The sequence below is a fragment of the Bacillus sp. F56 genome (assembly GCF_001748205.1).
GTDB lineage: Bacteria > Bacillota > Bacilli > Bacillales > Bacillaceae > Bacillus > Bacillus stercoris.
The window spans coordinates 341,803-399,473 of record NZ_BDFC01000006.1 but is presented as its reverse complement, the minus strand read 5'-3'; the positions used below and the strand labels follow the sequence as shown (position 1 = coordinate 399,473).

The 57,671-nt window shown below is 45.4% G+C and carries 20 protein-coding genes, 1 tRNA gene and 2 pseudogenes (2 of these 23 only partly in view); 4 read left to right on the top strand and 19 right to left on the bottom strand.

What is annotated here, in order from left to right; genetic code table 11:
- The 13 genes and pseudogenes from BFW96_RS10385 to BFW96_RS10325 all read right to left on the bottom strand — a co-directional run.
- Positions 1-125, bottom strand: the start of a protein-coding gene (locus tag BFW96_RS10385; protein ID WP_069839371.1) for an acyl-CoA dehydrogenase. Its footprint begins 1,018 nt before the window's first position; only the first 125 of its 1,143 coding nucleotides appear in the window; it begins with the start codon at positions 123-125; its stop codon lies off the left edge, out of view.
- 90 nt (positions 126-215) lie between these two features.
- Positions 216-422, bottom strand: a pseudogene (locus BFW96_RS10380) (hypothetical protein); the annotation flags it as partial.
- 4 nt (positions 423-426) lie between these two features.
- Positions 427-603 (bottom strand): annotated as a pseudogene (locus tag BFW96_RS21870) (GNAT family N-acetyltransferase); the annotation flags it as partial.
- Positions 604-720: 117 nt separating this feature from the next.
- On the bottom strand, positions 721-2,253 hold the full coding sequence (locus tag BFW96_RS10370) for a glycoside hydrolase family 10-like protein (protein WP_069839370.1): 1,533 nt from the start codon (positions 2,251-2,253) through the stop codon (positions 721-723).
- A gap of 153 nt (positions 2,254-2,406) precedes the next feature.
- Positions 2,407-2,799, bottom strand: coding sequence for a DUF1360 domain-containing protein (locus tag BFW96_RS10365; RefSeq protein WP_014476970.1), 393 nt, complete (start codon positions 2,797-2,799; stop codon positions 2,407-2,409).
- Between the two features lie 110 nt (positions 2,800-2,909).
- Positions 2,910-6,749 carry a non-ribosomal peptide synthetase gene (locus BFW96_RS10360; RefSeq protein WP_083252870.1) on the bottom strand — a complete coding sequence of 1,280 codons (3,840 nt, stop codon included), beginning with the start codon at positions 6,747-6,749 and terminating at the stop codon, positions 2,910-2,912.
- 7 nt (positions 6,750-6,756) lie between these two features.
- Positions 6,757-17,571 carry a non-ribosomal peptide synthetase gene (locus BFW96_RS10355; RefSeq protein WP_083252855.1) on the bottom strand — a complete coding sequence of 3,605 codons (10,815 nt, stop codon included), beginning with the start codon at positions 17,569-17,571 and terminating at the stop codon, positions 6,757-6,759.
- A gap of 25 nt (positions 17,572-17,596) precedes the next feature.
- Complete coding sequence (locus tag BFW96_RS10350; RefSeq protein WP_069839367.1) at positions 17,597-25,264, bottom strand: non-ribosomal peptide synthetase; 7,668 nt, start codon at positions 25,262-25,264, stop codon at positions 17,597-17,599.
- Between the two features lie 18 nt (positions 25,265-25,282).
- On the bottom strand, positions 25,283-32,962 hold the full coding sequence (locus BFW96_RS10345) for a non-ribosomal peptide synthetase (RefSeq protein ID WP_069839366.1): 7,680 nt from the start codon (positions 32,960-32,962) through the stop codon (positions 25,283-25,285).
- A gap of 24 nt (positions 32,963-32,986) precedes the next feature.
- A complete protein-coding gene (locus tag BFW96_RS10340) occupies positions 32,987-40,672 on the bottom strand; it encodes a non-ribosomal peptide synthetase (protein WP_083252854.1) in 7,686 nt (2,561 codons plus the stop codon).
- Between the two features lie 370 nt (positions 40,673-41,042).
- Positions 41,043-42,518 (bottom strand): D-alanyl-D-alanine carboxypeptidase/D-alanyl-D-alanine endopeptidase, encoded by a 1,476-nt coding sequence (gene dacB / locus BFW96_RS10335; protein WP_069839365.1) that lies wholly within the window; start codon positions 42,516-42,518, stop codon positions 41,043-41,045.
- Between the two features lie 33 nt (positions 42,519-42,551).
- A complete protein-coding gene (gene galM, locus BFW96_RS10330) occupies positions 42,552-43,529 on the bottom strand; it encodes an aldose 1-epimerase (RefSeq protein ID WP_069839364.1) in 978 nt (325 codons plus the stop codon).
- A 134-nt stretch (positions 43,530-43,663) separates the two neighbouring features.
- Positions 43,664-45,055 (bottom strand): MATE family efflux transporter, encoded by a 1,392-nt coding sequence (locus BFW96_RS10325; protein WP_014664169.1) that lies wholly within the window; start codon positions 45,053-45,055, stop codon positions 43,664-43,666.
- A gap of 284 nt (positions 45,056-45,339) precedes the next feature.
- Here BFW96_RS10325 and iseA point away from each other — a divergent pair, with 284 nt between their 5' ends.
- Positions 45,340-45,885 carry a DL-endopeptidase inhibitor IseA gene (gene iseA, locus BFW96_RS10320; RefSeq protein WP_069839363.1) on the top strand — a complete coding sequence of 182 codons (546 nt, stop codon included), beginning with the start codon at positions 45,340-45,342 and terminating at the stop codon, positions 45,883-45,885.
- Positions 45,886-45,975: 90 nt separating this feature from the next.
- Here iseA and BFW96_RS10315 read toward each other — a convergent pair.
- The 3 genes from BFW96_RS10315 to BFW96_RS10305 form a co-directional block, all read right to left on the bottom strand.
- A tRNA-Arg gene (locus BFW96_RS10315) sits at positions 45,976-46,048 on the bottom strand.
- 52 nt (positions 46,049-46,100) lie between these two features.
- The gene (locus BFW96_RS10310; RefSeq protein ID WP_014664172.1) at positions 46,101-46,646 is read right to left on the bottom strand and encodes a site-specific integrase; all 546 of its coding nucleotides are present in this window, start codon (positions 46,644-46,646) and stop codon (positions 46,101-46,103) included.
- A gap of 315 nt (positions 46,647-46,961) precedes the next feature.
- Positions 46,962-47,192, bottom strand: a complete 231-nt coding sequence (locus BFW96_RS10305; RefSeq protein ID WP_003231472.1) for an excisionase family DNA-binding protein — start codon at positions 47,190-47,192, stop codon at positions 46,962-46,964.
- A 184-nt stretch (positions 47,193-47,376) separates the two neighbouring features.
- Between BFW96_RS10305 and ggt the strand changes: the two genes are divergently transcribed.
- Positions 47,377-49,140, top strand: a complete 1,764-nt coding sequence (gene ggt / locus BFW96_RS10300) for a gamma-glutamyltransferase (RefSeq protein WP_069839362.1) — start codon at positions 47,377-47,379, stop codon at positions 49,138-49,140.
- A gap of 124 nt (positions 49,141-49,264) precedes the next feature.
- Here ggt and yofA read toward each other — a convergent pair whose 3' ends face one another.
- Entirely contained in the window at positions 49,265-50,122 is an 858-nt protein-coding gene (gene yofA / locus BFW96_RS10295; protein WP_069839361.1) for a LysR family transcriptional regulator YofA, read from the bottom strand.
- A 128-nt stretch (positions 50,123-50,250) separates the two neighbouring features.
- On the opposite strand from yofA, the gene BFW96_RS10290 reads away from it, so the two are divergent.
- On the top strand, positions 50,251-51,240 hold the full coding sequence (locus BFW96_RS10290) for a zinc-binding dehydrogenase (protein WP_069839360.1): 990 nt from the start codon (positions 50,251-50,253) through the stop codon (positions 51,238-51,240).
- A 58-nt stretch (positions 51,241-51,298) separates the two neighbouring features.
- On the opposite strand, the gene gltD is transcribed toward BFW96_RS10290, so the two are convergent.
- Both gltD and gltB read right to left on the bottom strand, forming a co-directional pair.
- Complete coding sequence (gltD, locus tag BFW96_RS10285) at positions 51,299-52,780, bottom strand: glutamate synthase small subunit (RefSeq protein ID WP_069839359.1); 1,482 nt, start codon at positions 52,778-52,780, stop codon at positions 51,299-51,301.
- A 16-nt stretch (positions 52,781-52,796) separates the two neighbouring features.
- Positions 52,797-57,356, bottom strand: coding sequence for a glutamate synthase large subunit (gene gltB, locus BFW96_RS10280; protein ID WP_069839358.1), 4,560 nt, complete (start codon positions 57,354-57,356; stop codon positions 52,797-52,799).
- 146 nt (positions 57,357-57,502) lie between these two features.
- Here gltB and gltC point away from each other — a divergent pair, with 146 nt between their 5' ends.
- Positions 57,503-57,671 carry the 5' portion of a glutamate biosynthesis transcriptional regulator GltC gene (gene gltC, locus BFW96_RS10275; protein WP_014664178.1) on the top strand. The gene runs 734 nt beyond the window's last position, so the window shows 169 of its 903 coding nt (coding positions 1-169); it begins with the start codon at positions 57,503-57,505; its stop codon lies off the right edge, out of view.

Sequence of the window (57,671 nt, the reverse complement as noted above, 5' to 3'; positions counted from 1 at the left end):
AATGTTTGGATCGGGAACTCGCCCGTTTGATCTACATGTTCAGCGTGAGGAGCAATTTCTTTTTTCGCAAAATCTTTTACCATTTCACGCACCATTTGTTGTTCTTTTGTCAGCTCAAAATTCACGTCGTTTCCCCCTTCACATCTTTGTAACATTTTATTAGGCGAGTTCTATAATCATTCCCTGACAAGAAAAGTCTGAAAATTAAAACTGAATCATTTTTTATGTGATAATATCAGCGGAATGAGCAAATACATGCCGTAGGCGCATACCATCCATATCGCAAACGCAATGACTTGGCCCTTTGATAGAGCCGGGAAGATAAGGGGGTGATTCCAAAGGGAAATCGTATCAATTAATAAACCGACCGCTGGCCCCCATATACCGAGCTTGATCACCGCGTACTGTGATCGGTCGAGTTTGGGTAATCATGTTATGTACTGTTTTTATGTTATGTTTCGGGATGATTCCGCAGTAATCGAATACTTTTTCATTATCATAGATCGAAAACACGTCCTGTACATGGATCTCTTCGATTTTACTTAGTACTAGGTTCTCAGATTCCAATACTGGAAAATGTCCAAACACCGCTTCCACATTCATGTGAGTCTCCCCCGTACTTTTTTTGTTTCTATAAAAATTCAGCGGCTGATCATCATTTTCTGTTTCCAACATCATTTTTTTAAAAAAGACGACTTGGAAAGCCGTCCGTCTCATTTCTTATTTTGTTGTTCGTTTGGAAGTCTTGCTTTCGTTATGAAGCCGGTCTGCTGAGGTGACATAATACGTATATTTCTTGTTAGGATCTGCCGTGTTATCTAAGAAGGTTTGCTGCTCATGTGTTTTTCTTTGCGTTGCCAGCAATGTTTTCTGCTTTTTCCCTTCGGCTCTGTATATCGCATAATAGGCTGTTTCTTTCGTTTTTTGATTTGATGGATGGTCTTTAATCTGCAGAAGGTTGCCGTTTTTGTTTTCGATGACTTTTGTAAGCTTCGGTTTTTTTGGAGCGGTACTGTCAAGCCAAGGCATTTGCGGAACCAATGCCGGCTTGCTGTAAAGATCAGTGATGAGCCTGTCTTTGATGCCAAGCGGATTTTTGTTGAGGTCCTTGAGGCTGAAATGCATGCTTCCTTTTACCAGCTCATGCTGACGGTTCAACGTGATTTGCCGCACATATTCCTCGGGGTCGGACCAAGGCGGATCAAAATTGTTATTGATTTTATATGCTGCCTGGCCAATATATAAGTGAACAGGCCTATTTTTAACTTCATTGCTCCACCAATCAGCCAGCACGTCGTAAGCCGCTGCGTTAAAGCCGGTACTCCAATAAATTTGCGGAGCGATATAATCGATGTCACCTTCTTGGATCCAATGTCTTGTGTCTGCATATAGGTCGTCATAATTTCTGACGCCTGCTTTTGTATTCGATCCGGTCGGGTCATCTGCGGCGTTTCTCCATACGCCAAAGGGACTAATGCCGAATTTGACATACGGTTTTGCAGCTTTAATTGTTTGGTTGATTTGTTTGACAAGCTGGTTCACATTGTCCCGCCGCCAGTCATCAATATTCGAAAAAACGTGTTTTCCGTATTGTTCATACTGTGCTTGATCAGGAAATTCCTTTCCCGCTATTTTATAAGGATAAAAATAATCATCCATATGAACGGCATCGATATCATAATGTTTTACGACTTCTTCAATGCCTTTAACGATAAAATCTCTCGCTTCTGGAATGCCCGGATGATAATACAGCTGGTTTCCGTATGCGGCAACCCAGTCTGGATGTTTTCTTGCCGGGTGATTTTCAGACAATTTATTAAGATCTGTATGATTCATCGTAATACGGTAAGGATTAAACCACGCGTGAAATTCCAAATTTCGTTTGTGGGTTTCTTCAATCATAAATGCAAGCGGATCATAGCCCGGGTCTTTCCCTTGGACACCTGTTAAGTATTCAGACCAAGGTCCGTAAGCGGATGGATAAAAGGCATCAGCCGTCGGTTTAATCTGAACAATAACGGCATTCATTCCCATTTTTTGCACATCATCCAGCAGTTTGCTATACTCCTGCTTTTGCTTTTCAACCGATAACCCTTTTTTTGACGGCCAATCAATGTTCAATACGGAAGCTATCCATACGGCTCTCAGCTCCCTGTCAGACTGCGCATTGGCCATAAACGGAACGGAGATGACAAACGTTCCGACGATCAAGCTGACAAGGAAACGGACAATCGACTTTTGGCAAACCTTCATTCTGTTTCTTCTCCCCCATTACATCACTTTCACTATTCGCTATTACGGTATTCCCGGGCTATAAAAGGGTGATTAACAGAATGAAGAAATCAGGATTTATGTCTATCTCACTAAATAAACGAAAAAAGTCCTAAAGCATGTTGTGAGCCGCTTTTAGGACTTTTTATCATTCATCATGGTTTGCAGGCTTTTTAACACATCAATGAGTTTTACGCCGACACCGACAGCCGTTTCAAGGATCGCTTGTGCCCCGGCGATGGCTAAAATAAAGATCAGCGGTATAGCAATACGAGGCAAAAAAAGATAGCCAAGTCCGATCAAGATGGCACACCAAACACCGGCACACCAGTAGCAATTGAGCATGTATCCAAAATTAGAAGCCGGCACGCTTTTTTCGTCTACATGCCCGTTTTGATCTACAATCCTTTTCTTTTTCATAAAAGGTTTTCGGATAAATTCTGTGATTTTGTCGAATACAATCAAATGTGTCAGCCTGTAACTGGCTAGAATCAGCATGATAAATGTAAGAAAAGATAGGTGATCCATGGGAAGCCTCCAAGAAAAAGGATGATGTTATCATTCCCTAGTGTCCTTTATCCATTCTTGTACAAACAGAAAGACGGACAGAGAATGCATGCCTCTGTCCGCTAATTTGCTTATCGTTTTTGCAGTATCGCGTTATTTAAAGTGATCTTGTCTATTATGTCGAGGATGATGTCAGCATTCTTTTCAGCATATATTCCTTCCAGCATGTCTTTATGAGCGCCAAAGCCCGTGTACTCACTGTAGGTTCCACAGGCTCCCTCCCATTTCGTCAAGCCTGTATGCCCGCTGGTTTCGGTTTGAATTCCAGCTTCAATGAAATGAATGTTTGCTTTGATGCGCCCTTCATTCAGCAATTGTGCCCAATATGCCTGATAGTTTCTCTTTTTCTTGATCACCTTTTCTCTGACCGCTTCAGGCAGATATGCTGCAGATTCGTCATTTCCTGTATCGATAGGCAAAGACTGTTTTTTGAGATAAGCGTCCACGATAATGAAGTCGCTGACTTCCAATCCTTTGCGCTCCATAGCCTGTGCCACTTCAAAAGCCAGGTTTCCGCCTGCAGAGTAGCCTAATAAAACGTATGGGCCTTCAGGCTGTATGTCCGTGATGCAATTAACATATTGTTCAATGCGGGTGTCGTGTTCAATAAAGTGAAATCCGTAGACAGATGCCTTGTCATTCAGCAATAAAGCAAGGTCTTTGAAATAAATGCCAAATCCTGATATCGGCGGGAAGCAGAACAAGTTTTGCGCGCCGTGCTGGTTCAGTTTGATCACATGCTGTTCATTTGCGTCTGTCAGCTGTTTAGAGTAAAGTGTTTCGGCAAGCTGAGCGATTGTCGGATGTTCGAATAACAAATCAATCGGTATATCAATTTGCTGCTGGTGCTTCAGGGTGTGTATGACCTGCAGTGCTTTTAGTGAATGTCCGCCAAGTGCAAAGAAGTCATCATCAATACTGATTGTGTTGACACCGAGAACATGCTTCCAAATGTTCGCCAATTCTTCCTCAACCAAGTTTCTTGGCAGTGTGATGTCCTTCCGTTTGTCAGGCTTATTTTCTGGTATAGGAAGAGCGCTGCGGTCTATTTTTCCGTTTCCGGTAAGCGGCATCCGGTCCACACGCACCCAGTGCTGCGGGATCATATAGTCTGGGAGCACACGCGCCAAATCGGCACGTATCTCCTTTTCTGTTCGTTTGTCATCGCCGACGTAATGAGCGTATAGCTGTCCCTCTCCGTCAATTTCTCTCATTGTCACTGCCGCTTCCTGCACACCTTCCATTTCTAACAGGCGCGCTTCAATTTCGGCGGGCTCAATTCGTTTTCCGCGGATTTTCATCTGCCTGTCAATCCTGCTGATGTATTCTAAGTTTCCATCGGGCAGCCAGCGCGCCAGATCACCGGTACGGTATATTCTTTCTCCAGGCAAGAAAGGATGTGGAGAAAAAACAGCATTTGTCAGATCTTCTCTGTTCAAATAGCCTTTTGCGACTCCATCGCCGCCTACACAAAGCTCGCCGGGAACGCCTATTGGCAAAAGTTTCCCTTTTACATCTAAGATATAAGCGGTGCTATTACTGATTGGTTTCCCGATCGGAATCGGCCCTGCATAGTCTCTTTTCATCTTAAAAAAGGTTGAAAATGTCGTGTTTTCCGTAGGTCCGTAAATATTATGAAGCGCAAGATCAGGACAGGCGTGTCTGACAGCATTCATCAGGGCGGGAGAAAGTGCTTCTCCTCCGACATATAATGTGCGGAGCCCGCTGAACATGTCTGCTCGTACCTGTGCCAGCTGATTAAAAAGAGCTGTCGTTAAAAATAGCACGGTGATGTCATTTTCAATCAAATACGCCCCAAACCGATCAGGTGACAGCAGTGTCGATTGATCAATGATATGAAGGCTTGCACCATTTAATAGCGCCCCGAACATTTCAAAGGTGACGGCGTCAAAGCTGATAGATCCAGTCAGAATAAATCGGTCATCAGCGGACGCAGACGTGTAATTGCTGTTTTTGACAAGGGACACGACATTGCGATTGGTGATCATGACGCCTTTCGGCCGGCCTGTTGATCCTGAGGTATACATGATGTACGTAAGATCATCCGGGCTGGAGCTGATGTTGATAGGGATATCGTTCTCTTCCATCAATCCCTGCGCATCTGAAATGATACTTGTTCCTGAGAACGCAGCGTTTTGCTCCAGTCCCTTTTGAACAATCAGCATTTTTGCTTGCGTTTCCTCAAGCATAAAGCTGACTCGTTCAGGAGGTAGCTCAGCATCAAGCGGGAGGTATGCTCCCCCTGCTTTTAAAACGGCAAGCACACTGATCATGAATTCGGCAGAATGAGCAGCCAATATGCCGGCTGTCTCGTTCTTCCGAAACCCTTTTTGATATAACGCTCTGGCGAGTGAATTAGAGCGTCTATCAAGTTCTTCATACGAAAAAGTCAAATTCCCACACACAAGTGCGATATGGTCTGGCGTCTTTTCTGCTTGTTCTCGAAATAAATCGATAATTGTATGATTCTTTGGATACTCTGTTTTTGTATTGTTGAACTGTGTGACAATCTGCTCTTTTTCTGTTGCATCAAGAAAAGAAAAATCAGTAATTGGCGTATCAGGGTGATGGGCCGCTGTGCTCAGCGCTTGTGTAAATTGCCTTTTGATACAGCTAATCCAGGCAGCATCGTAAACGAACGCATTATAGCTGAATTTGATGACAAGTTCTTCGCCGGGAGCAACGACAAGATTAAAGTGATATCCTGATTGCTCGGATACTTGAACTTGATCGATTTGCAGCGGTGAATCGGTATGATCAGCGGATTCGGCGATTTTCTGCTGTATCGGATAGTTTTCAAAGACGATAATGTGATCAATCAGTTCCTGTTTTAATGAGGTGTTTGCCTGAATATCAAATAAAGGCTGACAGGTAAACGGCTCAGCTTCCAGCATTTCTTTCTGGCATCGTCTGAGCAGTTCTTGGAACGTTTCGTCTTGCTGTGTTTTAATGCGAACCGGAATGGTATTGATAAACAACCCTATCATTTGCTCCACGCCCGGAATTTCTGACGGTCTGCCTGATACAACCGCACCAAATACAACGTCGTCGGTGCGGTTATATTGCTGGAGCATAACGCCCCAGACGGCCTGAATTAGGGTAGCGAGGGTGACGCCGTGTTGTTTGGCAGTCTCTTTCAGCTTGTCAGTCAGTGACTTACTTAATGAAAATACCAAATCTTCACGGAGATACCCCTCTTTTGTTTCTTTATCAGACACACGAGGCAGCGGTGATGGGGTGCTGTAGTTTTTTAAATATGAATCCCAGTACTCCGCCGCTGTTTCTTTGTCACGGTTTGTCAGCCAGGAAATATAGGTGCTGTACGGACGGACAGGGTCTAAAGAAAGCGGTTTTCCTGTATGAATCGATTGATAAATCTGCATAAATTCCTGAAGTACGATGCCAAGGCACCAGCCGTCCATTAAAATGTGATGATGGCTCCAGACACAGACATGCTCCTCTTCAGCTGTTTTGAACAGAGAAATTCGCATCAGCATGTCTTTTTGCAAATCAAAGCCTTTTTGTTTGTCTCTTTCCTTAAAGCATTCAATATACTCATTCTGGTCGTTTGTTGGCAGATGGGAAATGTCTTCACTGCACAAATGAAATTCGCGTTCAGTCATCACGACTTGCCGAGGTCCCGACAAATGCGGGACGTGCGGCAAAAAGACGGTTCTGAAAATGTCATGGCGGTCGATGATGGTTTGAATGCTGCGCTGAAACCATTCATAGCTGAGGTTTCCTTTAATGGTGAAGAGCGACTGTTCAACGTATGCTCCCTCCTCTTTTCGGAGGAAGGAATGAAAGAGCATTCCCTCCTGCATGTGGCTCAGAGGATAAATGTTCTTGATTTTTTTGATGTTATTCATAATGTCTGCACCTTTCTTCACGGATTCATTAGTGAAAACTGAGCATATCAGCAATCTCTTGCAGGGCGTCCTCGGTTAGTTCTTGATCATCAAAATCACTGATGGTCTTTTCTGTTTCTCTTTTGTTCTGGCAGTGTTCGATCAGCTGTAATAAAAATTGATGGCATGTTTCGCTAAGCTGTTCGATGGTTGTGTGCTGAAAATGGCTAGTGTCATAAGTCATATTGACAGTCATTTTCCCTTCTGCAGCGATTGCACTGATATCCAGTAACTGTTCACGATTCCATGTTGTGCTGATATCATCCCCTGCACCCAGCGGAGAGAATGAGAAGGCGTCCGCTTCAGGTACTTCAGCTGGGCCGCTGCTTTCGAATTGCCCCAGATAATTGAAGCTGATTTCTGGCGTGCCTGTGAAATTGATGTCTTTTTTGTCAGGCGGTGTCAAGTATTTAATGACACCGTAGCCGAATCCTTTGTCCGGTACGCGTCTCAGTGTATCTTTTGTTGTTTTTAGCACATGAACTATGCCTTCTTCCGAAGCTGGCAAGTCTGTGTTCAGTTTAACCAATAACGGATAAATGGCGGTAAACCATCCAACCGTACGGCTCACATCTATCCCGTCTAATACACCCTCTCGCCCGTGTCCCTCTAATGATAGTTTGAAGGCGGATCGATTGGTCCAATGGTGCAGCGCAAGAATGACAGAAGACAGCAGCATGTCCTGCGTATCAGTGTTATATGCGCTGTTGGCGTCTTTTAAGAGCGCAGCTGTCTCTTTCTCGTTTAAGGTAAACGAAATCGTGGACCGTTTTCTCTCGTTTTCTCTGGTTCCGCCGATTTGATCAAAAGGCAGAGCTTCTGTTTGATATTCTTCGGTTTCGCGCCAATATTTAAGCTGTTTCATTAGCTGCTGGCTTTCACCGTAGTCAGAGAGCTTTTTCGTATACGCTTTAAATGAGCTTGTTTTAGGCGGCAGCTGAATCTCTTCCCCGGCTGCAGCTTGACGATAGCCTAAAGCCAAATCTTCAAGCAGAACTCGCCATGAGATGCCATCAACGACGAGGTGATGAGCAGATAAAAATAAGAAATCACCGTCAATTGTGTGAAATAGACCGGCTTGCAGCAGCGGACCATTTTTCAAATCCATTTTCTGCTGAATATCAAGTACATGGGTTTTGATAAGAGGTTCATACGGTCTATTACCATCAGTGCCGTCCGAAGCCGACAAATCAATAATCTGAAGGCCGTACAGCGCGTCGTCTGAATGACTGAGCGGCCGATTATATTGACTCCACTTTCCTTGTTCATCCTGTGTAAATACCATCCGCAGCGCATCATGATGACACGTTATTGCTTTTAACGTTTTACGAAGTGCCACCTCTTGTACAGAAGTGCTCCGATGCAGCATAACGGACTGATTAAAATGGTGTCTTTCTTTTATATCTTGAGAAAGAAACCATTTTTGAACAGGCGACCATTGTACGTCTCCCTCAACCGCAGCTTGGCTGGAACTTGTATCTGAATCACGGATATAAGCTGCCAATTCTTGAATGGTCGGATGGCTAAACAAATCTTTTACTGCCATTTGCTTTCCTATCCGATGAAGCCGCGCGGATACCTGTAACGCTTTGATCGAATCTCCTCCAAGTTCAAAGAACGAATCAGCAGTTCCGATCTTTTCTGCCCCCAGTACTTCTGTCCATATATCCGCCAGTATTTGTTCCATCTTGCTGGCTGGCGCGAGGAATGGACGTTCAGCTCCACTCTTCGATACGGGTTTCGGAAGTGCTCTGCGATCCAGCTTGCCGTTAGGTGACAATGGAAGTGCATCCAGTTTTTCAATAAACGCAGGGTGCATAAACACCGGCAGCTTGTTTTGTAATTCTGAGCGTACAGTATTTGTGCTCAACTCTGGTTTTGTCACAACATAAGCGCTTAATTCGGTTTGTCCTGACGCTGTTACATGAGCAACTACTGCGGCGTCTTGTATACCGTTTATACAACGGATGACCGATTCAATTTCTTTCGTTTCTACACGGTATCCTCTGATTTTGACTTGATCATCGATTCTTCCCAGATATTCAAGTGTTCCGTCGGCCATCCATCTGGCGGCGTCTCCTGTTCGGTACATTCGTGTTTCAGGTTTGAATGGGTTCTTTATGAAGGCTCTCTCTGTCTGTTCCGGAAGATTGACGTACCCCCTTGCAAGCCCTGCTCCAGCGATACAAAGTTCTCCCGCAACACCGATTGGCTGAAGCTGATGACTGCTATTTAAAATCAGTACTTGGGTCCCGTCAATCGGCTGGCCGATACTTACGCATGTCTGCTTTTCCATATGTCTCATGACGGTAGTTGCCACGCTGTTTTCTGTAGGCCCATATTCGTTGGCGAGTTCGGTATGCGGACAAATGGCCAAGCTGCGGTGGATCAATTCGCGGTCAGTTGCTTCTCCCGCTAGTGTCACGACTCTAAGTGTCTTTACATCTGCCGGCTGCACTACGTCCAAAAGCGCTCGATATAAAACAGGCACAATAATCATATGTGTAATCCGGTGACGAGACAGCTGATGCTTAATGGCCAGAATGTCCTTTGCTTCCTCTTCATGAAGCAGAACTGCTTTTGCGCCTGACAAAAGCGGTGTGAACATACTAGTTAAAAAGCCGTCAAATGAGAAAGAAAAGAGCTGCAGGATGGCATCTGTCTCGTTGAATGCATAAGCGTTTCGCCGCCACAGAAGCGTGTTGGCAATTCCTTTATGCTCGACCATCACCCCTTTTGGACGGCCCGTCGTTCCTGAAGTATAAATGATATAAGCCAAATGATGGGCAGACGACACTTGCGGCAGCGGCGATTTGTCATAAGCCTCCGTGCTCTCTATCGTCAAGACCTCTCCTTCAAAGTCAGCAAGTTCTCCCCAATCCGCTTCATTTACTGTCAACAGTAGTTTCGTTTCGCTGTCGCTGAGGATATAGCGTTTCCGTTCCGCCGGGTATGCAGGATCAATGGGCACGTAACAGCCTCCGGCTTTCCACACACCAAGTATGGCTGCTACCATATTGAACGAACGATGCATCATGATGCCTACTGGTGTGTCCGGTTTAACACCTCTGCTGCGTAATGTGTGTGCGATTCCATTGGACCACTCGTCTAGCTCCTGATAAGTCAGTGTTTTGTCTCCGCTGACAAGTGCAGACGCTTTTGGTGTTCGCGCAGCTTGCTGTTCAAACAATTGACTGATTGTTTGTATTTCGTACTGATTCGCTTGCCCGGTGTTAAACTCATTGAGCAGCTGGTTCCGCTCTTCTTGTGTCAGGACGTCGATATGGTTGAGTGTCACCTCCGGGTGTTTGCCGATGATGCGAAGTATATTTGTCAAGTGCGACGCCCAGCGTTCAATAGTGGTTTTCTCAAACAGTGCTGTTGAATATTCAAAAAGGAAATGGATGTTTCCGTCACCTTCAGATGCTTGTAATGTTAAATCGAACTTAGACACGAGATGAGAAACTTGTGCCGGCTTCATTTGCAAATCATGCAGTTGCAATGGCTCGTAATCATTATTTTGGACAACTAGCATGGCATCAAACAGCGGGTTTCTGCTCATATCCCTTGTCAATTCAAGCTTATCGACAAGCTCTTCGAACGGATAATCCTGATGTTCATAGGCTTCCAATGCAGTGTCGCGCACTTCCTGCAAATACTGTACAAACGGCTTCCCGCCCTCCGGGCGTGTCCGAAGCGCCAGCGTGTTCACAAACATGCCGAGTATCGGCTCCAGATCCTTGTGCGGCCGGCCGGCAATTGGCGAGCCGACGATGATATCTTCCTGTCCGCTTAAGCGTGACAATAACGCTGTGTAGGCCGCAAGGAGCACCATGTACAGTGTGCTTCCATTCTCCCGTGCCAGCTTGTGAAGCCCTGATGCCGCTTCTTGATCAAGCGTAAATGAGACCTTGTCACCCGCAAAGCTTCGCACCGGCGGGCGGGGTTGATCAGCCGGGAGATCCAGCACCGGCAGCTCGCCCTCGAGCTGCTTCAGCCAGTACGCCTCCTGCGTTTTGTACGAGTCTCCTGTTTTGAATTCTTCTTGCCATACGGCGTAGTCTTTATATTGAATATGAAGCGCCGAAAGGTTCTGGTTGTTGTACAGCTTTCCGAATTCCCGAATCAGAATGTTGACGGAAACACCGTCTGAAATGATGTGATGCATATCAACCAGCAAAAGGTGCCGCTCATCTGATACCTTTACGATTTGGGCACGGAACAGCGGCGCTTGGCTGAGATCAAACGGCTTGATAAACGAGGCTGCGGCCTCCAGTTTGGTTTGGTCGCCGAGAATTGTCGTCTGTAATGTGAACGGCACTTCGTCATGGATGCGCTGCACCGGCTCACCGCCTCCATCCTGTTCAAAGGAGGTCCGCAGCGACTCGTGGCGATTGATCAGCTCTTTGAAAGCCCTGTCCAGCCTTTCTGGATCAAGCTTCCCTTCCAGTTCTAATACAGCCGGCATATTGTAGCCTGTCCCTCCGTCCTCCAGCTGCTGAAGGACATAAATCCGTTTTTGGGCAGATGAAACAGGATAGGTTTCACGCTGTTCCGTCGGTTTTATTGCTTCATATGGACTGTCCATTCCTTCACGGATAACAGAAGCCAGTCCTTCTATCGTCGGATGGGCAAACACATCTTTCAGCGGCACCTGTACATCGAATTCTTTTGAGATTCGGGAGACAAGCGCCGTTGCTTTTAAGGAATGTCCTCCGCGGTCAAAGAAGTTGTCGTGAATCCCGACAGGGCCGTTTTTTAGGACGTCTTCCCACAGCTGGGCAAGCTTCATCTCGGTCACATTTCTTGGCGCTGTGTAGGTCTCTGCATCTGCCGCTCCGTTAGGAGCTGGCAGGGCGTTCCGGTCCAGCTTTCCGCTTGGCGTAACCGGCCACTGTTCCATCTCGATCATATGGGCTGGGATCATGTAGCCCGGCAGCTGTCTCTCAAGTTGCGCCCGCACTTCGTTTCTCAGGAGTCCTTCTATATAAGCGCATAATTCCGGCTCGCCGCTGTCTGTCCGTACGGTAACGGCCGCCTCCCTTATGCCTTCTATGCTTCTAAGCGCTGCTTCAATTTCTCCGGGTTCAATCCGGTAGCCACGGATTTTCACCTGATCATCCGTGCGGCCGAGGAATTCCATATTCCCGTCAGGGAGCCAGCGGGCTATATCCCCTGTTTTGTACATGCGTTCCCCCGGGTAAAACGGATCCTCAAGAAAACGCTCCTCCGTTAAGGCCGGCCGATTCAAATAGCCTCTGGCCACCCCCGCTCCGGCAATGTACAGTTCACCGATACATCCGGCAGGCAGCATCCGCTGCTTCTGGTTGAGAATATACAATCTGACATGATGAACAGGTTTGCCAATAGGTATTCGTTCAAGTTTTTCATGCATCGGACAATCAAAGAATGAAGCTTCTACAGTTGCCTCTGTTGGCCCGTAGGAATTGGTTAATGCAACATTTGGAAGCAACTCGCTAAATCGGGAGACGAGATGGGCCCCCAGCTGCTCTCCACCGGAAAACACCCGCTTGAGTCCGTTTGGCTTCTTCATCGGTACAGAGCGATTTTTTATATGTTCTAAAAAGGCATGTAGCATTGAAGGCACAAAATGCATAGCTGTGATCCCTTGTTCTTCTATGGCCTTTGCGATCACTTCAGGTTCTTTTTCGCCTCCCTGAGGAAGCAGATAAACAGAAGCACCGGCATAAGGCCACCAAAACAGCTCCCATATTGAAGCGTCGAATGAATAAGATGTTTTATGCATAATCACATCTGATTGCTTCAGTTGATAACGGGACTGAAGGGAATTCAAAAAATTCACCGCTGATCGATGTTCAACTTCAACGCCCTTAGGCATCCCGGTAGAGCCGGATGTATAGATGACATAGGCTAAAGATTGCGGGAGAATGTCAACATTCGGATTGGACAAACGATGTTTCAGCCCGTTATTTGTCTGATTGAGATAAAGAATCTCTCCTGCAAATGCCGGAACATGAAGGCTGTCAGACTGAAGCAGGAGAATGTTTGTACCGCTGTCTTTGAGCAGAAAGCTGATTCGTTCTTCCGGATAATCCGGGTCAATGGGCAGATAAGCGCCGCCCGCTTTAAGAATGCCATAAATGCCAATCAGCATTTCAGGCGAACGCCTTCCCATAATGGCAACTGTTGTTTCAGATTTTACTCCTCGTCCAATCAGCTCCCAGGCGATACGGTTAGCCTGTTCATTCAATTCTTTGTAGGTCATCGCTCCAGCTTCAAAGATAACGGCTGTCTGATCAGGCGTTTTTGCTGCCTGCTGTTCGAGTGCATGGTGGAGCGTTTGATTCATCAGATAGCCCGTCCCCTGAACCTGATGGCATGATTCAATGAAATCTCTCTCTTCTTGTTTTGTTAAGATTGGGATGGTGTCCAATTCTGTTTCAGGACAGGCAGTTGTATGTTCCACAAGGGTGGTGAAAAGGCCGGCCCACCTTTGGATGGTCGCTTTCTCAAACAAAGCTGTACTGTATTCAAACTGACAGAAAAGTTCGGAATCGTGTTCTGTAACATACAAGGAAATATCGAATTTTGATATTGGATGATGCAAGTCCTTCCATTGAAGCTGTACATCTTTCATTTTCAGCTTTTGCTGGTCCATATTCTGAAGGACAAGCGTTGTGTCAAACAGTGGATTCCGGCTCATTTCCCGCTGTACGCTGAGTTTATCCACGAGCTCTTCAAACGGATAATCCTGATGCTCGTACGCTTCCAGTGCCGTTTGTCTGACTTCTTTCAGAAATTCTTCAAATGTCTTATGACCGGCCGGGCGTGTGCGGAGAGCCAATGTATTGACGAACATCCCAAGAACAGCTTCAAGATCGGCATGGGGCCGTCCGGCGATAGGTGAACCAATTACGATATCATCCTGAGCGCTTAACCGTGATAAAAAAGATGAATACAAAGCGAGCAGTGTCATGTAAAGTGTGCTGCTGTTTTTATGGGCGAGCTGTTTTATCCGGGACGTGAGCTCTTTATCCATTTGAAAGGTTACTTTTCCGCCTGCGAATTGCCGTTCTGCCGGACGGCGTTTATCTGTAGGGAGCTCTAGTACAGGGAGGTCTCCGCTAAACTGCTGCAGCCAGTAAGTCTCCTGCTTTTGATACGAGTCTCCCTTTTTAAAAAGCTGCTGCCAGACGGCGTAATCTTTATACTGGATCCGCAGCGGCTTAAGCTGCCGTTTTGCATAAAGATCGGTGAATTCTCGGATTAGGAGCTGAACGGATACGCCATCTGAAATAATATGGTGCATATCCACCAGCAATACATGCTTCTCGTTCGACACTTTTACAAGACCCGCTCTAAATAACGGCGCTTGATTGAGATCAAAGGGACGAACAAATCTCTCGATATCGGTCTCTCTGCTTAATTCAAACGGTACCTCGGTGTGAATACGCTGAACAGGCTCGCCATCTGCCCCGGATACAAAGGAAGTTCGAAGAGGCTCATGCCGACTGATCAGTTCTTTACATACAGCAGACAGGTTAGCGACATCCAGTGTCCCTTCCAGTTCTAAGACCGCAGGCATATTATAGGCGACACCCTCATCAAGCTGCTGAAGCACATAGATCCGTTTTTGAGCGGAAGATACAGGATATGCCTCCCTTTCTTCTGCCGGTTCAATTGCTGCATACGGATTTTCTTCTGCATTTCGAATGATTGAAGCTAGCCCTTCCACCGTCGGATAGGCAAAAATGTCCTTAAGCGGAACTTGCACATGAAATTCCTTTGCAATCCGTGACATCAGCACTGTTGCTTTTAGAGAGTGGCCGCCATGGTCAAAAAAGTTGTCTTGGATGCCTATAGAGCCATTCTTCAGCACATCTTCAAATAGTTGTGAAAGCTTTGCCTCTAACAGATTACGAGGGGCAGTATATGGATTTCCGCTGATCGAAGCATCTGGCTCTGGAAGTGCTGATTGATCTACTTTGCCATTTGGGGTAAGAGGTATGCTGTCAACCCATACCCATTTCGCCGGAATCATGTATTCTGGCAGCTCACTAGCCATATAGCTGCGTAAATCTATTGCATTCAACTTTTGTACACTGCAATAGTAAGCGCATAATTCATGTTCACCGTTTTCATCTTGTCTGATGAGAATGGCAGCCTCTTTTATGTCCGGATGATTCATTAACGTGACTTCGATTTCTTGCGGCTCAATTCGATAACCCCTGATTTTCACTTGATTGTCTGCCCGTCCGATATATTCGATGTTGCCGTCTTCAAGCCGTCTGGCCACATCACCTGTACGGTACATGATCACACCAGGCCTGAACGGGTCGGATGAAAATTTGTCGCGTGTCAGTTTATCGTGATTGACATAACCTCTGGCAACACTTGCGCCGGAAATATAGAGTTCACCAGGTACGCCGCAGGGCTGCAGCTGTTTTTGATGATTCAAAATATATAGATCAGTACAGCTTATCGGTTTACCGATTGGCGGAAACTCCGGAATAGGGTCTCCTGGATGAATGGTATACGTAGATACGACATGAGTTTCTGAAGGTCCGTAATGATTGTGCAGGTGTATGTCGCGTTCACGTAACACCTCTTGGAAAAGGTCTGAAATCATTAATTGTTCCCCGGCTGCAATCAAGTGTTTGACGCCATAAGGAAACGAGTTTGCCAGTTGCTGCTCGCTGAAAATCATTTTGATAAAAGCAGTTGGGAGAAACACAATATTCGTCTGTTGCTTGTTTATAAATGCAAACAGCTGAGGCACATCTCTTTTTATGGCTTCTGGCACGATGTGCAGTGTGCCGCCTTTAAGAAGCGCAGAAAATATTTCTTGATAGCAGACGTCAAAGGCAGGTGTCGCAAATTGCAGAACATCTGCTTCGAAATCAATGCCAGAGTGTGCATATTCGAACTTCAGCAAGTTAGCCATGTTTCGATGCTCAAATTGAACACCCTTTGGTTTACCTGTTGTACCTGACGTATAAATGATATACAGCAGATCGTCAGCATTGTTGACTGACTGTAGGTTACTGTCATCTTCTTGGCTTTCGAAACCTTCTGCATGAGTAATAGAGTAATTGTTTTCAAGCGATGAGGAAAGATGCGCTTGTGAAACAACATGCGAACAGCCGCAGTCATTTAGAATATAACGGATTCTGTCAGCTGGATAATACGGATCAATCGGAACAATAGCGCCGCCTGCCTTTAAGATTCCAAGAACACCTGTGATAAACGCCGCTGAGCGTTCCATCATAATTGCAACGGGTTCCTGTCTCACAACACCCTTCATTCGTAAATGCCGCGCCAATCTGTTAGCCGATTTATTCAGTTCTTTGTATGTTAACGAGCAGGCTTGATCAATTACAGCATAAGCATCTGGCGTCTTTTCTGCTTGTGTTTCAAACAAGGCATGGATGGTTTCGTAAACTGGTGTTCGATCTGCGATTTCTCCAATCAGCTGCCGCTTTTCAGTATCTGTCGTAATCTCGATTTCACCAGGTGAAAGATTCGGATTGTGTAAGATTTGCGATACAACATTCAGAAGATGCTCCTTGACAGAAAGCACAAAAGACCGATCATGCTGCTCAGCATCATAGCTCATTTTCATATGGATTTCTTCTCCTGGCGCTACCATAAGATAAAAGCTGTAATTGGTTTCATCTGCCACAGTGAAGTTATGAATCTGAAAAAGATCTGAAGCATGGTCCTGTTTGTTGAGCATTTGAATCTCTTGCTGCACCGGATAGTTTTCAAATACAAGAATATGGTCAATCAGCCCTTGCTTAACCGCTGAACGGGCTTGAATCTCATATAAAGGATGGTAGCTGTATGCTTCAGCGGCAAGACGGTCTTTTTGCATATCTTTTATGAGCTGTAGAAATGGTGTTTTTGCCCCCTGCACCCGAACCGGTATCGTGTTAATGAAAAGACCTACCATTTGTTCAATGCCTTCGATTTCGGCGGGTCTTCCAGACATGACAGAACCGAATACGGCGTCATCGTGATTATTATATTTTTGAAGCAGAATGCCCCAAATGGTATGGAAAATCGTACTGAGTGTCACTTCTTCTCTTGCCGCAAGCTCCGAAAGCCTGCTGCTTTCTTTCTTAGAGAATGAAAACGTAACGTGTTCCTGCCTGCTTCTCCCTTTTGTTTTTTTCTGCTTTGGGAGCATGGTTTGCTGTTCATAGCCGGAAAGGTAATGATCCCAATATGAAACTGCCTGCTCTTTGTCTTGCTCCATCAGCCATTTGATATACCTTCCGTATGGCTGAACCGGCTCTAGTGATATAGCGGATTCATTTACATAAGATGCATAAATATGAAGAAACTCCTTTAACACAATGCTGAGGCACCAGCCGTCCATCATGATGTGATGAAAGGTCCAAATACAAGTGTATTGGCCCTCTCCTGTTTGAATCAGAGTGATGCGCATGAGCAGATCTTTTTGCAAGTGAAACCCTTGAGCGCGGTCTTTTTCTTTCAATTGTTCGATAAACTGTGATTGCTGCTCTTCGTTTAAATGCGTAATGTCTTTTTCCTGCACGACGACATTGCGTTCTCTCAGGACAACCTGCTGGGGAGAGGAAACATTTTGACTGATAAAAATTGTCCTGAAAATATCGTGTCTTGCGACAAGAGCATTGATGCTGTTTTGAAAATACTGCGGATTGACTTTTCCTGCTATTGTAAAAGAAGCTTGCTCAACATATGCCTGTGAATCTTTTTGCAGGAGGGAATGGAAAAGCATCCCTTCCTGCATGTAAGACAGCGGATAAATATCCTGAATTGAATTCGCTTTTGTCATGTTCATGTCTCCCTGTCACGATTTTCTACAATTCTTCCACCAAGCTGGATATGCTGTCCAAATCCTCTGCCGTTAATGATTGACTGCTAAAATCACTCAGTGTCTTTTCTGCTTTTTGTTTACCGGCGCAGTGTTTCATAATGTCCAGCAAAAAGTGTTCGATCCTGTTGATAAGCTGGTCCATTGTGTTTCTATGGAAACGGGCCGGCGGATAGCTAAGATTGAAATGAAGCTTTTTGTCTGCTGCCATTGCACTTAATTCTATGATTTGCTCACGCTTCCATGTATGAGTGATATCCTTTCCGCTTCCAAGACTTGATGGGCGGAAGTTGCCCTGTCTTTCGATGTCGTTGAACTGGCCCAAATAGTTAAAACTGATTTCAGGTGTTTTTGAAAACGCAATGCTTTTGTTTTCAGGGTGTGTGAGGTATTTCAGCATACCGTAACCTATCCCTTTGTTTGGTATCCGGCCCAGTGTATCTTTAACGGTTTTTACTGCGGTTCCCAGCTCATCCCTTTGATTTTCAAAGCTTATGAGGGCGGGGTACATGGATGTAAACCAGCCGACCGTCCGGCTGATATCTAACTCCGGCATAATGTGCTCTCTTCCGTGTCCTTCCATAGCGATTCGGAGCTTGCTTCCTCCTGTCCATTCACAAATCGCCAGCGATGCCGCCGTTAACAGAATATCTTGTGTATCTGTACCATAGGCGTGATTGACGTTTTGCAACAAAACGTCAGTGTTTGCTTCAGAGAGTGAAAAGCTTACCGAGTCCCTCTTGCTGCAGCCAGTGTTCTCATGAAGCGGCATTTCATATGGCAGTTCTGCAGTTTGCTGTTCTTCTGCACTTCGCCAATACGCCTCTTCACGAATCAGCTTGCTGCTTTGGGCATATTCCTGAATCCGTCTGGCGTATTCCTGGTAGGAATCAGTTTTAGGCGGAAGCTGAATCGCCTGGCCTGAAGACGCTTGTTGGTACCCTGCTGACAAATCCTCCAGCAAAATCCGCCATGCCACACCGTCAACGACAAGATGATGGATCGCAAGGAACAAGTAATCTCCGGTCAGTGTTTTAAACCACGCGGCATGTAACAATGGCCCTTCCTGCAAATTGATGCTTTGCTGAAGATCTGCAACTTCTCGTTTGATTTGTGTTTCCCAACCGTTTTCAGATTGTGAAAGATCAGATATTTTTAACCTGTATAGCTGTGATTCATGAATGCCTTGGTTGATTTGAGTCCACCGCCCGCCATCGTTACGATAAACCATCCGAAGCGCATCATGATGCTCCGCCAGCTTTTTTAAGGATGCTCTAAGAGCGTCTTCAGACAAACGGTCAGTATGGAAAAGCATGACAGACTGATTGAAATGGTGTCGTTCTTCTATGTCTTGTGAGAGAAACCATTTCTGAATAGGCGTCCATGGAACATCTCCCTGAACAGGTCCTTGTTCTATGACTCTCTCTGTTTTACGAATAAATGGTGATAAGTCTTTTATCTTTGGATGACGGAATAAATCACTTACCTGCAAGCTTAACCCGTGGCGCCCGAGACGTGCAGAAACTTGAAGCGCTTTGATTGAATCGCCGCCCAATTCAAAGAATGAATCCTCTATTCCGATCCTCTGGATGCCTAAAACCTCCTGCCAGATCAATGCCAGCTGCTCTTCAAGTTCGTTGCGTGGCGGGATGTATGTTTGTTTAGATGCGAAATCTGGTTCAGGCAGTGCTTTCCGGTTCAATTTGCCGTTCGATGTGAGCGGAAGATTCTCCATTTCAATGATATACGCCGGAATCATATAATTAGGCAGTGAACGGGCGAGAAGAGAACGCACTTGTTCAGCATTCGTGCCCGCTTTTACGCTGATATAGCCAAACAGCTCTTTGCTCCCTGACTGTCCTGTACGTGCCAACACCGCCGCTTCTTTGACTCCGTCTATGTGGCGAAGTGCTGATTCGATCTCGCCCAGCTCTACCCGATAGCCTCTGACTTTTACTTGATCATCAATACGGCCAACGTACTCAATTGTGCCATCGGGAAGCCAGCGCGCCAGATCACCTGTGCGGTACAGTCGATCGCCGGGTACAAATGGGTTTTGGACAAATTTCTCTTTCGTTAAATCAGGACGGCGTAAATACCCTCTGGCAACGCCATCTCCGCCGACACAAAGTTCGCCAACAGCTCCGGCCGGCTGCAGCATTCCCCATTGATTTAAGATATAAGCGGAAGAATTGCCTACCGGCCGCCCGATCGGAATGGAGAGTTCATATGTTTTTTGAATGTGGAAGCATGTCGAAAAAGTTGTATTTTCGGTTGGCCCATATCCGTTCCATATCGATACTTCCGGGCAGGCATTTCTGATTCGATTGACGTGGCTTGCCGACAAAGCTTCTCCGCCTATGATCAGATGGTTAAGCTGCGAAAATGTTGTCTCGAGTTGCTCTGTCAAATGATTGAATAGAGACGAGGTCAGCCACATCGTTGTGATTCCTTGATGTTCTATGTATCTCTTAAGCTGTTGGGAATCGAGAAAGGTTTGTTGATCGGACAGGTGCAAAGCGGCACCATTTAACAGCGGTCCAAAAAATTCAAATGATCCAACGTCAAAACCGATTGATGATGTCATCAGAAGGCGGTCAGCTGGTGTAAATGTAATATAATTGCTGTTTTTCACAAGACGAATGACACTTCGCTGCTCAATCATGACACCCTTTGGTTTACCGGTTGATCCAGAGGTATAAATGATATATGCAAGTGAATGGGGCCCTGCTGAAGATTCAACGTTCTTCGCCTCTCCTTGCTTTTGAATATCTTCGATTATGATTTGTTCACATTCGATGCCTACTAGCTGTTTTTCTGTTTTTTCAAATTGAAGGAGTAATGTTGCCCTGCTGTCAGACAGCATATAAGCTATGCGTTCAACAGGCAGATTAGAATCGATAGGCAGATAGGCTCCCCCGGCTTTCAGAATGCCCAGCATACCTGCTATGAGTTCTGGCGTTCGTCCTGCTAACAAGGCTACGACTCGATCGGGACCGACTCCCTTTCTCTGTAGAACTGAAGCAATTTGATTTGCCCAGCTGTTCAGATCCGCGTAAGTTAACTCTTGTGTATCGCTGACAATTGCTATGGCATTAGGCGTTTGTTCCGCCTGCATTTCAAAGAGTCTGCTGATGGTTTCATTTCTTGGATAATCCATTTTTGTACGATTGAGTTCATGGATAAGGTAATGGGCCTCATCTTCATTCAGGATATTTATTGTTCCGAGAACGGCTTTGTTGTCCTGGATGATGGAGAGTAACATATTGATGAAGTATTGAAGCCACTTTTCTATCGTTTTTTTCTTATATAAGTCAGTACTAAACTCCATTTGGAACGTCAGCAAACCGTGGGGCTGTTCCTGAGCATATAGGGTTAAATCAAATTTGGACGTTTGATGCCCATTGTTTGCTGCAGGTTTGAGACACAGTTCATCCAGGTCCAACGATTCCTGATCCATGTTTTGAAGAACAAACATGACGTCAAACAGCGGATTCCGGCTCATATCCCTTGTCAATTCAAGCTTATCGACAAGCTCTTCGAACGGATAATCCTGATGCTCGTAGGCTTCCAATGCTGTCTCGCGCACTTCCTGCAAATACTGTACAAACGGCTTCTCGCCCTCCGGGCGTGTCCGCAGCGCCAGCGTGTTCACAAACATGCCGAGTATCGGCTCGAGATCCTTGTGCGGACGGCCGGCAATTGGCGAGCCGACGATGATATCTTCCTGTCCGCTTAAGCGTGACAATAACGCTGTGTAGGCCGCAAGGAGCACCATGTACAGTGTGCTTCCGTTCTCCCGTGCCAGCTTGTGAAGCCCTGATGCCGCTTCTTGATCAAGCGTAAAGGAGACCTTGTCACCCGCAAAGCTTCGCACCGGCGGGCGGGGTTGATCAGCCGGGAGATCCAGCACCGGCAGCTCGCCCTCGAGCTGCTTCAGCCAGTACGCCTCCTGCGTTTTGTACGTGTCTCCTGTTTTGAATCCTTCTTGCCATACGGCGTAGTCTTTATATTGAATATGAAGCGCCGGAAGGTTCCGGTTGTTGTACAGCTTTCCGAATTCCTGAATCAGAATGTTGACGGAAACACCGTCTGAAATGATGTGATGCATATCAACCAGCAACAGGTGCCGCTCATCTGATACCTTTACGATTTGGGCACGGAACAGCGGCGCTTGGCTGAGATCAAACGGCTTGATAAACGCGGCTGCGGCCTCCTGTTCAGTTTGGTCGCCGAGAACTGTCGTCTGTAATGTGAACGGCACCTCGTCATGGATGCGCTGCACCGGCTCACCGCCTCCATCCTGTTCAAAGGAGGTCCGCAGCGATTCGTGGCGCTTGATCAGCTCTTTGAAAGCCCTGTCCAGCCTTTCGGGATTGAGCTTTCCTTCCAGCTCCAATACCGCCGGCATATTGTAGCCTGTCCCCCCGTCCTCCAGCTGCTGAAGGACATAGATCCGCTTTTGGGCAGATGAAACCGGATAGGTCTCACGCTGTTCCGTCGGCTTTATTGCTTTATATGGACTGTCCGTTCCTTCACGGATAACAGAAGCCAGTCCTTCTATCGTCGGATGAGCAAACACATCTTTCAGCGGCACCTGTACATCAAATTCTTTTGAGATTCGGGAGACAAGCGCCGTTGCTTTTAAGGAATGTCCTCCGCGGTCAAAGAAGTTGTCGTGAATCCCGACAGGGCCGTTTTTCAGGACGTCTTCCCACAGCTGGGCAAGCTTCATCTCGGTCACATTTCTTGGCGCTGTGTAGGTCTCTGCATCTGCCGCTCCGCCAGGAGCTGGCAGGGCGTTCCGGTCCAGCTTTCCGCTTGGTGTAACCGGCCACTGTTCCATCTCGATCATATGGGCTGGGATCATGTAGCCCGGCAGCCGTCTCTCAAGCTGCGCCCGCACTTCGTTTCTCAGGAGTCCTTCTATATAAGCGCATAATTCCGGCTCGCCGCTGTCTGTCCGTACGGTAACGGCCGCTTCCCTTATGCCTTCTATGCTTCTAAGCGCCGCTTCAATTTCTCCGGGCTCAATCCGGTAGCCACGGATTTTCACCTGATCATCCGTGCGGCCGAGGAATTCCATATTCCCGTCAGGGAGCCAGCGGGCTATATCCCCTGTTTTGTACATGCGTTCCCCCGGGTAAAATGGGTCCTCAAGAAAACGCTCCTCTGTTAAGGCCGGCCGATTCAAATAGCCTCTGGCCACCCCCGCTCCGGCAATGTACAGTTCACCGGAGACACCTAAGGGCTGTACGGCTAAATGGGGATCTAAAACATACAAACGCGCACCGGGTACAGGCTTCCCGATCGGAATCCGCAAGCGGTCCCTGTCCCGCTCTGGGTCCAACATGTAGAATGCCGCGTCAACCGTTGCTTCTGTCGGCCCATAGCCATGGATCAGCGATACCTCCGGCAATAAAGAAGCAAATCGCGCTGCCATACGGGGTGCAAGCGGTTCACCTCCGGCGAATACACGCTTCAGGCTTGTCCCGTCACCCAGTGTTGCGATTTCCGCTTGATCGAGAAAGCTGTTCAGCATAGCCGGAATAAAATGAACCGTTGTCACGTTTTCCTGATGAATGGCTTTTACAATCAATGCCGGATCTTTCTCCCAGCCCGGAGGAAGCAGATACGCCGAAGCACCGGAAAGTGTCCACCAAAACAGCTGCCACACAGACGCATCAAAGGAAAAAGAGGTTTTCACCATAACAATGTCATCTTCCTGAAGTGGAAACTGGTGCTGCATGCCGGTCAGAAAGGAAACAGCCTGGCGGTGCTCGACGGCTACCCCTTTTGGCTGCCCGGTGGAGCCAGACGTATAGATGACATAGGCGAGAGATTCGTCGCTAACAGAAGCAGACATATGACGTTCTGTTTCTTCACGCGCAAGAGATGACATGTCAACCTCAAGCGTCTCTCCAGAAAAGCTCGGCGCAAAACATCCTGGCTGTGTCAGCAAGAGCGCTGCCCCGCTGTCTTTCAGCATGTAGCTCAGCCGCTCCTCTGGATACTCAGGATCAAGCGGCAAATACGCCCCGCCAGCTTTTAATACAGCAAGTACAGCGATCAGCATGTCAGGTGACCGCTCAGACAGGACACCTACGATGCTTTCCTTCGAGACGCCGCGTGCCGCAAGGCGGGCGGCCAGCCGGCTGGCATACATGTCAAGCTCAGCGTACGTCAGCGAACCGCCTGAAAATCGAATGGCTGTCCGTTCCGGTGTGAAAGCCGCCTGTCGTTCAAACAGAGCATGCAGAGTTGGGGCTTCAGGCGAAACAGATACTGACCTGTTGTTTTGAGAAACGATTTTCCGTGTTTTGTTCTCATCAAGCAATGTCATCTTTGACACAGGAAGAGATGGATCAGAGATGACGTCAGAGACCATGTGCAGCAAATAATCTTCTATTTCGGACATCATGCTTGGTTGATAAGCGCCGGTCTGAAAATGAATCCGAACGTACAAGGTACGGCCTGGGATCACTTTGACACTGCATTTATAATTGGTCACCTCTTCCATTTCAAAATCTTTGACGGAGAAATCAAATGACCCCGCTTGATTCAGTTTTTCGATCTCTTGCTGGGTAGGTGTATTTTCAAAGACGATAATATGATCGATCAACTCTTGCTTTAGAGCACTCTGCGCCTGAATATCATACAAGGGGAAGTAACTATAGGCTTCTGCCTCATTCATGTCCTTTTGCATTCTCCTGACTAGGTCAGAAAAAGACAGAGAATCACTTTGGGCTCGAATAGGAATGGTATTGATAAAAAGCCCGACCATGTTTTCCACATCTTTTAGATCAGAAGGTCTGCCTGATATAACTGAACCGAACACAGCATCGCTGCTGCGATTGACCTTTTGAAGCATAATCCCCCATAAAGCTTGGAAAACAGTGTTTAGTGTCGCACCAGAAGCTGCTGCGATTTTCTGTAATTCGGCGGTTTCTTTTTCGGGAATGGTAAACGTGATTTGCTGTAATGTCCCATTCGGAATTTGATCTGTTCTTTTCGGCAGGGGTGTAGATTTTTCGAAATGCTGAAGCCGCTTTTTCCAGTACTCAGCTGCTTCTTCACGATCTTGCTGCATCAGCCATTTAATATACGTCCCGTACGGCTGTACGGGAGGCAAATCAGGAAGCTGGCCTTTACCCAGCGCTTGATAAATGTGAAGAAAATCTTTAATGACAATGCCTAAACACCAGCCATCCATTAAAATATGATGGTGGCTCCAAATACAGACATAACGATCAGGCGCCCATTTTAAAATAGATATTCTCATTAGTACATCCGTTTGCAGATCGAATCCCCTGGATTTATCCTGCTCTTTGAATGCCTCTGTACAATGTTCTTTATCTTTTTCATTGAGATGAGAAATATCTTCAAAATGAACATGGCAAGGACGTTGCTTGAGCACGACCTGACGAGGCTTGGCTACATTTTTATAGATGAATGCTGTTCGAAAGATATCGTACCTGTCAAAAACAGCATCCATACTTTTCTGGAAACGCTCCAAGTCAAGCTGTCCATTGATCGTAAAAGAGGCCTGTTCAAAATAAGCTCTCGACTGTTCATCATACAATGAGTGAAAAAGCATCCCTTCCTGCATAAAAGACAAAGGGTATATATCCTGTATTTCGGGTTGCTGCGGCATCAGATGAATCTCCTCTCCCTATAGTTTGTTGACGGCTCCCATAATCTCGTTCAATTCATCAAGCGTTAAATCTTCATCAGTGAAATCCGATGCGCTCCATTCTCGGCTTTCTTTGCCCGTACAATGCTCAATGATGTTTTCCAGTGTCTGTTTAAAATGCCCGGCAAATGTTTGGATTGTATTTTCCTCAAATTGTAGCCTGTTATAGATGATGTGCAGATTCAGGCATCCCGAAGAAATGGCACCGCTGATATCCAGTACGTAAGGCCGCTCCCAGTTCGGGCTGATCTCATTTCCTGGCTTGATGTCAGACACTTCAAAGGCTTTTGACTGAATATCCTGATCAAATTGACCTAAATAATTAAAGCTGATTTCCGGGCTGTTTTTCTCAGAGTCCCATTTTTTGCTGATATATTTCAGCACACCGTAGCCCACACCTTTATGCGGTATACGATGCAGCATGTCTTTTGTCTGTTTAATGAGGTGGCCCAGCCGCTCATCGTTATTCTTATGTTCAGAATCGCTCATATCAAGCCACACAGGATAAATGGAGGTGAACCAGCCAACTGTTCTGCTAATATCAATGTCGTCAAGATAGGATTCTCTTCCGTGGCCCTCCATGCTGATTTTAAATTGGTTATTGCCCGTCCATTGCTGCAAAGCAAGTCCTAAAGCTGTCAGAAGGATATCATTCATCTCCGTGCTGTAAGCTTTATGCACAGCCGTTAACAGTAATTCTGTGTGATGGCGGGACAGCTCAAAATCAATCATTTCTGTATCTTTGAATGTGTTAGGTGCTGCGTCATTGTCTTTTGGAACAGGCTGAATGTGACGGTTCTCGCACTCGTCCCAATACGCTGCTTCGCGCTGCACTTGACGGCTTTTTGAGTAGTCAGCTATTTTTTGTGAATACGTTAAATATGAGTCTGTTTTTTGCGGCAGTTGAATAGATTCTCCTGAGACTGCCTGTTTGTAAGCTGTTGAAAAATCCTCAAACAAAATGCGCCAAGAAACCGCATCAACGACTAAGTGATGAATCGTCAGAAACAAATGGTCACCATTCTCGGTTCTGAACAATCCAGCGTGAAGCAAGGGGCCGGTTTCCAAACGCATATGCTCCTGCATCTGGCTGGCTGCTTCCTTAATCCTGCTATGTGTGTCTGTTGCGTTATCCTTTACATCAAACAGTTCAAAAGCATATAGCTCCTCATCTGGCAGATCTATGCCTCTGTTTAGCTGAACCGGACTGCCATTTTCATACCGGCATATGATTCTCAGTGCGTCATGATGGGTTACCAGGCTTTTTAGCACCTTTTTGAGCGCAATCTCGTCAAATCGTTCAGACCGGTAGAGCATAACGGACTGGTTAAAATGATGGCTTTCCAGAGATTGCGAGAAAAACCATTGCTGGATAGGTGTCCAAGTGATCTCACCTTCGACCGGACCTTGGTCAATGACGCGTACGGCTTTTTGGACACGAGCGGACAGTTCACCAAGAGTCTGATGTTCAAACATCTCACGTACTGTCGTTTCATATCCGCGCTGCTTCAGTCTGGCACAAACCTGCAGCGCTTTAATAGAATCTCCGCCCAGTTCAAAGAAATTGGCGTTTACGCCCAGCTCATCTACATCAAGAAGCTCCTCCCAAATTTCAGCCATCACCTTTTCAATCTCATTTCTTGGGCTGATATCATCAGCAGTATAAGCGTGTTTTTCAGGTTCCGGCAGGGCTTTCTGATCAAGCTTTCCATTTACAGTAAGCGGGATGCTGTCAATCTGTATCAAGCGGGCGGGCAGCATAAAGTCAGGCAGCATGGTTTTTAGAGAAGCCCGGATATCTGATATATTCGCAATTTGTTGATCTTTTATCACCATGTAAGCATATATAGCTGTTTGCCCTTGCTCGTCTGCTCTGGTAACGACAGCCGTCTCCTTAATCATTGGAAGCTGGAGAAGAGCCGCTTGGATTTCACCCAACTCAATGCGATGCCCTCTGACTTTAACCTGATCATCAATGCGTCCTAAGTATTCCAGCTCGCCATTTGACAGGCGTTTAGCAAGATCTCCCGTGCGGTATAATCTGTCTCCCGGAAGGTATGGATTGGGTACAAAACGGTCAGCGGTCAACTCATCTCTGTTTAGATATCCCCGTGCCACACCTTCACCGCCTATATACAGCTCCCCTGGAACTCCGATAGGCAGCAGATTCATATGAGCGTCCATCACATAAGCCTGCAGAGTTGAAAGAGGCCGGCCGATATTGCTTTTATTTTTTGCAATATCTGCTGCGGACAATTTTTTGAACGTTACATGTACCGTCGTTTCTGTAATACCGTACATATTGATGAGATCGGTATGAGGATATTTTTCATTCCAGCTTTGAAGCATGCCTGGCTGTAAAGCTTCACCGCCAAAAATGACGTAGCGGATGGTTAATCGGTCCGAATGGTTTTGATCTTCATGCATCAGGCCGTAAAAAGCTGTTGGGGTCTGATTGAGTACAGTGACGCGTTCTTTTTTTAACAATAATCGGAATGCCTGGGGATCACGGGCTGTTTCCTTAGAGACCACGACTAGTGTGCTTCCGTTCAATAACGCACCAAACATTTCCCATACAGAGAAATCAAAACAATATGAATGAGAGAACGTCCAGATGTCTTCATGGCCAAATTCAAAAGGTTGGTTTTGATGCTTTAAGAGACTGATCACATTGCGGTGCTCGACAATGACGCCCTTTGGCTGGCCAGTCGTTCCGGATGTGTATATCACATATGCAGGCTGATCTGTTAATATTTGAATGTTTAAATCAGCCGGAATTGAGTCGTTTTCGCCTTCATCGATATACAAAATATGTCCGTTGTAGCCTGCGGGCTTGTTTTGACTGCGCTCTGTCAGCAATATCTCTGTCCCGCTATCATTGAGCATAAAGCTAATACGTTCCTGAGGATATTCAGGATCAATCGGCAAGTAGGCCCCTCCAGCTTTTAAAATCGATAAAACACCAATGACCATATCAGGTGACCGATCGAGCATCAGACCGACGATATCCCCAGCGCTGACTCCTCGTTTGATCAGCAGAGCAGCTGTCCGCTCGGCTTTTTCATTCAGCTCTCGATAAGTAAGCTGAGAGTCACCGAACACCACTCCGAGATGCTCCGGATGTTCAGCGGCTTTTTTTTCAAATAAGCTTACAATGTTTTCATTTCTTGGATAAGCTGCATACTGTCCCATTTTTTCAAGGAGCAAGTCACGCTCTTCAGAAGGAAGCAATTGCATATCCGAAATCCTCATCTCGGTATCCGCCGTTACACTTTTTAACAGCTCAATAAAATAGGATGCCCACCGTGCAATGGTTTCTTCTTCAAAAAGAGCAGTGCTGTATTCAAAACGGCAGCGGATTCCGCCAGAATGCTCCTCAGCGTGCAAGGTCAAATCAAATTTAGATATATCGTGTTTAGGAGTGACAGACGAAATCGATAGACCCGGCACTTCGAACTGAAAATCATCACTGCTTTGAAGCACGAGCATCGCATCGAACAGCGGGTTGCGATTTACTTCTCTATGTGTATCGAGCTTATCTGCCAGCTTCTCAAAAGGATAATCCTGATGCTCATAAGCTGTCAGAGCAAGGTGGCGAATGTCCTGCAAATACGAGCTGAACGTTTTGCGGCCCTCGGGCTGGCAGCGAATTGCTAGTGTATTGACGAACATCCCGATGACGCGCTCCAGATCGGCGTGCGGTCTTCCGGAAGCAGGCGAGCCGACAACAATATCCTCTTGTCTGCTTAGCTTAGATAACAAAATAGAATAGGAAGCAAGAAGAATCATATACAATGTTGTTCCCGTTTTTGCCATTACACGGTGCAGCTCATCAGCCGTGTCTTTATCAATGTTGACTTCGATTGTTCCGCCGCTGAAATCGGGGAGACGCGGTCTTGTTTGATCAAGCGGTAAATCTAATACAGGAAGTCTCCCCCCTAGCTGATTGAGCCAATAGGCCTCCTGTTTTTTGTGTAATTCTTCAGGATACTTCTCTTGTTGCCAAACAGCAAAATCTTTATATTGCAGGCTTAATGCTGGAAGCTCTTTTCCGCAATATAAGTCAGTAAATTCTTGGACTAAAGTGCTCATCGAGACACCGTCAGCGATAATATGATGCATATCAAGCAGCAAAAATCCGCGGTTATTGCCCATCGAAACGAGACATGCTCTAAAAAGCGGGCCGGACGATAAATCAAACGGTTTGATAAAGGACTCAATTGCAGACTCAAGCATTTGGTCTGATTCCATTTCAAGCTCTTTCAGATCAAAGTCCATCTCAGGATAAATGAGCTGTACGGCCTCTCCTCCATCAATCACAAAAACAGTCCGCAATGCTTCATGCCGAATCACAAGTTCTGTGAGAACGCTTCTCAGCCGCTGACGATCGAGGTATCCGCTTAATTCAAGTACAGCGGGCATGTTATAGCCTGTGCTGTCATCTGCCAGTTGATGAAGAGCATATATTCGCTTTTGTGAAAAAGACAGCGGATAGACATCTCTTTGATCCGCAGGTTCAATCCGTGTAAAAGCATGTTCTTTTAAGCTCATCAATTTGACAGCCATGCTTTCAATTGTCGGATTTGAAAAAACTTCACTGATTGGCAGCTCAATATTAAGCTTTTTATGTATTCTTGATACAAGTAAGGTCGCTTTTAAGGACTGTCCGCCTAACTGAAAGAAATCATCACGAATGCCGATTGGCTGTTTATTCAGCACATCTTCCCAAATACGTGCGAGATCAGCTTCGATTAAGGTTTGGGGCGCCATATATGTGAGGCTCGTATTTGTTTCAGGTTCAGGAAGTGCTGAGCGGTCAAGCTTTCCGCTGGATGTTAATGGCATTCGGCTGATGTTGATCATACTTGCTGGAATCATATAGGACGGCAATGTCCCAACAAGATGCCGATACAAATCTGGGAGACTGTTTCCCTTTTCCGGAACGATATAAGCAACAAGCTCTTTTTCCCCAGCAGAAACATCACGGGCCAGTACGGCTGCTTCCTTTACACCTGGTATCTGTCGAAGAACCGTTTCAACCTCTCCCAGTTCAATGCGGTAACCCCTAATTTTCACTTGATCATCAAAACGTCCAATATATTCAATCGTTCCATCCGGCAAAAAACGGCCTGCATCACCTGTTCGGTATACGCGCTCCCCTTCAAGGAATGGATGATCGTAGAATACTTTCTCTGTCAGCTCCGGCTGTTTGTAGTATCCTCTCGCAAGGCCCGCGCCGGAAATACACAGTTCGCCCGCCGCGCCGATCGGCTGCATCTGATTTCCGTACAAAACAAATACCTTCGTGTTTGCTATCGGGTGTCCGATCGTGATCCTCTCTTTTTCGTTCAGTTGACGCAATATTGTTGTTGCCACACTATTTTCGGTCGGCCCGTATTCATTTGCCAATTCTGCAGAAGGACAAATCTTTTCGCTCATTTTAAGCAGGTCAGGTGTGACCGCTTCACCAGCAAATGTCACAATACGAAGACTTTTTGCATCCTCAGCAGTCATCATTTCCAATAACACCCGGTACAGGGAAGGAACAATGATCATGTGATTGACCTTATAACGGGCTATTTTTCGCTTAAGGGCTAGCACATCCTTCGCTTCGTCATCCGTTGTCAGCAATACGCAAGCACCGGATAAAAGCGGGGTAAATAAGCTCGTTACACAGCCGTCAAACACGTATGAAAACAAATGGAGGGATATATCCTGTTCGGTCATGCCATACTCTTCCCGTCTCCATTGCAATGTATTGGCAATGCCTTGATGTTCAACAAGAACACCTTTAGGCTGCCCTGTCGTTCCCGACGTATAAATTAAGTAGGCAAGATCACCAGGCGGCACATCTGGAGCTACTGATTGCTGGCTTTCTGTTTGTTCTATCGGTACAATGTTTCCTTCATAGTGCGGCGGGATAAATGTCATAAGGTCTTCTTCTATCAGCATTTGAGCCGCTTGACTGTCCTTCAGCAAGAAAGAAAGACGTTCTGTCGGAACATTTGGATCAAGCGGCATATAAGCGCCCCCCGCTTTCCAAATCCCAAGTAAAGCTGCTGGCATTTCCATTGACCGCCTCATCATCACAGCGACGATATCTCCAGATCCAACCCCTTTTTCTATGAGAGCATGCGCAATCTGATTGGCCCTTCCGTTTAATTGGCGATAGGTCCAGCATTCGTCTCCCATTTTCAATGCAGCCGCTTCTGGTGTTTTGTAAGCTTGTTCCTCGAACAATTGGGATATCGTTTTGTTCACATAAGGACGCTCTGTTTCATTAAACAATTGGATAACCTGTTGTTCCTCCGGCGGCACGATATTGATGTCACTGACGGCAACATCGGGATGTGTCACAATGCATTCAAGCGCTTGCTTTAGATGGCCTTGTATCCGCAGCATCTCCTCACGTTCATAAACGGCTGCGTTGTAGCTGAATTTGATATAAAATGATTCTCCCGGAACGATCACGATATTAAAGTCGTAATTGGTTTGCTCAGACATTGAAATGTCACCCAGCTTCAGCGCATTTTCCTCATTCTCGCTCTCGATGCGTAATGCCTGATCAAGCTGTACAGGATAATTTTCAAAAACAAAAATATGATCGATCAAACCTTGCTTCAATGGACTATGGTTTTGAATGTCATAAAGCGGATAATACCCGTGCTGTTCAGATGATAAAAAATCCTCCTGCACAGTTTTGGCCAGCGAAGAAAACGTCATGCCCTCAGCAGATCGAATTCGCACTGGGACCGTATTAATAAACAAGCCGACCATTGATTCAATCCCGTCAATCGCTGACGGACGTCCAGAAATAACGGAGCCAAAAACGACATCATCAGCGGCATTATATCGATGGAGAAGCACGCCCCAAATACTCATAAACAACGTGTTTAGTGTGACTCCCCATTTTTGGGCGGCCGCAGTCAGTTTCTCAACCATTTCCGGTGCTAAAGAAAAGCGAACTTGAGCGGCTTCGTAATCCCTATCCGCTGGGCGGCTCTTTATCCGGGGAATAGAAGCAGTATTCCCGTACTCCTTCAAATATCCGCTCCAATAAGTAGCAGTCTCTTCCTGATCTTGTTCTCCGAGCCATTCAATATAACGGCTGTACGGCACCGTCCTGCCAAGTTGTACAGGTGAGTTATTTTTGAGTGAATCATACATGCTAAAAAACTCTTTCAGAATAATGCCGAGACACCAGCCATCCATGATGATATGGTGATGTGTCCAGACACATGTATATTGGCTGTCGCCTCTATCAAAAAGGGAAAGGCGCATTAATGGATCTTTTTGTAAATCAAATCCTTTTTCCCGATCCTTGGTCATAAAAGCATCAATCAGCGTCTGCTGGTCTTGATCAGCCAGGCGAGAAATATCTTCTCTATATACTGTCAATTCACGGTTTGACAAGACTACCTGCTGCGGCCCTGTAAGATCTGGTACTTCTTTAATGAAAATTGTTCTGAAAATATCATACCTGGAGACAAGAAGGTTTAAGCTCTTTTGAAACGAGTCGATACATAGATTGCCTGTGATCGTAAACGAGGTCTGTTCGACATAGGCTTTTGAGCTGAAATCCATCAGTGAATGAAACAGCATTCCTTCTTGCATGTGCGATAACGGATAAATATCTTGAATTTGCGCCGATTGTGCCATCAATTCCACACACCTTTTCAAAAGTTAAAGATCTTTCACCAAATTTTCGATGCTAGATAATGCAGACAACGTTAATTCCTTATTGCTGAAATCACTCAGCGTTTTTTCGCGTGCTTTTTTCTGTGAACAATGCTCAATCGTCTCGATAAGATGCCTGTGAAAACGATCCATAAAGCACTCAATCGAGTGTTTGCTGAATACTTGGGTGTATACCGCTTTTACGTGAAGCCGTCCGTCTGTAATGAGAGCATTGATGTCCAGCTCATATTCTCGTTCTCTCTCACCCGCTATTTCGTAACGGGGCTGGTAATATGACAATTGAAACGTTTCAGCTTCCTTCTCTTCGCTAAATTGGCCGAGATAATTAAAGCTGACCTCAGGCTCTTTATGACGCAGTTCTCCTATGTGTGTTAACAATCCGTAACCAGTTCCTTTGTTCGGGACTCTTCTCAGCATATCTTTTGTCATCTTAATTCGGTATGCGAGCGGATCCTCGAAAGGCTCGGGAATACCCATGTCTAGCAGAATAGGATAAATGGAAGTAAACCAACCAACTGTCCGTGAAATATCAATGTTTGGCACATGCCCTTCTCTACCGTGTCCCTCAGTGCTAATCAGGATTCGGTCATGCCCTGTCCATTCAGAAAGCGCCATTCCTAAAGCTGTAAGCAAAAGTTCGTTGACATCAGTGCCATAGGCTTGCTGAGTTTCAAACAGCAATTTTTCAGTCCAGTCCCCGGATAGCACAAACGCTTGTGCATCGCTGTTCATTTGGAGTCTGCCCGGCACATTTTCTATGTCTTTAGGAAGAAAAGCAGTGTGAGCGTCTAAAATCGTTTGCCAATACGTTTTTTCTGAAAGCAATTGTTTACTCTCAGCTATTTGGGCAAGGCCATTGGCGTAGGACAAATAAGAATCGGTTTTTGGCGGCAATTGGATTTCTTGTTTTTCTAAAGCCTGCTGGTATGCCGCCGCTAAATCCTCAAGCAGAATCCTCCAAGAAACACCATCCATCACTAGATGATGAAGCGCAATCAAAAGATGATCCCCTTCTGACGTTTTAAACAAACCTGCTTGCAGCAGAGGCCCTTGTTGTACATTCATTTTGCTTTGAATGACGGTTTCCTCAGCCGCTAGTTTTTCATCAAGGTGAGTCCTTTCCAGCGATGCTTTTGTCCAATCTGAAATATAAAGGCCAAATAGTTCATCATCCTTGTGATTGATTCCGCGATTAAACGGAATGACATGGCCGCTTTGGTCATGCTGGAAAATCATGCGAGTGGCATCATGATGCTCGGTTATTTTACGCAGCGCTAGACGAAGCGCGTTAGCATTGAATCCTTTGTCACTGAAAAGCATGACGGACTGGTTGTAATGATAGTAAAAAGCATGGTCCTGTCCGAAAAATCTTCTCTGAATCGGGGTGAGTTCAGCTTCACCTTCCGCAGGTCCCTGGTCCGCTTGAGATGCCAATGGTGTGATATGTCCGCATAGTTCCTGAATCGTTGAATAACGGAATAAGTCGCGTATAGTCATGCTCCAGCCTTCAGCTGCCAGACGTGCTGCCACTTGTAATGCTTTAATTGAGTCTCCGCCAAGCTCAAAAAAGGAATCGTGAATGCCGACTCGTGACATGCTCAGTACATCTTCCCATATGTACGCCATCGTTTTTTGCATGTCGTCAACTGGTGCGGTATATGGACGAGACAACACGTCATTTGGAGCCGGCAAGGCATTTTTGTCCAGCTTTCCGTTTAGGGTCAGCGGCATGTTTTCTAAAGGAATCAGATGTGCAGGAATCATATACGCTGGCAGCTCCTTTGTTAAAGCAGCACGGAGAGCATTCGTATTGACATCTGAAGGCACAATGTATGCTGCCAAACCTGCATGTCCATTCTTATCATGCTGAACGGCAACAACAGCTTCTCTGACAAGCCCCGTTTGAAGCAGAACACTTTCAATTTCTTCTGTTTCAATTCTGTATCCATTTATCTTCACCTGATAATCCATTCGGCCAAGAAGCCGGATCGTTCCGTTCGGAAGGAAGCAGGCGCGATCGCCGGTTCTGTACAGCCTTTCTCCAGAGACAAATGGATTTTCTGTAAATTTCATTTTCGTTAAGTCATTTTTATGATGATAGCCTTTCGCAACACCTGCCCCGCCGATGCATAGCTCGCCGGCAACACCGATCGGCTGAATTTGATCAGTCTGGCTGAGTACGTACATGCGTACATTCGGTAGAGGGCTGCCGATTGGTACGGTATCGCCCGTACACTCTTCACCCATACTTGTTTCATAAAAGCTCGAATCAATGGTTGCCTCTGTGACGCCATAGCTATTGATGATGCGCATGCTTTGACCAAATCGGTCTGTCAATGTTTTGAAATCTTGAGCTTTCACCATGTCGGAACCAAGAATCAGTATATCTAGGTCAGGAAGCTTGAGCTTGTTACGGTATATATACTCCATAACTGGAATAATGAGAGCCGGTGTTGACTCCATTATCGTAATTCGCCGGGCGCTCATGATTCCATATAATTCAGCAGGCTCCAGCCTCTTTTCATCTGAACAAATGATTAGCGTCCCGCCGTTTGTCAATGATCTCGCCAAATCTCCTGAAAAGACATCGAATGAAAAGCTCGCGATTTGAAGCAGTCTGACAGGCTTCCGATCAAGCTCATAAATTTGACGCCAAGCAAGAGCAGCATGAGTAAAGTTCTGATGGGTGACAATCACACCTTTAGGCGCACCCGTCGTTCCTGACGTATAAATGATATATACCGCCTCTTCAGGAGCAGGAGATAAGTTAAGGTTGCAGTTACTTTCTTCATAAGAGCTCTCATCGTCAAGGCAGATGTGAGACATCTCAGATTCAGGCGAGTTCGAAATCAAATGCTCCAACTCTCTCTGTAAAAGAAGAATATCTGCCCCGCTATCACGAAGAATGTATTCAATACGAGCTTTTGGATAGTGTGAATCGATTGGGATATACACTCCGCCAGCTTTCATCACTGCCAGCACGCCAACAATTGCATCAATGGACCGCTTGGCTAAAACTGCCACAGTTGGCTTCGGACCTTTTCTGTTTTGCAATGTTCGTGCCAGACAATTGGCTCTTTCATTTAGAAGCCGATAGCTAATCTCTGTTTCGTTATCAATAACAGCTATATGTTCTGGAATTTCTTCAGCTTTCGCCTCAAATATGCGATGAAAAGGAACATCACTTTGAGCAAATTCAACTTGAGTTTTGTTAAATGTAGTGAGAATTTTTTGTTTTTCTTTTTCACTAATTATATTTATTTGTGAAAGCCTTGTTTCAGGATTAGAAATGACCGCATGCAGTAATTCGATAAAATGAGCTGCCCAGCGTTCAATCGTATCTTTCAGGAACACTTCTGTACTAAATTCCAATTCGCAGCATACGGCTTCATCTGTTTCGGTTGCGATTAACGTGATATCGAATAAAGAAATGTGATGTGCGAATGTGGCAGGCCGGACTGTTATCTCATCCAGATCCATCTCCTGCTTTTCCATATTTTGAAGGATAAACATCGCATCAAATACTGGATTCCGGCTCATATCCCTTGTCAATTCAAGCTTATCGACAAGCTCTTCGAACGGATAATCCTGATGCTCGTAGGCTTCCAATGCTGTCTCGCGCACTTCCTGCAAATACTGTACAAACGGCTTCCCGCCCTCCGGGCGTGTCCGCAGCGCCAGCGTGTTCACAAACATGCCGAGTATCGGCTCGAGATCCTTGTGCGGACGGCCGGCAATTGGCGAGCCGACGATGATATCTTCCTGTCCGCTTAAGCGTGACAATAACGCTGTGTAGGCCGCAAGGAGCACCATGTACAGTGTGCTTCCGTTCTCCCGTGCCAGCTTGTGAAGCCCTGATGTCGCTTCTTGATCAAGCGTAAAGGAGACCTTATCACCCGCAAAGCTTCGCACCGGCGGGCGGGGTTGATCAGCCGGGAGATCCAGCACCGGCAGCTCGCCCTCGAGCTGCTTCAGCCAGTACGCCTCCTGCGTTTTGTACGTGTCTCCTGTTTTGAATCCTTCTTGCCATACGGCGTAGTCTTTATATTGAATATGAAGTGCCGGAAGGGCCCGGTTGTTGTACAGCTCTCCGAATTCCCGAATCAGAATGTTGACGGAAACACCGTCTGAAATGATGTGATGCATATCAACCAGCAACAGGTGCCGCTCATCTGATACCTTTACGATTTGGGCACGGAACAGCGGCGCTTGGCTGAGATCAAACGGCTTGATAAACGCGGCTGCCGATTCCTGTTCAGTTTGGTCGCCGAGAACTGTCGTCTGTAATGTGAACGGCACTTCGTCATGGATGCGCTGCACCGGCTCACCGCCTCCATCCTGTTCAAAGGAGGTCCGCAGCGATTCGTGGCGATTGATCAGCTCTTTGAAAGCCCTGTCCAGCCTTTCTGGATCAAGCTTCCCTTCCAGCTCCAACACCGCCGGCATATTGTAGCCTGTCCCTCCGTCCTCCAGCTGCTGAAGGACATAGATCCGCTTTTGGGCAGATGAAACCGGATAGGTCTCACGCTGTTCCGTCGGCTTTATTGCTTCATATGGACTGTCCGTTCCTTCACGGATAACAGAAGCCAGTCCTTCTATCGTCGGATGGGCAAACACATCTTTCAGCGGCACCTGTACATCAAATTCTTTTGAGATTCGGGAGACAAGCGCCGTTGCTTTTAAGGAATGTCCTCCGCGGTCAAAGAAGTTGTCGTGAATCCCGACAGGGCCGTTTTTCAGGACGTCTTCCCACAGCTGGGCAAGCTTCATCTCGGTCACATTTCTTGGCGCTGTGTAGGTCTCTGCATCTGCCGCTCCGTTAGGAGCTGGCAGGGCGTTCCGGTCCAGCTTTCCGCTTGGCGTAACCGGCCACTGTTCCATCTCGATCATATGGGCTGGGATCATGTAGCCCGGCAGCCGTCTCTCAAGCTGCGCCCGCACTTCGTTTCTCGGGAGTCCTTCTATATAAGCGCATAATTCCGGCTCGCCGCTGTCTGTCCGTACGGTAACGGCCGCTTCCCTTATGCCTTCTATGCTTCTAAGCGCCGTTTCAATTTCTCCGGGCTCAATCCGGTAGCCACGGATTTTCACCTGATCATCCGTGCGGCCGAGGAATTCCATATTCCCGTCAGGGAGCCAGCGGGCTACATCCCCTGTTTTGTACATGCGTTCACCCGGGTAAAACGGGTCCTCAAGAAAACGCTCCTCCGTTAAGGCCGGCCGATTCAGATAGCCTCTGGCCACACCCGCTCCGGCAATGTACAGTTCACCGGAGACACCTAAGGGCTGTACGGCTAAATGGGGATCTAAAACATACAAACGCGCACCGGGTACAGGCTTCCCGATCGGAATCCGCAAGCGGTCCCTGTCCCGCTCTGGGTCCAACACGTAGAATGCCGCGTCAACCGTTGCTTCTGTCGGCCCATAGCCATGGATCAGCGATACCTCAGGCAATAAAGAAGCAAATCGCGCTGCCACACGGGGTGCAAGCGGTTCACCTCCGGCGAATACACGCTTCAGGCTTGTCCCGTCACCCAGTGTTGCGATTTCCGCTTGATCGAGAAAACTGTTCAGCATAGCCGGAATAAAATGAACCGTTGTCACGTTTTCCTGATGAATGGCTTTTACGATCAATGCCGGATCTTTCTCCCAGCCCGGAGGAAGCAGATAAGCCGAAGCGCCGGAAAGCGACCACCAAAACAGCTGCCACACAGACGCATCAAAGGAAAAAGAGGTTTTCACCATGACAATGTCATCTTCCGAAAGCGGAAATTGGTGCTGCATGCCGGTCAGAAAGGAAACAGCCTGGCGGTGCTCGACGGCTACCCCTTTTGGCTGCCCGGTGGAGCCAGACGTATAGATGACATAGGCGAGAGATCCGCCGCTAATAGAAGCAGATACATGACGTTCTGCTTCTTCACGGGCAAGAGATGTCATGTCAACCTCAAGCGTCTCTCCGGAAAAGCTCGGCGCAAAACATCCCGGCTGTGTCAGTAAGAGATCTGCCCCGCTGTCTTTCAGCATGTAGCTCAGCCGCTCTTCTGGATACTCAGGATCAAGCGGCAAATACGCCCCGCCAGCTTTTAATACAGCAAGTACAGCGATCAGCATGTCAGGTGACCGCTCAGACAGGACACCTACGATGCTTTCCTTTGAGACGCCGCGTGCCGCAAGGCGGGCGGCCAGCCGGCTGGCATACATGTCAAGCTCAGCGTACGTCAGCGAACCGCCTGAAAATCGAATGGCTGTCCGTTCCGGTGTGAAAGCCGCCTGTCGTTCAAACAGACCGTGCAAAGTTGGGGCTTCAGGCGAAACAGCTTTTGTCTTGTTATACTCATACAACAATTTTTGCTTTTCTCTTGTATTCGTCATATCTAATTCTCTTATAAAGCTGTACGGTTGTTGAAGGGCGCTTTCCAGTAAGGTAAGCAGATGGTGTTGAATACGTTTAATATCCTCAAGAGAAAACAAGGTATTTTGATAGTCGAAATTTAATTGTATGGTTCCGGTGTCTACACGTTCCTGTATCTGAACAGAAAGCTCATTCGCGGTGTATCCGCTGAAATACAGCGCTGTTTCATAGTCAAAACCATCTGCATTGTGCCACTGAAGTGGCTGATACTGCATAGATATACCGATAAGGTTGTGTAAATCCTTCTGTTCATTTCTTAATTCATTCACAAGCAAATTATAAGGAAACCGTTGATGACGCATAACGGAAAGCTGTTCCCTGCCTATTCTGCGGACAAAGGAAAGAAAGTCTGTGCCAGGATCAACCGTTATTCTGATTGGAAGAGAACTGACGAACATGCCGAGCATTTCTTTTTCAGCCTTTGACCCTCTGTTGCCATAATAGGTGCCAATGGCAAGATCTTTTTTAGAAGTGATTCGGCTGATACATATGTAAAATGAAGCCATAAATAAGGAAATGATATTGATCTTGTGTTCTTTACAGAAGATTCGAATCGTTTGCTCTAGATCAGGTGAAAGAATAATGGTGTCTCTGGATGCGGCTGTGCTCTGTTTTTGTAAGGACGTCTGGCCGGCTAACGAGTGATATTCCAACGGGTGCTGAAAGGTTTGCGTCCAAAATAAACGATCCTTTGCAAAACGTGAAGATTGTAGATATTGACTCTCTTTTTCAATATAGCTCAAGTAAGAAGGCTCCGGCTGATCAGGTAAAGGATCTTTCTTCTTTATTTTTTGATAAAGATCTATAATTTGATTTCCCATCACATTTAAAGAGATTCCATCCATTATGATGTGATGGAATTTCGCGAACAGCCAAACTTCATGAGAGTCAATTCTGAGGAGGTAAAATTGATAAAGAGGTGAGTTGAACAGTTTAAATGGGATTCTCGCTTGATCTTGTATCCATTGCTCTATTTCTATCATTTCAACATTTGAAAAATCTATTATTTCAAGTGAAGCGTATTTATATTCAGTAAGGTACAGTCGCGGTTCAAGCTCTTCTCCTTCTAGCAGCTGAAATCTAATGGCGTCGTTGCGGGCGACGGAATGATTCAGTGCTTCCTCTAGGGCCTCAAGATCAATATCGCCCCTGAATTTCACGCAGGCGGTGAGATTGCAAATGCTAGTACCTGGCTCCAGCAGTTCGGTAAACCACACTCTCCTTTGGGCATGGGTTAAAGAATAAGTATGTACGTTCAACGGATTCCCTCCAGTTCTCATAATAAGAGGATAAAAAAAGTAGAAAAAAGCAGAAAAATGACAATAAAAGAAATTATATGCCTGTATAATCCATATATGCACTATATTAACGGATATTTTTTAAAGTACAATAAAAAATATTAAATTTTTATAACATTTTTTTGAATATAGTATTATTTCTTTATTTTTAGTTTCCTTTTTTATCGAATTTTCTGATATAAAGTGATAAAAGTATGGTTTCACGTAAGGTCTTACACACTATTTTTTGATCAAACTAATTTGCTTTTGTGATAATTCTTCTAAGGTTCGACAGGGCGTTGTTACAGACAGAAAAAAACCTGTTTTCATTTGGAAAACAGGCCTGATACTATTATTGATTTGCTAAAACGACAGCAATTTGATCCTCAATATCTTTTCCATCCTCTTCATCAATCAATCCGTTTAGCAGAATAGAGAAAACAAGCTTTTTTCCGCTCTTTGTTTCTGCGTAACCGGATAGAGAGCTGACCGTACTTAGCGATCCGGTTTTTGCTCTTACTTTTCCTTGTGCAGGAGTATCTTTCAGGCGGTTTCTTAGCGTTCCGCCTACCATTCTGTCAGGATTGCCTGCAACAGGTAAAGAATTTAGATAGGCCGAGAACCAACTCTGATCTTGAATCTCGTATAACAGCTGTGAGAGTTGATCTGAGGATACAGCATCAATATGTGAGATTCCTGATCCATCCCTTAAGATGAGTGATTTGGAATCAACACCAAATTCCGGAAGCGTACTATTTAATACTTCGAGCCCCTTCTCCCAGCTTCCCTCTCCTTTTTTCACTTTCCCCATCTCTTTTACGAGTACTTCGGCATGTCCGTTATTACTTAATTTCATGAACGGCACAAAGAGTTTCGATAAAGGCATTGAGCGATGAGCGAGCAGCACGTCTGAAGAACCAGGTGCTGCACCCGTTTTGACGTCCCCTTTCACAGTAATCCCTTGTTTTTTAAGTGCTTGCTTAAATAAATCTAAGGCATATCCGGCAGGCTCCCAGACAGAAATCCATTCCTTTGTCTTGTTTGCGTCAACCGGCACGCTCCCTTCAATTGTAATCGTGTTTGTTCCATGCTCTCTTTCGATCGTGAGGTCTTTCTTTGAACCGGCCCCTGTCGTTTCGGCATCATTCTTAATCGTTATATAATCGGTTTTCGGAGAGACAGAAACAGCAGGCTTTTCTCCTTCTTTTTTATTTGGGGTGACCTCAACAATCACAGTGCCTGCATCATAGTCTTCATTCGGAGACGCTGTTAGAGCGGAGATTGGCGCGCCGTAATATGTGTATTCATCGCTCCAAGGCATATCAGGTGATAATCGCATGTCATCATACCACGTATCATCACCGATCAGATTGCCTTTAATTACTTTTACGCCGGATTCTTTTAATTTCTCAGCCATTTTGTCAAAATCAGATGGTAAAAGTGTCGGATCTCCCTTCCCTTTCAAATAAAGGTTACCATTCAGCTTTTTCCCTTTTAGTGCGCCGTCCGTCCGGACCTCGGTTGTAAAAGAATAGTTCTCGCCAAGGACAGAAAGTGCCGCAGCCGCTGTCAAAAGCTTTAGAGAAGAGGCGGGCCTCATTCGGGTGTCTCCTGAATGTTCATATAGAACAGCACCTGTTTCCGCAGAGCGAACGGTGATGCCGGCCATTGCGCCTTCGAGTGCAGGATGATCAGATAAAATTTTATCGATCTGCCCGGAAAGTGCACCTTGTTTTTCAGCGGCAAGCGCATCCTGATGCATATAAGGTACCGAAGCAACGACGAAAAGCAGTAAAACAGCAACATAAAGCTTTATGCTTTTTTTCATTAATTACCCCGCCTCTCTGCGCTTCATCATTGGCTATTGATGATTCAATTCAATGGTGATACTGCTTTTGGCTGTCGTTTCTTCTCCCGGCTCCAGCACTTGTAAACCGGTGAGTGATGAAGGTAAATCAAGGTTCACGGCGTTTGTCACCCATGTGTAAGGCTCAGGGCATAAATACCCTTGTTTTCCGTCCGCATTGTATACAACCCATTGTTTAAACTGTGCATCTGCCTTATAAATAATGCTTATATGTGCATGCTGATGATAAATGACTGCCTGATTTTCTCCGCCTCTCTTCTGATAAGAAGATAAAAAGACATCATCCAGCTGCTTGTGGCGCAAATCTATTCCTTCATGCAAAGCTTCTTTATACGGTACATCCATCAGTTTCCCGGTCGGCAGCAAGCGTTCATCTAATTCCCATTGCTGATCTGCTGTCAGGGAGAATAACGAGCTTTCTGCCGGAAATACAAATGTAGTATGATAACCAATTCCCCAAGGAAACGCTTCCTTTCCTTTGTTCATGACCGTCGCATGTTTAAATAGGGTATTCCCCTTGATCGTGTATGTCATCCGAACGACGGCATGATGAGGAAATTGCTTCTGCACATGTGGGAGCTCAGAAAGATCAATTTCTGTTTCAACAATCACTTCTTCATCAGTTTGCTTCGTGGTCACGACATTCCACTTTTCATGGTAAAGAAACCCGTGAAGATGGTTGTGTTTATCCTTCTCGTTGATATCAAAATGATACGTTCTGCCCCGGAAACTGAATGTACCGTCACTTATGCGGTTAGGCGGAAACAGGATTGGAATGCCATACAATGTTGGTGTATCGTGAAAGCTTTCTGCTGTTTCCGGTTCACGCAAAAGCTGGACTTTTGTTGTTTTGTCCACGAGTGAAATGACGTTGCTCCCCCACTCGGGGACAACAATCATTTCTAGATGTTCGTTGCCTGCTTTGATGGCCGGCGTTCCCAAATACGTGATGTTTTCAATAAAGTTTGCCATGTATACTCAACCTCTCCTTGATTCATTGCTAGTATAAGAATTCAATGTACTGTGCCATATTTCCTCCATTTTATGTTTCCCCCTATCAAATAAAAAAACACCGTTCAAACTCATGAACGGTGTGATTCGGGAGACTATTGGATGAGACGTGTGATCTGTTTCTTTTTCCACACGAATTGATAATACCCATAAATCAACAGCAGGCTGACGGCAAACGCAGCCGGATAGCCAACCCAGACGCCGAGTATTTCAAGCTTTGTGTAGTGAGAAAGGACGAAGGCGACAGGCACCTCAACTCCCCAGATCGAAAATATACTGATAACGGTCGGCCATAAAACCGTTCCGCTTGCCCGCATCGTTGCAGAAATAATTTGGGCATTTCCAAACAGCAAATAGCTCCACAATGTAATCATCAAGAGACGGTGCGCAATGTAAAGCGTCTCTTGCTCGGTTAAAAATAACGCTAAAATCTGGTGTGAAAAAACATAGATCAAAATGATCAGTACGCCGCCAATGATATAATTCAGCCAAATCCCCACGCGAATGACCTGCTTTAAGCGGTCAAATTCGTTCGCGCCAATCGATTGCGCAGCGAAAATAGAAACCGCGATACCAAGGCTGACGGCTGGCATCTGTACATAGCTGGCCACCTGGTTGACCACTCCGTATGCAGCTGTTGCATTAGAGCCGTAATGATTGACGAATGAAATAACCGCTATCTCTGATAATGAGACAAGAATCATATTGATGCTTGCTGGAATCCCAAGACGCAGCAGGAGAGCCAGCAGCTCCTTATCCATTTTCAAATAACGCCGCACTGTTTTATCAAATTGCAGCGGGTGTTTTCGTTTTCGTAAATACACCATTAACACGAGAAAAGTCGCAATCGTGGAAATGACCGTTGCATATGCCGAGCCGTATATGCCCAGTTTCGGAAGACCAAACATGCCAAGGATTAAGACAGGCAAAAGGGAGATGTTGATAACCGTACTCACAATCAGTGTATAAAACGGTGTCTTGGAATCTCCTGTTCCCCGCAAAAAGGTAGTATATGCAAAATATAAAAACATAAACGGCATAGCGTAAAATAAAATACGTGCATAGTTAGCGCTGACATGAATGACATTTTCAGGCGTGCCCATTAAACGAAGGATATCCAGGGTGAATATACTGCCGATGACGGCTAACACAACGCCTAATAAAAATGTAAACGTGAGCGTCGTTCCGACAACAGCCTTTAGCCGTTCTTCATTTTTTGCCCCATAGGCTTGTCCGATCAGAATCGAGCTTCCTGAACCAATCCCAATCGTAAATGAGATTAAAAGAAAAAATAACGGGAAAAAGGATGATACAGCTGCCACTGCGTCAACACCGAGCCATCTGCCTACAGCCATCATCCCGACAAGCTGGCCGACTGATTGCAGCACATTGCTCAGCAGAAGAGGCACCAAAAAGAGTGACATAGACCGCCAGACTGATGGTTTGCTTTTCTCTTGAGTTACATGAGGTTCTTGTGATGTTTCCATATTGAAGGACTCCTTTATTTGAATTCGTTTTGAACATGCCCTCATTTTTTGACAAAAACAGGAGATGCAACATGTTATTATTCATCACTGTATATATGAAACCCTTCCCGATTCTTCTCATTTTACACATCTTTTTAGCTTATGAAGAATAAGCTAGCAAGTAATGGCGTATTTTTTGCGAGTAAAAGAATAAAAAATAATTTATGCAAAACTATTGTAATCTGAACGTAATTATTGTAACATTTGTAACATAAGAGAAAGAGATTTTGAAGGAGAGAGCGATAATGAAAAAATGTCTTCTATTTCTAACAACCATTGCACTTATTCTGTCATTAAGCACAAATGCATTTGCGAAAAATACATCAGGCGATTTATCACAAAAACAAGCACTGCAGCTGGCGTTATCCGCAAGAGAACATTTTTGGAACACAATGAGCGGCCACAATCCAAAGGTGAAAAAAGCAGTTTGCCCGTCAGGCACATTTGAGTATCAAAATCTTCAATATGTATACATGTGCAGTGATCTAGGCACTAAAGCAAAAGCGGTGAATTACCTAACTCCTATTTTTACAAAAACAGCAATCGAAAAAGGCTTTAAAGATTATCATTTCACTGTTTCAAAAGGAAAACTCGCTGTTCCGATCGGTGACGGAGACAACCTTTTAAATTGGAAAAAATCAACCGCTAAACTGATCTCTAAAAAAGGCGGCACAATCACTTATGAATTTACCGTTCCTACTTTAGACGGTTCCCCTTCTGCAAAACGGAAAGTGACATATGTGAAAGAAAATAAAAAGTGGAAAGTTAATCAATTTGACGCAGTTATATAAGAAAAACGCCCTGCACAAGCGGGCGTTTTTTACTTGTGAAAAAAGAAAGACAACAGGCGAAAAGTGCCTGTTGTCTTTCTGTGAATATAACGCTCTAGGAGAGATTCGAACTCCCGACCTGCAGTTTAGGAAACTGCTGCACTATCCGCTGTGCTACTAGAGCTTTTGGTATTTATATAGTAGCTCTGATGATCAATATTTTCAAGTGATTTGTATTAAAGCCCTCCAAAAACCTTATACGCGGCTCTTGTCGTATCTTCATCAATACCGATATACCGCATTGTAATTGAAGGTGATGAATGATTCAGTATTCTCTGCAGCTCGGCGATGTCTTTTGTCCGCTGATAAAAATGATAGCCAAATGTTTTCCGGAGTGTATGTGTCCCTATCTCCTCAAGTCCGCACGCCGCAGCTGCCTCTCTTAAAATTCTGTAGGCCTGAATGCGGGAAATTGGCTTTCTGGTCCGCACAGATTTAAAAAGATATTCGTTTTCCTTCATATCTTTCGTATACTCGTATATTTCCTGTTTAAGTGACTCTAAAATAAGAATCTTTCTTTTCTTTTTCGTTTTGCTTTCAGTCGCCCATAAATGATCTTTATGTTTAACGTCCTTCACTTGCAGCGGCAGAATATCAGAAATGCGGAGCGCGCTGTTGATGCCGAAAATAAACAGAAAATAATCCCGCTTGTTTTTGTTAAGCAAATACTGTTTGACTTCTTGGATTTTCTCTAAACTGCGAATCGGCTGTACAATATGCATCAAAAAACTCCTTAAAAACGGTTATGTAACGTTTTGAGGCTTATGTTACTATTATAGCTGAAAAACCTTGAATGTCAAAGCGTGACGGTATTTATGTAACATAATATACATAGTGTAACATAAGCGTGTGAGTAAGCTTCTGTAAACCTTCTTCCTTTTAAATGAGCTTTAAAGCCTATTATAAAGCTTTTAATCTCTCAGATACTCATCACCCTACTTATAATCAAAAATCCTCTTAAAACGAAATCTGACGCTCCTGATTTTTCGGCGCTTCTGCAAAAACATGCAAAAAAAGACACAATTTCAAATTGTGTCCTAATCTTCATCCTTTACATCAATATCTTCCGGGATTGGTTCATTTAATATTTCCTGCACAAGTGCTTTGTAATTCTCCAGCTGTTCGAGATGCGTTTTGAACTGCTCCTTATAAATCAAAAATTGCTCCCCGTCATGAACGGCCCTGATTTTTCCTTCGAGCACCAAGCTTTTAATATAATCCTCTGAAAGATTTGTATATTCTGCTGTTTCTTCGATCGTTAAATACATATAGCAGTCCCTTCTTAATCCGTATGCTGATTCTAATATAGCACATGGCTCATATCAATATAATCAATTTTGCACAGAAAAACGGCTTTATGTACTATATAATATACCATTTGTCACTTGTGAAAACGCTGTAATTTTTTTACGCTAAGATTGTAACAATACAGCTTCATATAGGAGGGAGAACATGAAAAGAACGTGGAACGTCTGTTTAACAGCTCTGCTTAGTGTTCTGTTAGTCGCTGGAAGTGTCCCTTTTCACGCGGAAGCTAAAAAACCGCCCAAAAGCTACGATGAGTACAAACAAGTAGATGTCGGAAAAGACGGCATGGTTGCGACCGCACATCCTCTCGCTTCTGAAATCGGTGCTGATGTGCTGAAAAAAGGAGGAAATGCCATTGATGCAGCGGTCGCTATTCAATTCGCACTCAATGTAACGGAGCCGATGATGTCAGGCATTGGCGGTGGCGGTTTTATGATGGTGTATGACGGAAAAACGAAGGATACAACGATAATCGACAGCCGTGAGCGTGCACCAGCAGGCGCAACCCCTGACATGTTTTTGGATGAAAACGGCAAAGCCATTCCTTTCTCTGAACGTGTGACAAAAGGTACTGCCGTTGGTGTTCCAGGCACGCTGAAAGGGCTGGAAGAAGCCTTAGATAAATGGGGAACCCGTTCAATGAAGCAATTAATTACCCCTTCTATTAAACTCGCTGACAAAGGCTTCCCGATTGATTCAGTGTTGGCAGATGCCATTTCTAATTACCAGGAAAAACTGTCACAGACAGCCGCAAAAGATGTATTTTTGCCAAATGGCGAGCCGCTGAAAGAAGGCGATACCCTTATTCAAAAAGATTTGGCCAAAACGTTTAAACTGATTCGCTCCAAAGGCACTGACGCTTTTTATAAAGGAAAATTCGCCAAGGCGCTTTCTGACACTGTCCAGGATTTTGGCGGGTCAATGACGAAAGAAGATTTAGAAAATTACGACATTACAATTGATGAACCGATTTGGGGAGACTATCAAGGCTATCAAATCGCTACCACCCCTCCTCCAAGCTCCGGTGGTATTTTCTTATTGCAAATGCTGAAAATACTTGATGATTTTAACCTTTCACAATACGATGTCCGCTCATGGGAGAAATATCAGCTGCTTGCCGAAACGATGCATTTGTCTTATGCCGACCGTGCGTCATACGCTGGTGATCCCGAATTTGTAAATGTTCCTCTCAAAGGCCTGCTTCACCCCGATTATATTAAAGAACGCCAGCAATTAATCAACCTAGATCAAGTGAATAAAAAACCGAAAGCCGGTGATCCTTGGAAATACCAAGAAGGATCAGCAAACTATAAACAAGTCGAACAGCCGAAAGATAAAGTAGAAGGCCAAACAACCCATTTTACAGTTGCAGATCGATGGGGAAATGTTGTTTCCTATACAACAACAATCGAACAGCTATTCGGAACGGGTATTATGGTCCCTGATTACGGTGTTATTTTAAACAATGAATTAACGGATTTTGATGCGATACCAGGCGGAGCCAACGAAGTACAGCCAAACAAACGGCCTTTAAGCAGCATGACCCCGACGATTTTATTTAAGGATGACAAGCCTGTCCTCACGGTTGGATCTCCTGGCGGGGCCACAATTATTTCATCCGTTTTGCAAACTATTCTCTACCATATAGAGTACGGTATGGAATTAAAAGCGGCTGTTGAAGAGCCGAGAATTTACACAAACAGCATGAGCTCTTACCGTTACGAAGACGGAGTTCCTAAAGATGTCCTCAGCAAGCTGAACGGCATGGGCCACAAATTTGGCACAAGCCCGGTGGATATCGGAAACGTGCAAAGCATATCGATCGACCATGAAAACGGCACCTTTAAAGGCGTAGCTGATTCAAGCAGAAACGGCGCAGCGATCGGCATTAATTTAAAACGCAAATAAAAAGAAAAACTGTACTCGCTTCAAATGAGTACAGTTTTTTTATGCCCATCTTTAAAATAAAAACTGATAAACGGTTTTATTCTGCCAAGCAGTGTATCAGACAAGAAATCCAACACGTCTATCTTCATCTTTTCATTTCGTGTATCTCATCAAGAAATGTCTGGAACGCACTCGTAATAAAAAAGTCTTTCCTGTATATAAATACGATCTCTACGTCTTGATATGCTGCTGGCAGCTGATGAATCCATACATTCGTTCGATGCTCGGAGCAATCAATAGCGGACCTTGGGAGCAGCGCCGTACCCATCCCGGCGGAAACTCCTTTTATAATTGCCTCCAATGTCCCAAACTCTATGATTTTTTGGTTGGGTATGCCTGCTTCCTCCAGTAATCTTTTGACCCTGTCACGATGAGAACAGCCTGCTCCAAAAAAGAGCATCGGCTGCTGAAGCATAACCTCGGCCGACCCTTCTCGTGATGAAATCAAAACTAATTCATCATGGGAAACATGGATTTGTCTGACAGCAGTGTGCTCAACCGGTCCATATACAAAAGCGCCATCAACTTGATGATCAAGAACCTGTTGAATCAGATGATGTGTATTAGCAGTGTTCACCGATAAATCCACATCAGGAAAACGTCTGAGGAAGGAGGCTGCATGTTCGGGCAGATGCGTTACCGCCGTCGTTTCTAGTGAGCCGATCCGCAAAGGCCCTTTCGGATGCCGGCTCATCTGTGCCGATTTTTCAGCTTCGTCTAACAGCAATAATACTTGATCAGCATATTGCAAAAGATTTTCTCCCGCAGCAGTCAGCTTCATCCCGCGATTCGTTCGATGAAAAAGCCTGATATTCAAATTTTCCTCAAGGTTATGTATTCTGGCTGTCACATTCGATTGAACATAATTCAGCATTTGCGCTGCTTTCGTTATGCTTCCTTCACGGGCCACAGCCTGAAAAATCTTTAAATCTCCGCTTTCCACGGGCTCTCACCTTCTTGCTATGATTAAAAGTGATAGTGGCTATCATATTTGTTCATTTTACTCGAAGAAAACTGCTAAGTAAAATATGTAAAGATATGAAAATACAATTCAATGAGGAGGAAGACAACATGAAAGCTGTAATTCACAATGGAACAACCGGACTGCAGGGATTATCATTTCAAAACGTCCCTACGAAAAAGCCTGGATATGGAGAGGTAAAGGTAAAATTAAAATCCGCGGGTCTGAATCATCGTGACCTGTTTCTCATGAAAAACAAATCTGAACAAGATCCTCACGTGATACTCGGTTCTGACGGCGCCGGTCTCATTGAAGAGATTGGTGAAGGCGTGAAAAATGTTACTGTTGAAACAGAAGTCATCATTTTCCCGACATTAAACTGGGAATTGACAGAGAATGTTCCGCCTGTACCTGAGATTCTGGGAGGTCCTTCTGACGGAACACTTGCTGAATATGTGATCATTCCTTCACAAAATGCAATCAAAAAACCTCCTTATTTATCTTGGGAAGAAGCGGGCGTTTTACCTTTATCCGCTTTAACTGCATACCGGGCCCTGTTTACGAAGGGACAATTGAAAAAAGACGAGCATCTATTGATACCCGGCATCGGAAGCGGAGTTGCAACCTACGCTTTATTGATGGCGAAGGCGATTGGGGCAACAGTAAGCGTGACCTCCCGCAGTGAGGAGAAAAGAAAAAGGGCGCTGCAATTAGGTGCTGATTACGCATTTGACAGTTACAGCAATTGGGATGAACAGATGCAGGGAAATAATGCTGATGTTGTTCTTGACAGCATAGGCCCTGCCCTCTTTTCGGAATACTTCCGTCATGTAAAGCCGAATGGCCGCATTGTCAGCTTTGGGGCAAGCTCAGGGGAAGATCTCAGTTTTCCGGTGCGTTCTCTATTCTTTCCGCAGATCAATGTTTTGGGAACTTCGATGGGAAGCGGTGAGGAATTTCGCGATATGCTCGCTTTCATTGAAAAACATAAGCTGAGACCTGTAATCGACCGCACATATCCTTTAGAAAAAACATGTGATGCATATAAAAGAATGCAGGAAGGCAGGCAGTTTGGAAACATTGGAGTTGTAATGGAATAAAAAAAGAAACCGGCTGGCAACCAGACCGGTTCTTTTTTTATATGATAATCCCCTTTATTTACGGAAGAACTGAACTCCCCATCAAATACCGATCCACTTCACGCGCTACTTCACGGCCTTCATTAATCGCCCATACGATTAAGCTTTGGCCTCTTCTTGCATCCCCTGCGGCGAATACGCCATCGATATTTGTTTGATAATCCCCATATGCTGCACTGATTTTGTTGTTTACAGAATCCACACCGAACTGTTTCAACAGCGGCTGTTCTGTGCCTTCAAAGCCGATAGCGATAAAGACAAGCTGAGCAGGCCATACTTTTTCAGTTCCAGGCAGCTCGCGGAACTCGTATTTTCCATGCTCATTTTTCACTTTTTCCATTTGGATGGTATGGAGCTCCTTCAGCTGGCCATTTTTATCCGCGACCATTTTTTTCGTTTGAATGGAGTATTCCCTCGGATCTCTTCCGAATTTTGCTTCCGCTTCTTCATACGCATATTCAAGCGTAAAGACGTGCGGCTGTTCAGGCCACATATTGTCATTCGTGCGGGCTGGCGGAAGTTTTGGGTGTTTGCCGAATTGATGCACGCTTTTGGCTTTTTGCCGCAGAGCAGTAGCCACACAGTCAGCTCCTGTATCTCCGCCTCCGATAACGATGACATCTTTCCCTTTGGCGTCAATGAATTGCTTGTCTTTAAAATTAGAATCTAAATAGCTTTTCGTTGCGAGCGTCAGGTAATCCATCGCGTAATGGACTCCTTTTGAGTCGCGCCCTTCAATTAAGAGGTCCCGCTGCTTTTGAGCGCCTGTGCACAGGATCACAGCATCAAATTGCTCCTTTAGCTCATCCGCTGTTATGTCAACACCGATTTCTGTGTTCGTGACAAAATCAATTCCTTCTTGCGTCAGCAATTTAATTCGGCGTTCTACAATGCCCTTCTCAAGCTTCATGTTTGGAATGCCGTATGTTAAAAGGCCGCCCGCTCTGTCTGAGCGCTCAAAAACAGTGACGGAATGTCCCGCTTGGTTCAGCTGGTCAGCACTCGCCAGTCCGGCTGGGCCTGACCCGACAATGGCCACTTTTTTGCCTGTTCGTTTTTTAGGAATTCTAGGTTGAATCCAGCCGTTCTCAAATCCTTTGTCGATAATGGTTCGCTCGATATTTTTAATTGAAACGGCCGGGTCTGAAATCGCTAAAGTGCATGACCCTTCACAAGGGGCAGGACATACCCGCCCTGTGAATTCAGGAAAGTTGTTTGTTTTCAACAGACGTTCCAATGCTTCTTTCCATCTGCCCCGGTAGACAAGATCATTCCATTCAGGAATTAAGTTGTAAATCGGACAGCCGGATGTAAATCCGTTAATGTCCGCACCGATCTGGCAAAACGGTGTACCGCAATCCATACACCGCGCCCCCTGCCGTCTCGATGCTTCTTCTGAAAAAGGAGCAGAATATTCTTTCCAATCCTTTAAGCGAGTGAGAGGGTCCCGCTCAGCAGGTTTTTCTCGTTTGATCTCCATAAATCCAGTTGGTTTCCCCATGTTCCTCTCCCCTTCCTTACTGTACTACCGCTTGTTTTTGTCCAGCTGCTGTATTCTGCTTTGGCTTCGTGTTGGCCTCAAAAGCGAACATGATGGCTTCTTCTTCTGATAAACCTGCAGCTTTTTGCTCTTCGATGCTCGCAAGCATTTGTTTATAGTTTTTCGGAATGACTTTAACGAATTTTTTCACGCTGTCTTCCCATTGAGCAAGCAGATCTTGTGCTTTTTGGCTGTTTGTATACGCAGCATGTCTTTTAAGCATTGCTTTGATTTGCTGGATTTCTTTCTCATCCTCTAATGATTCAAATAAAATCATCTCAAGGTTGCATTTGCGTTTAAAGGCTTTGGCATCTTCAGCCAATACATAAGCGATTCCGCCGGACATACCTGCCGCAAAGTTTTTGCCTACATCACCGAGAACGACAACGCTGCCGCCAGTCATGTATTCACAGCCGTGGTCGCCGATGCCTTCTACAACTACGTTCACACCGCTGTTTCGAACGGCAAAGCGTTCACCAGCACGTCCGTTAATATATGCTTCTCCGCTTGTTGCACCGTAAAAAGCAACGTTGCCGATAATGACATTGTCATCCGAAGCAGAGTTGAATCCTTCTGGTGACTTGACGATGATTTTTCCGCCAGAAAGCCCTTTTCCGACGTAATCATTTGAGTCTCCGTCCAAATAAAGCGTCATCCCTTTAGGAACGAAAGCTCCAAAGCTTTGGCCGGCTGATCCCGTAAAGTGCAGCTTGATTGTATCTTCAGGAAGCCCTTCTTCTCCGTAACGCTTTGAGATTTCACTGCCGGTTATCGTTCCGGCTACACGATTTGTATTATTGATTTCAATCGATATATCAGCTTCTTTTCCAGATTCGATGGCTTCTTGTACTGCCGGGAGAATCGTTGTGATATCAAGCGATTGATCAATTTTATGATTTTGCGGTGATTGGAACGTCCGTACGCCTTCAGGCTGATAAAGAAGTGTAGACAAATCTAGCTGGCTTGCTTTCCAGTGCCCCTTCGCCCGTTCACTTACATGAAGTGCATCAGTGCGGCCGATCATTTCATCAAATGTCTTGAAGCCTAACGCGGCCATGTACTCACGAACTTCTTCAGCAATGAACAGCATATAGTTCACAATATGGTCGGGATCCCCCATGAACTTTTTGCGAAGCTCTGGGTTTTGTGTTGCTACACCGACAGGGCATGTATCTAAATGGCAGGCACGCATCATGACACAGCCGAGTACAACTAACGGAGCCGTTGCGAAACCAAATTCTTCTGCACCGAGCAAGGCAGCCATCACAACGTCGCGGCCCGTCATGAGCTTTCCATCCGTTTCTAATACAACACGGTCACGAAGGCCGTTAAGCATTAATGTTTGATGTGCTTCTGCAAGACCAAGTTCCCATGGCAGCCCTGTATGTTTAATACTGGTTTTCGGAGAAGCACCTGTACCTCCATCGTAGCCGCTGATCACAATGACATCTGCAGTCGCTTTGGCCACACCTGCAGCAATTGTGCCTACGCCTGCTTTTGACACCAGCTTTACGCTGATTCTTGCGTCACGGTTGGCATTTTTCAAATCGTGGATCAGCTGCGCTAAATCCTCAATTGAATAAATGTCATGGTGAGGAGGAGGTGAGATTAAACCGACACCTGGTGTTGACCCTCGGACATCGGCAACCCATGGATATACTTTGTTTCCAGGCAGCTGACCGCCTTCACCCGGCTTAGCGCCTTGAGCCATTTTAATCTGCAGCTCATCAGCATTAACAAGGTAATGGCTTTTGACACCGAAACGTCCTGATGCAATTTGTTTGATCGCACTTCTTCTATCATCGCCGTTCACATCTGGAACAAAACGTTTTGGATCTTCTCCGCCTTCACCGCTGTTGCTTTTTCCTCCAAGACGGTTCATTGCGATGGCTAAAGCTTCGTGTGCTTCCTTACTCAAGGACCCAAATGACATCGCACCCGTTTTAAAGCGTTTGACAATCGATTCAGCGGATTCAACCTCTTCCAGCTTCAAAGGCTTGCGGTTTCCGTCAAATGCGAACAAGTTCCGCAAAAATCCGATGCGTTCTTCATCTGCCGCTTTTGTATACTGTTTAAACAGAGTGTAATCATTTCTGCGGCAAGCCCATTGCAAGGTATGAATCGTTTTCGGGTTAAACGCATGATGCTCTCCGCCATTTCTCCATTGGAAGTCGCTTCCCGGTTCAAGCGTTTTGCTGTAATCATCCTGATACGCTTCTCGGTGACGGCGCTGCGCCTCTTCTGCAATTGTTTGTATATCGATGCCTCCGAGCTGTGATGCAGTACCTGTGAAATAGCGGTCGATCACATCACGGCTGATTCCTACCGCTTCAAAAATTTGGGCGCCTCTGTAGCTTTGTACGGTTGAAATCCCCATTTTGGACATGACTTTTACAACGCCTTCAGTAATGCTTTTTCCATATTTGCTGACCGCTTCTTCATAGCTGATATCCAAACGGCCTTCATCAATTTCCTGCTTGTAGGTCGCATAAGCGAGATAAGGGTTAATCGCATCTGCGCCATAACCGATTAATGCTGCAAAGTGATGCACTTCACGTGCTTCTCCCGACTCCACAATAATGCTGACTTTCGTACGCAGCCCTTTGCGGATTAAGTGCTGATGCAGCGCGCTTACTGCCAGAAGCGGCGGAATTGGTGTCAAGCTCTCATTCATCTTTTTGTCTGATAAAATTAACAGGCTTACGCCTTGACTTATGGCTTTCTCTGCCTGTGTGAACATGTCCTTTAATCCGCGTTCAAGATCCTCTGAAAACAGCACATCGATTTTTTGGCTTTTTAAATCAGGATGAACAATCGTTTTCAATGCGTAAAACTGTTCATTGGATAAAACAGGTGTATACAGTTTAATCCGGCGAACGTTTCGTTCACTTGGGTGAAGAAGATCGCCTTCCGCACCGAGCCATGTCATCGTTGAAGTGACAAGCTGCTCACGAATCGCGTCGATTGGCGGGTTCGTTACTTGTGCAAACAGCTGCTTAAAGTAGTTAAACAGTGATTGCGCGCGATCGGAAAGTACAGCAAGCGGCGCGTCATTCCCCATTGAACCAAGGGGGTCTTTGCCTTCTTTAATAACAGGAATGAGATATTTTTGGATATCCTCATATGTGTATCCGAATGCCTTCTGGCGAGTTAGAAGATCAGTAAATTGTTCTTCCTCTCTTGATTCCGGATCAGGATTCACTTGGACAAGCTCTTCTTCTAGCCATTTTTGGTACGGGTATTCAGTTGCAATTTGTGTTTTGACTTCTTCATCGGAGATAATCCGGCCTTCTTCCAGGTCAATTAAAAGCATTTTCCCAGGCTCAAGACGGTTTTTATATAAAACGTTCTCCTGTTCAACGTCAATAACGCCTACTTCAGATGAGAAAATAATATAATCATCTTTTGTGACATAATAACGGGCCGGACGGAGACCATTCCGGTCAAGAATTGCGCCGATTTGTTTTCCATCAGTAAATGAAATGGCTGTCGGTCCGTCCCAAGGCTCCATCAGAGAGCTATGGTACTCGTAGAACGCTCTTTTTTCCTTAGACATATGCGTATTTTCCGTCCAAGGTTCAGGAATGAGCATCATTGCTGTATGTGCCGGTTTGCGTCCAGCCATCACAAAAAACTCAAATGCGTTATCTAAAATGGAAGAGTCACTGCCGTCAGCATTGAGAATCGGCAAAATCTTATTTAAGTCCTCACCAAAGCTTTCAGATACAAATTGCTGCTCACGTGCTCTCATCCAATTGATATTTCCGCGAAGGGTGTTAATTTCACCGTTGTGAACCAAATAGCGGTTAGGATGCGCTCTTTCCCAGGTAGGGAATGTGTTGGTGCTGAAGCGTGAATGAACAAGCGCAAAAGCTGAAATGAATGCTTCATCTTGCAAATCAGAATAAAACGCATCAACCTGTTCAGGTGTTAAAAGGCCTTTGTAAACAATGGTCTGGCTTGAAAGACTGGCAAAATAAAAATCAAAACCTTCCGTTACACCCCAGTTTTCAGCCTGTTTACGAATGACATACAACTTTCGTTCAAAAGATAAATTGTCCTTTAGGTCAGAGCTTGCGCCGATAAATACCTGACGGACAAACGGACAGCTTTTTTGTGCCACTGTTCCGATTTTTCCGACATTTACAGGTACAGTTCTCCATCCAAGAACGACTTGGCCTTCTTGTTCGATCAGTGCATTGATTTGCTTTTCAATTTTTTTTCTTTCATCTTCTTTCTGTGAGAAAAAGACCATTCCTACCCCATAACGTTCTTTTTCCGGCAGATTGATGTCTTTGCACTTTTTTCTAAAGAAAGCATCAGGGATTTGAACCAGTAAGCCGGCTCCGTCTCCTGTATCCGGATCACTGCCTTGCCCTCCTCTGTGGTCCAGTTGGCAAAGCATCTTAAGTCCTTGTTTGACAATGTCATGAGTCTGCTTGCCCTTTAAGTGTGCGTATAGGCCGATTCCGCATGCATCATGTTCAAATTCAGGACGGTAGAGACCTTGAGCTTTTGGCATTTGATTGTACGTCATAATTCCTCTCCCCCGATCAATTTCCGATAATACCGGTCATAAAATCTAACAACTCTATAATCATTGTAGGTTTTCAAAACGATATAAACAATATATAATTTAGATCAAAAGAATCTCAAAATGAGATAGATGGATGTGAGACAAACATGGAGTTGCGCCAACTGCGTTATTTTATGGAGGTGGCTGAAAGAGAACACGTTTCAGAAGCTGCTGATCATTTGCATGTGGCCCAATCAGCAATCAGCAGACAAATTGCCAATCTTGAAGAGGAATTAAATGTGACCTTATTTGAGCGTGAAGGGAGAAATATCAAAC

Bases quoted from the DNA above. Each gene is read 5' to 3' on its own strand.
- BFW96_RS10370 (WP_069839370.1), bottom strand. From the start codon at position 2,253: ATGAAGGTTTGCCAAAAGTCGATTGTCCGTTTCCTTGTCAGCTTGATC.
- BFW96_RS10365 (WP_014476970.1), bottom strand. From the start codon at position 2,799: ATGGATCACCTATCTTTTCTTACATTTATCATGCTGATTCTAGCCAGT.
- BFW96_RS10355 (WP_083252855.1), bottom strand. From the start codon at position 17,571: ATGACAAAAGCGAATTCAATTCAGGATATTTATCCGCTGTCTTACATG.
- BFW96_RS10350 (WP_069839367.1), bottom strand. From the start codon at position 25,264: ATGCCGCAGCAACCCGAAATACAGGATATATACCCTTTGTCTTTTATG.
- BFW96_RS10345 (WP_069839366.1), bottom strand. From the start codon at position 32,962: ATGGCACAATCGGCGCAAATTCAAGATATTTATCCGTTATCGCACATG.
- dacB (WP_069839365.1), bottom strand. From the start codon at position 42,518: ATGAAAAAAAGCATAAAGCTTTATGTTGCTGTTTTACTGCTTTTCGTC.
- galM (WP_069839364.1), bottom strand. From the start codon at position 43,529: ATGGCAAACTTTATTGAAAACATCACGTATTTGGGAACGCCGGCCATC.
- BFW96_RS10325 (WP_014664169.1), bottom strand. From the start codon at position 45,055: ATGGAAACATCACAAGAACCTCATGTAACTCAAGAGAAAAGCAAACCA.
- iseA (WP_069839363.1), top strand. From the start codon at position 45,340: ATGAAAAAATGTCTTCTATTTCTAACAACCATTGCACTTATTCTGTCA.
- BFW96_RS10310 (WP_014664172.1), bottom strand. From the start codon at position 46,646: ATGCATATTGTACAGCCGATTCGCAGTTTAGAGAAAATCCAAGAAGTC.
- BFW96_RS10305 (WP_003231472.1), bottom strand. From the start codon at position 47,192: ATGTATTTAACGATCGAAGAAACAGCAGAATATACAAATCTTTCAGAG.
- ggt (WP_069839362.1), top strand. From the start codon at position 47,377: ATGAAAAGAACGTGGAACGTCTGTTTAACAGCTCTGCTTAGTGTTCTG.
- BFW96_RS10290 (WP_069839360.1), top strand. From the start codon at position 50,251: ATGAAAGCTGTAATTCACAATGGAACAACCGGACTGCAGGGATTATCA.
- gltD (WP_069839359.1), bottom strand. From the start codon at position 52,780: ATGGGGAAACCAACTGGATTTATGGAGATCAAACGAGAAAAACCTGCT.
- gltB (WP_069839358.1), bottom strand. From the start codon at position 57,356: ATGACGTACAATCAAATGCCAAAAGCTCAAGGTCTCTACCGTCCTGAA.